This window comes from Bradyrhizobium sp. BRP20 (assembly GCF_020194215.1).
Classification (GTDB): domain Bacteria; phylum Pseudomonadota; class Alphaproteobacteria; order Rhizobiales; family Xanthobacteraceae; genus Bradyrhizobium; species Bradyrhizobium yuanmingense.
Genome location: NZ_JADYVY010000012.1, coordinates 57,672 through 115,342, shown reverse-complemented (window position 1 = coordinate 115,342; position 57,671 = coordinate 57,672). Strand labels below are relative to the sequence as shown.

52 protein-coding genes and 3 pseudogenes (2 of these 55 cut by a window edge) are annotated in these 57,671 nt (G+C 58.2%); 24 read left to right on the top strand and 31 right to left on the bottom strand.

What is annotated here, in order from left to right:
* Positions 1–331, bottom strand: partial view of a VirK family protein gene (locus I6F33_RS25805; protein ID WP_225144512.1) — the 5' portion only. It extends 110 nt beyond the left edge of the window; 331 of the gene's 441 nt are visible here — the first part of the coding sequence; the start codon lies at positions 329–331; its stop codon lies off the left edge, out of view.
* A 2,072-nt stretch (positions 332–2,403) separates the two neighbouring features.
* On the opposite strand from I6F33_RS25805, the gene I6F33_RS25800 reads away from it, so the two are divergent.
* The 3 genes from I6F33_RS25800 to I6F33_RS25790 are packed head-to-tail and all read left to right on the top strand — an operon-like array spanning position 2,404 to position 5,219.
* Positions 2,404–3,093: a response regulator transcription factor gene (locus I6F33_RS25800; protein WP_225129483.1), complete on the top strand. Its 690-nt coding sequence runs from the start codon at positions 2,404–2,406 to the stop codon at positions 3,091–3,093.
* A 28-nt stretch (positions 3,094–3,121) separates the two neighbouring features.
* Positions 3,122–4,576, top strand: coding sequence for a type II and III secretion system protein family protein (locus tag I6F33_RS25795; RefSeq protein ID WP_225144511.1), 1,455 nt, complete (start codon positions 3,122–3,124; stop codon positions 4,574–4,576).
* 10 nt (positions 4,577–4,586) lie between these two features.
* Entirely contained in the window at positions 4,587–5,219 is a 633-nt protein-coding gene (locus I6F33_RS25790) for a CpaD family pilus assembly lipoprotein (protein ID WP_225144510.1), read from the top strand.
* Between the two features lie 196 nt (positions 5,220–5,415).
* Here I6F33_RS25790 and I6F33_RS25785 read toward each other — a convergent pair whose 3' ends face one another.
* The 11 genes from I6F33_RS25785 to I6F33_RS25735 all read right to left on the bottom strand — a co-directional run bounded on the left by I6F33_RS25785 (position 5,416) and on the right by I6F33_RS25735 (position 14,524).
* Positions 5,416–6,453, bottom strand: coding sequence for an EscU/YscU/HrcU family type III secretion system export apparatus switch protein (locus I6F33_RS25785; RefSeq protein ID WP_225129489.1), 1,038 nt, complete (start codon positions 6,451–6,453; stop codon positions 5,416–5,418).
* The gene (gene sctT / locus I6F33_RS25780; RefSeq protein ID WP_225129491.1) at positions 6,450–7,265 is read right to left on the bottom strand and encodes a type III secretion system export apparatus subunit SctT; all 816 of its coding nucleotides are present in this window, start codon (positions 7,263–7,265) and stop codon (positions 6,450–6,452) included. Before sctT ends, I6F33_RS25785 begins: the two co-directional genes overlap by 4 nt.
* Before the next feature lie 694 nt (positions 7,266–7,959).
* Positions 7,960–8,235, bottom strand: coding sequence for an EscS/YscS/HrcS family type III secretion system export apparatus protein (locus I6F33_RS25775; RefSeq protein WP_225129493.1), 276 nt, complete (start codon positions 8,233–8,235; stop codon positions 7,960–7,962).
* Position 8,236: 1 nt separating this feature from the next.
* The gene (gene sctR / locus I6F33_RS25770) at positions 8,237–8,902 is read right to left on the bottom strand and encodes a type III secretion system export apparatus subunit SctR (protein ID WP_225144509.1); all 666 of its coding nucleotides are present in this window, start codon (positions 8,900–8,902) and stop codon (positions 8,237–8,239) included.
* A complete protein-coding gene (gene sctQ, locus I6F33_RS25765; RefSeq protein ID WP_225144508.1) occupies positions 8,895–9,950 on the bottom strand; it encodes a type III secretion system cytoplasmic ring protein SctQ in 1,056 nt (351 codons plus the stop codon). The genes sctR and sctQ overlap by 8 nt, the downstream gene beginning before the upstream one ends.
* Positions 9,951–10,004: 54 nt before the next feature.
* Entirely contained in the window at positions 10,005–10,541 is a 537-nt protein-coding gene (locus I6F33_RS25760; RefSeq protein WP_225129499.1) for a hypothetical protein, read from the bottom strand.
* Positions 10,517–11,872: a type III secretion system ATPase SctN gene (sctN, locus tag I6F33_RS25755; protein WP_346656694.1), complete on the bottom strand. Its 1,356-nt coding sequence runs from the start codon at positions 11,870–11,872 to the stop codon at positions 10,517–10,519. Before sctN ends, I6F33_RS25760 begins: the two co-directional genes overlap by 25 nt.
* Positions 11,869–12,492, bottom strand: coding sequence for a type III secretion system stator protein SctL (gene sctL / locus I6F33_RS25750; RefSeq protein WP_225144507.1), 624 nt, complete (start codon positions 12,490–12,492; stop codon positions 11,869–11,871). Before sctL ends, sctN begins: the two co-directional genes overlap by 4 nt.
* Entirely contained in the window at positions 12,489–13,109 is a 621-nt protein-coding gene (locus tag I6F33_RS25745; RefSeq protein ID WP_225129503.1) for a nodulation protein NolU, read from the bottom strand. The genes sctL and I6F33_RS25745 overlap by 4 nt, the downstream gene beginning before the upstream one ends.
* Before the next feature lie 21 nt (positions 13,110–13,130).
* Positions 13,131–13,985: a type III secretion system inner membrane ring lipoprotein SctJ gene (sctJ, locus tag I6F33_RS25740; protein WP_225144506.1), complete on the bottom strand. Its 855-nt coding sequence runs from the start codon at positions 13,983–13,985 to the stop codon at positions 13,131–13,133.
* A 17-nt stretch (positions 13,986–14,002) separates the two neighbouring features.
* Complete coding sequence (locus I6F33_RS25735; RefSeq protein WP_225129506.1) at positions 14,003–14,524, bottom strand: nodulation protein NolB; 522 nt, start codon at positions 14,522–14,524, stop codon at positions 14,003–14,005.
* A gap of 220 nt (positions 14,525–14,744) precedes the next feature.
* On the opposite strand from I6F33_RS25735, the gene I6F33_RS25730 reads away from it, so the two are divergent.
* The 10 genes from I6F33_RS25730 (at position 14,745) to I6F33_RS25685 (ending at position 25,680) form a co-directional block, all read left to right on the top strand.
* Positions 14,745–15,416, top strand: a complete 672-nt coding sequence (locus tag I6F33_RS25730) for a secretin N-terminal domain-containing protein (RefSeq protein WP_346657213.1) — start codon at positions 14,745–14,747, stop codon at positions 15,414–15,416.
* 1,578 nt (positions 15,417–16,994) lie between these two features.
* A complete protein-coding gene (locus tag I6F33_RS25725) occupies positions 16,995–18,698 on the top strand; it encodes an HrpF/NolX family T3SS translocon protein (RefSeq protein ID WP_225144564.1) in 1,704 nt (567 codons plus the stop codon).
* Between the two features lie 909 nt (positions 18,699–19,607).
* Positions 19,608–19,901 carry a hypothetical protein gene (locus tag I6F33_RS25720; protein ID WP_225144504.1) on the top strand — a complete coding sequence of 98 codons (294 nt, stop codon included), beginning with the start codon at positions 19,608–19,610 and terminating at the stop codon, positions 19,899–19,901.
* Between the two features lie 71 nt (positions 19,902–19,972).
* Positions 19,973–20,206 (top strand): nodulation protein NopA, encoded by a 234-nt coding sequence (locus I6F33_RS25715; protein ID WP_225129511.1) that lies wholly within the window; start codon positions 19,973–19,975, stop codon positions 20,204–20,206.
* A 114-nt stretch (positions 20,207–20,320) separates the two neighbouring features.
* A complete protein-coding gene (locus I6F33_RS25710) occupies positions 20,321–21,211 on the top strand; it encodes an FHA domain-containing protein (protein WP_225144503.1) in 891 nt (296 codons plus the stop codon).
* A gap of 33 nt (positions 21,212–21,244) precedes the next feature.
* A complete protein-coding gene (locus I6F33_RS25705; RefSeq protein WP_225129515.1) occupies positions 21,245–21,784 on the top strand; it encodes a hypothetical protein in 540 nt (179 codons plus the stop codon).
* 2 nt (positions 21,785–21,786) lie between these two features.
* Positions 21,787–22,215 (top strand): M48 family metallopeptidase, encoded by a 429-nt coding sequence (locus I6F33_RS25700; protein WP_225129517.1) that lies wholly within the window; start codon positions 21,787–21,789, stop codon positions 22,213–22,215.
* An 8-nt stretch (positions 22,216–22,223) separates the two neighbouring features.
* Positions 22,224–24,341 carry a type III secretion system export apparatus subunit SctV gene (gene sctV, locus I6F33_RS25695; RefSeq protein WP_225144502.1) on the top strand — a complete coding sequence of 706 codons (2,118 nt, stop codon included), beginning with the start codon at positions 22,224–22,226 and terminating at the stop codon, positions 24,339–24,341.
* A gap of 217 nt (positions 24,342–24,558) precedes the next feature.
* Positions 24,559–24,948: a tetratricopeptide repeat protein gene (locus I6F33_RS25690; protein WP_225144501.1), complete on the top strand. Its 390-nt coding sequence runs from the start codon at positions 24,559–24,561 to the stop codon at positions 24,946–24,948.
* A gap of 561 nt (positions 24,949–25,509) precedes the next feature.
* On the top strand, positions 25,510–25,680 hold the full coding sequence (locus I6F33_RS25685; RefSeq protein ID WP_225144500.1) for a hypothetical protein: 171 nt from the start codon (positions 25,510–25,512) through the stop codon (positions 25,678–25,680).
* A 46-nt stretch (positions 25,681–25,726) separates the two neighbouring features.
* On the opposite strand, the gene I6F33_RS25680 is transcribed toward I6F33_RS25685, so the two are convergent.
* Positions 25,727–25,912: a hypothetical protein gene (locus I6F33_RS25680; protein ID WP_225144499.1), complete on the bottom strand. Its 186-nt coding sequence runs from the start codon at positions 25,910–25,912 to the stop codon at positions 25,727–25,729.
* 1,157 nt (positions 25,913–27,069) lie between these two features.
* On the opposite strand from I6F33_RS25680, the gene I6F33_RS25675 reads away from it, so the two are divergent.
* From I6F33_RS25675 to I6F33_RS25665, 3 genes and pseudogenes are all read left to right on the top strand, one after another.
* On the top strand, positions 27,070–27,819 hold the full coding sequence (locus I6F33_RS25675) for a hypothetical protein (RefSeq protein WP_092302639.1): 750 nt from the start codon (positions 27,070–27,072) through the stop codon (positions 27,817–27,819).
* 59 nt (positions 27,820–27,878) lie between these two features.
* A complete protein-coding gene (locus I6F33_RS25670; RefSeq protein ID WP_225129530.1) occupies positions 27,879–28,598 on the top strand; it encodes a hypothetical protein in 720 nt (239 codons plus the stop codon).
* Between the two features lie 404 nt (positions 28,599–29,002).
* Positions 29,003–30,265, top strand: a pseudogene (locus I6F33_RS25665) (IS5 family transposase); the annotation flags it as partial.
* Between the two features lie 91 nt (positions 30,266–30,356).
* On the opposite strand, the gene I6F33_RS25660 reads toward I6F33_RS25665, so the two are convergent.
* Positions 30,357–32,039 carry an NEL-type E3 ubiquitin ligase domain-containing protein gene (locus tag I6F33_RS25660; protein WP_225144498.1) on the bottom strand — a complete coding sequence of 561 codons (1,683 nt, stop codon included), beginning with the start codon at positions 32,037–32,039 and terminating at the stop codon, positions 30,357–30,359.
* 816 nt (positions 32,040–32,855) lie between these two features.
* On the bottom strand, positions 32,856–33,101 hold the full coding sequence (locus I6F33_RS25655; protein ID WP_225129534.1) for a hypothetical protein: 246 nt from the start codon (positions 33,099–33,101) through the stop codon (positions 32,856–32,858).
* 2,601 nt (positions 33,102–35,702) lie between these two features.
* On the opposite strand from I6F33_RS25655, the gene I6F33_RS25650 reads away from it, so the two are divergent.
* The 6 genes and pseudogenes from I6F33_RS25650 to I6F33_RS25625 all read left to right on the top strand — a co-directional run bounded on the left by I6F33_RS25650 (position 35,703) and on the right by I6F33_RS25625 (position 42,196).
* Positions 35,703–36,446: a hypothetical protein gene (locus I6F33_RS25650; protein ID WP_225144497.1), complete on the top strand. Its 744-nt coding sequence runs from the start codon at positions 35,703–35,705 to the stop codon at positions 36,444–36,446.
* Positions 36,447–37,008: 562 nt separating this feature from the next.
* Complete coding sequence (locus I6F33_RS25645) at positions 37,009–38,079, top strand: cytochrome-c peroxidase (RefSeq protein ID WP_225144496.1); 1,071 nt, start codon at positions 37,009–37,011, stop codon at positions 38,077–38,079.
* A 1,174-nt stretch (positions 38,080–39,253) separates the two neighbouring features.
* Complete coding sequence (locus tag I6F33_RS25640; RefSeq protein ID WP_225144495.1) at positions 39,254–39,877, top strand: ATP-binding cassette domain-containing protein; 624 nt, start codon at positions 39,254–39,256, stop codon at positions 39,875–39,877.
* A 489-nt stretch (positions 39,878–40,366) separates the two neighbouring features.
* Positions 40,367–40,914, top strand: a pseudogene (locus I6F33_RS38640) (DUF2478 domain-containing protein).
* A gap of 172 nt (positions 40,915–41,086) precedes the next feature.
* A complete protein-coding gene (locus tag I6F33_RS25630; protein WP_225129540.1) occupies positions 41,087–41,641 on the top strand; it encodes a peroxiredoxin in 555 nt (184 codons plus the stop codon).
* A 6-nt stretch (positions 41,642–41,647) separates the two neighbouring features.
* Positions 41,648–42,196 (top strand): carboxymuconolactone decarboxylase family protein, encoded by a 549-nt coding sequence (locus I6F33_RS25625; protein ID WP_225129542.1) that lies wholly within the window; start codon positions 41,648–41,650, stop codon positions 42,194–42,196.
* A 237-nt stretch (positions 42,197–42,433) separates the two neighbouring features.
* On the opposite strand, the gene I6F33_RS25620 is transcribed toward I6F33_RS25625, so the two are convergent.
* The 7 genes from I6F33_RS25620 to nifH all read right to left on the bottom strand — a co-directional run bounded on the left by I6F33_RS25620 (position 42,434) and on the right by nifH (position 50,294).
* Positions 42,434–42,730, bottom strand: a complete 297-nt coding sequence (locus I6F33_RS25620; protein ID WP_027571403.1) for a ferredoxin family protein — start codon at positions 42,728–42,730, stop codon at positions 42,434–42,436.
* Positions 42,731–42,768: 38 nt separating this feature from the next.
* On the bottom strand, positions 42,769–44,076 hold the full coding sequence (locus tag I6F33_RS25615) for an FAD-dependent oxidoreductase (RefSeq protein WP_225144563.1): 1,308 nt from the start codon (positions 44,074–44,076) through the stop codon (positions 42,769–42,771).
* Between the two features lie 11 nt (positions 44,077–44,087).
* Positions 44,088–45,200: an electron transfer flavoprotein subunit alpha/FixB family protein gene (locus I6F33_RS25610; RefSeq protein WP_225129546.1), complete on the bottom strand. Its 1,113-nt coding sequence runs from the start codon at positions 45,198–45,200 to the stop codon at positions 44,088–44,090.
* Between the two features lie 970 nt (positions 45,201–46,170).
* The gene (gene nifW / locus I6F33_RS25605) at positions 46,171–46,512 is read right to left on the bottom strand and encodes a nitrogenase stabilizing/protective protein NifW (RefSeq protein ID WP_225144494.1); all 342 of its coding nucleotides are present in this window, start codon (positions 46,510–46,512) and stop codon (positions 46,171–46,173) included.
* 474 nt (positions 46,513–46,986) lie between these two features.
* On the bottom strand, positions 46,987–48,174 hold the full coding sequence (nifV, locus tag I6F33_RS25600; RefSeq protein ID WP_225129642.1) for a homocitrate synthase: 1,188 nt from the start codon (positions 48,172–48,174) through the stop codon (positions 46,987–46,989).
* Positions 48,175–48,469: 295 nt separating this feature from the next.
* Positions 48,470–49,261 (bottom strand): nitrogen fixation protein NifQ, encoded by a 792-nt coding sequence (locus I6F33_RS25595; protein ID WP_225144562.1) that lies wholly within the window; start codon positions 49,259–49,261, stop codon positions 48,470–48,472.
* 148 nt (positions 49,262–49,409) lie between these two features.
* On the bottom strand, positions 49,410–50,294 hold the full coding sequence (gene nifH, locus I6F33_RS25590; protein ID WP_027571409.1) for a nitrogenase iron protein: 885 nt from the start codon (positions 50,292–50,294) through the stop codon (positions 49,410–49,412).
* Positions 50,295–50,704: 410 nt separating this feature from the next.
* Between nifH and I6F33_RS25585 the strand changes: the two genes are divergently transcribed.
* Positions 50,705–50,863 (top strand): hypothetical protein, encoded by a 159-nt coding sequence (locus I6F33_RS25585; RefSeq protein WP_225129550.1) that lies wholly within the window; start codon positions 50,705–50,707, stop codon positions 50,861–50,863.
* 874 nt (positions 50,864–51,737) lie between these two features.
* Positions 51,738–52,469, top strand: coding sequence for an OmpW family protein (locus tag I6F33_RS25575; RefSeq protein WP_225144493.1), 732 nt, complete (start codon positions 51,738–51,740; stop codon positions 52,467–52,469).
* 442 nt (positions 52,470–52,911) lie between these two features.
* Here I6F33_RS25575 and I6F33_RS25570 read toward each other — a convergent pair whose 3' ends face one another.
* The 9 genes and pseudogenes from I6F33_RS25570 to I6F33_RS25530 form a co-directional block, all read right to left on the bottom strand.
* Positions 52,912–53,259 carry a ferredoxin gene (locus tag I6F33_RS25570; protein WP_225129554.1) on the bottom strand — a complete coding sequence of 116 codons (348 nt, stop codon included), beginning with the start codon at positions 53,257–53,259 and terminating at the stop codon, positions 52,912–52,914.
* Between the two features lie 1,166 nt (positions 53,260–54,425).
* Positions 54,426–54,899, bottom strand: a complete 474-nt coding sequence (locus tag I6F33_RS25565) for a Rieske 2Fe-2S domain-containing protein (RefSeq protein ID WP_225129556.1) — start codon at positions 54,897–54,899, stop codon at positions 54,426–54,428.
* On the bottom strand, positions 54,896–55,117 hold the full coding sequence (locus I6F33_RS25560) for a hypothetical protein (RefSeq protein WP_225129557.1): 222 nt from the start codon (positions 55,115–55,117) through the stop codon (positions 54,896–54,898). Before I6F33_RS25560 ends, I6F33_RS25565 begins: the two co-directional genes overlap by 4 nt.
* Before the next feature lie 267 nt (positions 55,118–55,384).
* A pseudogene (locus I6F33_RS25555) lies at positions 55,385–55,884 on the bottom strand (aminotransferase class I/II-fold pyridoxal phosphate-dependent enzyme); the annotation flags it as partial.
* 41 nt (positions 55,885–55,925) lie between these two features.
* Positions 55,926–56,195, bottom strand: coding sequence for a DUF6129 family protein (locus tag I6F33_RS25550; protein WP_225129559.1), 270 nt, complete (start codon positions 56,193–56,195; stop codon positions 55,926–55,928).
* Positions 56,196–56,229: 34 nt separating this feature from the next.
* Positions 56,230–56,589, bottom strand: coding sequence for a DUF3024 domain-containing protein (locus I6F33_RS25545; RefSeq protein WP_225129561.1), 360 nt, complete (start codon positions 56,587–56,589; stop codon positions 56,230–56,232).
* Between the two features lie 14 nt (positions 56,590–56,603).
* On the bottom strand, positions 56,604–56,843 hold the full coding sequence (locus I6F33_RS25540; protein WP_225129563.1) for a nitrogen fixation protein NifZ: 240 nt from the start codon (positions 56,841–56,843) through the stop codon (positions 56,604–56,606).
* Positions 56,840–57,154 carry a nitrogen fixation protein NifZ gene (locus tag I6F33_RS25535; protein WP_225129565.1) on the bottom strand — a complete coding sequence of 105 codons (315 nt, stop codon included), beginning with the start codon at positions 57,152–57,154 and terminating at the stop codon, positions 56,840–56,842. Before I6F33_RS25535 ends, I6F33_RS25540 begins: the two co-directional genes overlap by 4 nt.
* Positions 57,155–57,511: 357 nt before the next feature.
* On the bottom strand, positions 57,512–57,671 hold the 3' portion of the coding sequence (locus I6F33_RS25530; protein WP_225129566.1) for a 4Fe-4S binding protein. Its footprint extends 65 nt past the window's final position; the window shows 160 of its 225 coding nt (coding positions 66–225); the start codon falls outside the window, past its right edge — the gene reads right to left on this strand; it ends in the stop codon at positions 57,512–57,514.

The window sequence follows — 57,671 nt, the reverse complement described above, 5'->3', positions numbered from 1 at the left end:
CGCGGCTAAGGCTATGGCGGATGTACTCGGTCACGGCATGCCCGGAGCTGTCGACCGTTTGATGAGCATTGGCGAAGCTGATGCCGTTATGGACGGTCACCCTGAAGGCAGTGATGACCAGACCGGCTTGCGTCGCGGACGCAGGCTTGCCACCCTCCGCTGTGGTACAGCGGCTCATGTCCAGTATGAGCTTTACATTCTTCCCCGCCTGGAGGGCACTGAGCACCTCAGTGTATTTCGGCGAGGGCTCATCGGCTCTCGCCGGCGCGCTCACGCTCGCGGCCGAAAGCAAGGACAATAGGATCGGTAGTGCTCGGCCAGTAAACTTCATATGCTCTTCTCCCTCGATAAGTACCGCAGATTGCGCTTTTAAGGACGTCGTGCTCGCAAGCCGTTTGTCTGCTTCCAGACACACGCGCGCTCGCGCCGGTACAAAAGCAGCCTGTCGCAACGAGGCGCAAGTCGCCGTGATGGCTATTCCGACATCACAACCTCGTAGGTCAGGTTTGCTGGAGTGACTTAGCTTCGCGCGCCGACTTGAACGATTTGATGCAGCGTCTCCTCCGCTTGGAAACCACAAAACGGCAGCCGGTTGCGCTTGTCCGTCGCAGTCCTAACGGGCGAGAGAATGCAGTTCTCACATCTGCATAAGGAGACGATCCAGGAAAGAAATTCGACCAGCCGCAAGCGCCAGTTCGTCCGCCTTGCTGTGCACCGTCTCCCTAGATGACGCGTCCGCAATGAGGTGGTGGAGCGAACCTGACGCGGCGGTCCGAAAAAGCTCAATCAGGGGACCCGATCTCGGCCTGATCGAACACCAATGTCGGAAGGCACAAGGTAGCACCCTATTATGATCCGTCGCTTCGCGCGGCTTCCGTCCAGCTGACCGTTCGCGTCGTTGACGGAATCTATTCGACTCATTCCAAAGCTATTCGCTACCTGGATGCGTTCCATCAAAACAATCGATTTTGTCGATCGCGCCTAAAGCCCCATAATCTCTCGTGATGTATGGAGGCAGCATTCAAGAATGTCCCTTGGCAATCGATTCCTTCTTCAGTCCCTTTCCGGTCAAATCGGCTTGCGCGCTCCGGCGTCTGCATCCCAGAAGTTAGCTGTCCCTGTGCGTCACATAGAGGCATCTCGCCACCGTCTCCTTGCTAGATTGACACGCATGAGATCTCTGACGACCGTGAGGTCACGCCTTAAGGCCTAGCAAAGACGACTGCCTTCACACACTGTCATCGGCTTTGGCTCAAGCTACGCCTTATTGGACCGACGAAACGCTCATGACCCTGGCGAGAGGGCCGAGCGTTCCGCAGGTCGATAGTCTGGCTTCAGAGGTCGCCATCGTTTCAGAATGCTTGCGAGGTCGAGAGCACTGCTACGACCAGCGGTCAAAGCACTTGAATCTCACCTAGCGTCAGATTGTAGGATTTCCGACAGCCCCGCGACACAGACCAGCTCGCGTGTACCCTTCCTGACAGGTAGCAAGAATTGCGAACGTCTCAAAAGCACAATGCTAAGCCGCTCCGTCCCTCACGCTGCTGGACTGCTCCTCTCCGGAACGCTGGCGGTCGCCATCTGGCCCTTACTGGGCGAGACCCGAACATTCTGGCGCCGTGCACCCCGAAAGACGAAATGGTGCTGGTGTAGTCACCTGGATCTATGCGCGATGACAACCACGAGGAGCTCGATTGGATCGTTCGCAGCTTCCGCTGGGCTGCGGCGGACGAGGGGACCTCGGGCGCGACGGAACTTCAGGGCGGTCGACGTCTTGCGTGCAAAGAGTCGGCTGCGAGAGGGTGTTCTTCAAACCGGGAGGGGCATTGATCGTTTCGTCGAGCATCTCAGCCTGTGAAGCCATTGGCCAGGTGCGTCGCGTGATGTGGCTTCGAATGCGGAAAGACTTGCATTGTCGTGACTTCACGACACGACAGGCTCAACAGCCCAGCAAGACTGACCGCAGACCAAGACGAATTGGGGAAGTTTCCAAATGTCGGTTTCGCTCATCTGTTCAGTCACAAATCCGATCGTCTCCCGCGCTTTGGTTACGATTGCGCGTCCTGGCGCTATTCGCACTGCAGGCGTTGGCTCAGTGCACGCAAGAACGGCTGTGATCGGCCTGCGAACGCGTCAGCGAGCTGCCGCGGTTCAAACAGAATCAGCTCTCTTGCTCGCATGAGCGGCATGTTGAGCGGCGCCGAGGTCGTAAGCAGCCCCGAGGGGTCCGTGGTCCATCTGACGACAATGGACCGGCAGAGACGGATCGACTGTCAACATGTTCCGCCCTCTCGTTTCGGGCTGTTCAAATTCACACCAATCCAGCCGCCTCTCAGTTCCATCGAGCCCATGGTCAATCGTGACGCGCTCAGGTCTTGACGTGGATGGACGAGAGGCGATGAAATGCGAATTCTCCTGGTTGATCATCATGCGGACTTTGCCCGCGCCGTGAAGGAAGCGCTCTTAAATTGCGGCTTCGCCGTCGACGTGACACGCACGCTGGATGAGGCGGCGGCCGCGCTCGATTGCGCGAACTACCACATGGTCCTGGTCGAAACGGATTTGCCCGATGGAGACGGATTGGACTGGCTGAAGCAGCTGCGGCGCGAGGGACGGTCAATGCCGGCGGTGATGATGAGCAGTCTCAATGATCTCGGACGGCGGATTGCAATTTTCAATGCGGGCGCGGATGATTTTCTGCCCAAGCCCGTGTCTATCGACGAACTCATTGCTCGCATGCGGGCCATTTTGCGACGGTCAACGCAGATGATGGCGCCGGTAGTGACATTCGGGAATCTGCATTTCGATCCGATCGCGCGACAGGTCTCGGTCGGTGGTCGAATACTGAGAATTGCGCGCCGCGAAGTGTGCATTCTTGAACATCTGCTCAACCGCGCCGGCCGTACCGTGCCGCGCGCATCGCTCGAAGATAGCTTGTATGCATTTGACGACGAGGTCTCGACCAATGCGCTGGAAGTCGGGATTTATCGCTTACGCACGCATTTGAGCCAGGCCGGTGCAACGCTAAGGATCAAGACCGCGCGCGGTGTCGGTTACACTCTTGAACTCATTGGCGCAGCATCGGCTGCCTAAGCCGATCCAACTTGAAAGCTACACTCCCTTGAACGTCATTAACAATGCCGCCGGCGCTGATGAGCCGTCGATGGTCGCCAGCGGGTTGCAGTGTGCCGCTTTTCCCCGCCTCTGCTACGTGCTGTGCGCAGTCGCTCTGCTATTTCCGCTTGCAGTCACAGCTCAGACAAAGCGGGATGGCAAGGGAGAACCGCCACGCGCGGCGCCAGGCAGCACCACCGGCACGCTCAACCTAACCTCCTCACAGGGTAAAACAGTTCATCTGACCGGACCGGCTGCGAGCATTTTTATAGCCGACCCGGCGATTGCGGATTATCAGGCGCCATCGAACACCACGATTTTCGTGTTTGGCAAAAAGGCCGGACGGACGAGCCTGTTTGCCCTGAACGACAACGGAGAGGCTCTCGCCGAGCTGCGTGTTGTCGTTACCCAACCGATCGAGGATCTGCGGGCCGCGCTTAAGGCCGAGGTCGGCGACTATCCAATTCAGGTCAGCTATACCCCGCGCGGCGCGATCCTTAGCGGTACGGCGCCTAATGCCGATGTCGTCGAGACCGCCAGGAAGGTCACCGAGCAGTTTCTTGGTTCGGGCGCGCTGGTTGTCAACAAGATCCAGGTCGCCGGCTCATTGCAAGTGAATCTCAGCGTACGGGTGGCAGAAGTCTCCCGCAGCGCCGTCAAGGATCTCAACATCAACTTCACGGCCTCGAGCCCAAACGGCGCTTTCCTTGTGACTGGCAAAGGGGGCGGGTCCGGCGCGGCCGGCGGCGGCGGCACGATCGGGATTGGGTTTAGCGCCGGCAATACCAACCTGAGCGCTGTTCTCGACGCTCTCGCGAGCGAGCACCTCGCCTCAATCCTGGCTGAGCCGAATCTAACGGCCATGTCCGGCGAAGCCGCAAGCTTCCTCGCCGGCGGCGAATTCCCCATTCCGGTGATGCAGGACAACCGGCAGGTGTCCGTCCAATTTCGCCAGTTCGGCGTGAGCCTCGAGTTCGTTCCGACGGTTCTCAACAATAATCAGATCATTGTCCGTGTGAAGCCCGAAGTCAGCGAATTGTCGAGCGAAGGCGAGGTCAAAATCAATGGCATGGCGGTCCCTGCCCTCTCGACTCGGCGGGCCAGCACCGTGGTCGAGCTCGCCAGCGGTCAGAGCTTTGCAATCGGCGGCCTCATCAGGCGCAACTTCAACACTGATATCGGCGAGTTTCCCTGGCTCGGCGATGTGCCGATCCTGGGCGCGCTTTTTCGCTCCTCATCGTTTCAAAAACGTGAAACCGAGCTGGTCATTATTGTCACGCCCTACATCGTACGGCCCGCATCGAACCCGAACAAGATGAGTGCGCCAAGCGACCGCATCGCACCGTCCTCAGATGCGGGGCGGATTTTGACAAACACGGTGGCCCGGCCGCCGCGAGGTCGCGATGCGCCTCGCGCCAGCACACCAGGATTGACCGGCAGCGCCGGCTTTATTATCGAATGAGGATCGCCAAATGACTTTGCGACATCTGTGCTACCCGATCGTTATTGGAGCAACATTGGGGGGCTGCGCAAATACTGCCTCGATCCAGCCCGCGCCGGCTGACCAAGAGATCCGGGTCGAGCAGAAGAGTAGCGTGCTGTTCCTGCAGAGCCTTCGTGGCCCCGAACGGCATCGGCTGCGAAGCTTTATTGCAGCGACCAGTCGCGGCCGGCGGGATGCCCTCCATGTGCGTGTCATCGGCCCACCCAGACTCATTGCACAGGTGGCCCACGAGGCTCGCGCCATGGGCGTTGCCACCTACAACATCCACCTGTCCGCTTCTCGTGTGGATTTGCCGGCTCGTTCCGGGGTGAGGATTGAAGCGATCACTTTCGAAGCCCATCCTCCGGTCTGTCCCTCGCTCTCCATCGTCGCTCCTACAGTGAACGACAATTCGTTCAATCCAACCCTTGGCTGCTCAGTCCGGAATAACCTTGCGGTTATGGTCAATGAACCTGGCGACTTGTTAGGCAATGGCGCTGTCATGTCGACCAGTGGTGATCGTGCAGTGCTTCCCTTCACCGCACTTGGGGCCACGTCGGCGGGCAACAGGAGCAATTTGGAGAATGAAACGCATAGCAGGGTTGCGCCAGAAATCCAATAAGCGGCTCGTAAGACCCGAGCAGCATGAACATCGGTTGGCCATTCTTGTCCATATCAGTCTTGGAATCGGCCGACGAGCCTCCTGGAATCCAATCTTTGCCCGGTCCTTTTCTTGGGATCGTGCAGCTTGCCGATCAGGTTCTGGGACAGTTGGGTCGTTGACCAGAGATTTGAGCGCATCGCTGTTTTGCGCGACGCTAAACTAGGCCGGCGGCAAAGACTGCCTTTGCAACCCTCTCGAAACACTCCATCGGAACGGCCTTGCCCATCGCACCCTTCCGGATCAGCTGACGCGCCAACACATGATCCTCGACAATGCTCAGACGTTGGGCGCGCGCCTCCGCCAGTAACTGTGAAGCCGTTTCGCCCTCGCCGCGGCACACCAGTACCGGGACGCCGGTCTCGCCCCGAACGTAGCGCAGTCCAATCAATGTCGCTCGCCCCGTCAGTATCACTGTCGCCCGATGAATGCCGAGTGGAGACTCGTTCGCCGACTCCCGGCGGAGCCTGCGGTGTTCACCCTTGATCTGCGGATTACCATCCTGTTCCTTGGACTCGCGCTTGGCTTCACTCTGCGTCATGCGCATGTCGCGCAAGAACAACCAACGCTGAATGAGCAGATCGGCCAAGCCGCCAATCAGAAGAGCGCCGGCAGCAATCGCGATCAGCACTTTGAGCTCTTTAAAGACAAAACCAAAGCAGCTCAAATCGCACACGGGCAAGTATACCAGTGCCCTCCAACTTGCGAGCACAGTGAAAACGAACGTAGCGCCAAGAACCAAAACTTTGACGATAGACTTTCCAAGCTCGACAACCGACCGCTGGGAGACAATCCGCTTCAGCCCTTTGACGGGGTCCAATTTCTCAAAGCTGGGTTTAAGCGGCTCAACCGAAATCGTCAGCCCGCCGCCGGCCAAGACACCGGCCACAATCGCCGCAGCAACCGCCGCACCTAGGATGGGAGCCGCGGCTGTTATAGAAAGGTCCATCAATCCGACCAACGCCTGCCGGGCCGCACTGTTGAAGGGCTGTTCCTGCAGCTTGTCGGTGAACCGCACGGCTTCGCGCCATCCGTCTTCGATCGGGCCCGCCCTGAAGCACAGGCAGCCGAAACCAGCGCAAAGGCTTGCCGCGGTAACAAAGTCGGCGCTGCGCGGGCTCTGTCCTTTCTTCCGCGCGTCCCTCAGCTTCTTGTGACTTGGTGGAAGGTTTTTCTCTTCGCTCGTGTCGTTCATTTCAAGAACTTCTCGAGCCACTCCAGCACGCCGTTAAACCGAATGATCTCTGCTCCCATATATTCGATCAGGAAGACGGCGTAGCTGGCCATAATGATGCCAAAGGCGGCATTCTTGATGGTCGAAGAGAGATCGTTCAGCTTGACTTGCGGCGCAAAGCGCCCGAGCAGCATGAGGGATACGTCGATCAGAAGCAGCAGAGCCAGCACGGGCCCGGCGACCACGAGGGTCGTATGCATGATATGGTCGAGAAGCCCGATAAACTCCATTGCCCCGTGGTGGGTCAGGGGCGGTAGCAGCCGATATACGGGCCAGATCAGATAACTTCCATAGAGGCATCTGACCATGGTCTGCAGACCTCCTGATACAACGAAGATCGTAACCGCGGCAGTCCCGAGAAAGAGCCCCATCGGGGCGGCTTGACTGCGTGTGGCAGGATCGTCCACCTGGTTGGAGATGCCGCGCTGGGTATCAATGATGTCACCAACGGCCTGGATGCTCCAGAGTGGTATACTAAGCAGAAAACCGAACAGCAGGCCGATAAATATCTCCTTCAAGCCGAGGAGCGAGACCGCAACCATACGGGTACCCGGATCTAGTGTCTGCAAGCCGTTCCTGATCTGCATCAAGCAAGGCAATCCAATCACAACCGTCGCGCTTGCGCGGATAATCCCGCTAATGTGCGGTCGCGTGAATACCGGAAGAACCAGCATAATGCCGAGGGCCCGGGCCCCACCAAGTCCGGCCGCAACGACGAACTCGACAGCAGTCTGAATCAGAGTTTGCGTCTCGGTAGGTGACAAGGCATCCATTTGAGCTCAGCTCGGCGTTCCTTCAGCCAATGCAACCGTCGCACTCACGTCGCCATGATGTGAGACGTCAAGAACTCTGCAGATCTCGTGTCCGAGCGGTTGCAGAGCGACAGGTCTCCCACAAGGCAGATGACTTCGGCTTCAACCATCCATATGACTACAGCCATCCGGCGCAGAGGTATGACCATTCGATGAGAGCACCGGCGAAAGCCGCTGCGCGCCTACAAGCCACGCTTCTTCCGCTCTCACCGGCCGCAGCGCGGTTTGGAGATCTGAGGGCCTCAAAGCTTCCATCAATTTCGCAGTCTATGGAGATCGGCTCGAGCGGCACCTTCATTCGCAGGCTCATTCACCAGAACGCCAGAATCGTGGGGCCGCTTGCAATCAAAGCAGTTCGCCCGTTCACTGCGTCGACAACTCGCCAGGCAATGCATCGAGGACCAGGTCTCAGCAGGTAATTCCGTCACGTCGTAAGCAAAACCCAAATCGAATGGATAGAACTTCCAAATAGGGTCATTCTTCCTCCGAATAAGGCAGGCTCACGGAGCCGAACAGGACAGTTCGGATACCTATCCGTCGCATGCTAGTGAGGCGAGCTTTCGATAAGCTGACGAACTCGCCCTTTTGTGGTTCACGATCAAGGCCGACAAACGCGCGCTATAGCTAAAACTCAGACAGCCGTGCGTTCCGCGCTCTAATACCTCGCTGTGAGCGCGGGGAACTCAGTGAAGATCTGCTGGGCTTGCTCGATCAGCGGCGCGCTCAGCACCGGAGCAAACAGAACGAGCACGGCGACGACGACGAGGAGCTTCACGGTAAGCGGCAAGGTTTGATCCTGGAGCTGGGTTGCTGCCTGCACGATGCCGATACCCAATCCCGCCACGAGGGCTGCCAGGAGCGGCGGTAGAACCCAGATCATGAACAGGACTAGTGATCGGCTCAGGTGGGTGAGGATGCTGGCCTCGTGCATCTCAACTCCCCGCAGATGCGTAGCTTAAGACCAATCCGTGCATGAGCCGTGACCAGCCGTCGATTGTGACGAACAGAAAAAGCTTGAAAGGAACGGATATCATTGTTGGTGACACCATTGACATGCCCATGGCCATCAGAATTGTCGTCACAATCAGGTCAATTGTGATGAACGGAAGATAGAGAAGGAAACCGATTTCAAACGCGCGCTTAAGCTCCGAGATCAAAAAGGACGGCACGAGGATCGCAAAATCATCGGCTGTTGCGTTGCCGCGCATCTCCTCCGACCAGATATGTTCCGTCGACGACAGGAAGAACGTGCGCTGCTCCTCAGTGGTGAACTTCTTGAGATGGGCGCGCAGCGGCTCGCTGCCCTCCTTGGCGGCGGTCAACCAGTCGTCGGCGGTTTGGTAACGAAGTTGCATATCGGTCACGCGGTTGTATGTTTGCTCGAATACCGGGGCGTCTATGAACACGGTGAGGATCAATGCAGCGCCATACAGAACGATGTTCGGTGGTATGGACTGAGTGCCGAGCGCGTTGCGGATCAGGAAGAGAACAACGGAAACCTTGATGAACGCCGTCGTTGTGACGACTGCGAACGTCAACAGGCCAAGGCCGACGGTCGTCGCAACAAGCGCGAGGATGCTCGGTTGAATGTCAACCATTGACCGCCAACCTGCTACGTAACCGGATGCCCAACGCTTCACCGACACGTACGATGTCGCCGCGGCCGATCAATTGACCGTTGGCGACAATGTCGACCGGACCGTCCAGCTGCCGGCCAAGCTCGAACACGTGCCCCTCGCTGATGCTTCTCAACGTACCCAGCGGGATGGGCCAGCGGCCGCATTCGAACACAAGCGTGATCTCAACACTGTCGATGTCGGCTTCCGAGGGCGGGATTGCTTGCTCCGCTTGGGGTCGTATCGTCATATTTGCATACCTTAGAGGATGGGACTGCAGGCGGAATGGTCCCCGAAGGATAAGTCTGTCGCCCGCGACCTGCGCCGGCGCCCACAACTTGTCCGCAACGAGGATGAGCTGGCCATGGGCAAATGGAATGACGTCGGGCAGCAGTGCGTCGCCGGCCTGTGCTTGACGAAGAAGCCTGACGGGCGCCCGCAGCGAGCCGATCTCTCTCGCAATCACGACCGGCAATTCCGAAGAAATCTTGCCTAAGTCTCGCGGTAATTGGCCGATCAACTCGCCTAACACACGAAACGCAGACGGAACCAGACCGTCAAGTGGCGCGAACAAGAACAGGCGGGCCTTGGCTGCCAGCGGTCCGAAAGTAACGTCGAACTCCAAATAGGGATCTTTGGCCGTCGCGTCTTCGATGCGGATCAGCTGCAAATTCCGCGCGAGCATGATCTCTAATCGAGCGAGCCAAGGTTCCAGAGCAAGTTCTAGAAGCAGCGAGCGGGTTGGGTCGGAAGGTAAAGTAAGGCCATACTGGACCATTGAAATCAGCGCCTCGACGAGAAGGCGGGGCAAGGACAAGACAGCGGTCTCGCCTCCGGCGCAAAATACGCAGTCGAGCATCGACATGGCATATGGCTCGGCCTGCCAAACAAGCCGGCTTATACGGATCGATAGCGGCTTATCGCCAAGGCGGCTCTGCAGAACCGTGCGTGGTGCGGCGACCTCGTTGAGCCACGAGACCACGCCATGCGACAACTTTACCGCTGGCTGAAATAATGCGGGTTCACCCACGGCATTTACCGACAGGTTCCACGGCAGCTCGCGACGTCATAAGAGAACAAGCCATCAGTTCGAGCCACCGACCGCTTGGCTGCGCGAACCACCCTGATATCGGAGCAAAACCTCGTCGTCGGCATCGATTTCGGCTGCACACTCCGAACGGACAGCGGTGGTGCGCTGGACATCGCCCTCAATCTCCTCCCATTTCTGGCTCGCCGCCGAACGCTTGGCCCATATGGTCCGCGCCTCATTCACTGACCGCTGAGCCTGGTCATGCGCGACGCGCGCCTGCTCACGCGCCTGGCGTGCCGATTCGATCTGTGCTGCCAGTCGCCCAAGGACGAGTTGACAGCGACGATCGAGCTCGGTCACGGACATCGTCTTGAGCGACGCCAGCTCCTGATAAAGTTCAGCTTCGACCTTGGCGCGACGATTCTCCGCGCCTTCAAGATTCTCAGACGCTCGCTGCAGCGCTTCGACCGCAATTCGGCGCCTGGCTTCCATGTTGGACAATTCACGAAGCGCGCTTCGCTCTCTCATGTCTTTCACCAGCCGCAATTTCGACGCTTGCACGAGATTTAGGCCGTCAGACGCGACATCCATGAAACGGTCTCCTCAAAGCTAGACGGCTCGTCCTGTCCTTGGCGCAAGAATGCGCGCAGTTCCTCGATCGAATCGATTGCCCGATCGGTCAGTGGATCGCTGCCCGACTTGTATTCACCGACCTTGATCAGGAACTCAGCCTCATTGTAGCGCGAGAGCAGATCGCGGAAGACGGATGCCGCCTTGCGATGTGGACCAGAGACGACCGCATCCATGACACGACTTCGGCTCGACAGCACATCGATGGCGGGAAAATGCTCTCGCGAGGCCAGCGCGCGCGAAAGCATGATATGACCATCGAGAATGCCGCGCGACTCTTCGGCGATCGGATCGCCCGTGCCGTCACCTTCGACCAGCACGGTATAGAATGCCGTGATCGAGCCCCGCTCGCCCATACCGGCACGCTCCAACAGACCAGGCAGCAGCGCAAAGACGGAAGGAGGAAAGCCGCGCCGGGTAGGAGGTTCTCCTGCGGCAAGGCCGATTTCGCGCATCGCACGGCTAAAGCGCGTCAGCGAATCCATCATCAGAACGACCTGCAGCCCTTGATCACGAAAATACTCGGCGAGTGCGGTCGCCATATGAGCGCATTGCGCCCGCTCCATTGCCGATCGATCGGATGTCTCAACGACAACGATCGTGCGAGCGAGGGCATCTCCAATATGACGTTCGATGAATTCGCGTACCTCGCGTCCACGCTCTCCTATGAGCGCAACCACGGTGATATCTGCGGCCGCGCCTTTTACGATTTGCGACATCAGCGTCGACTTACCGCAACCGGCATCTCCATAGATTCCGATCCGCTGCCCTTCGCCACACGTCAGAAGTCCATCCAGCACGCGAACGCCGAGCGGAAACGGCTGCTCGATGCCACGCCGCCTCATCGGGTTGGGCGCCTTGCCGCGGAGCGGACGCGTGTGGATCGTCTTTATCGGCCCCTTGCCATCGAGTGGACGGCCGAAGCTATCGATTACGCGGCCGAGCAGGTCGGGCCCGACTGACACCTCCTGCATGCGCCCGGTCGGGAGCACTTCCGCGCGGTGGGACAAGCCTACCAGATCGCCAATGGGCGTCAGCAATACCCCGTCCGGCAGCAAACCGATGACTTCCGCTTGAAGTGACCATCCGGAAGCGTGATCCTGCAACAGGCAAAGTTCTCCAACACGGGCCCCCGGCAACACGGCATGGAGCAAGGTGCCGATCGCACGCGTGATCCGTCCCCGCACGGCACGCGTATCGACATCCTTTGCTGCGAATCTTAGAGATGCTATCGCCGCATGCACATCTCCTTCTCCGGCCGATTGATCATGGCCTGATCGTTGCGTCGTCACGGATCGCTTTCCTGAGAAGATGGATTAAGGCTGAGACGCAATGTGCGGAGCTGCGCGGCAAGTCCTAAATCGACACTGCCGAACTCACTCCACAGGACGCACTGGTCAGGCCCCACGGCCGGGTCCGGATCAATTCTGACTTTCGGCCGACTATCCGTTCCGTCGAACGCCACGAATTCACGCCTTAGTGCATCAGCATTCACAGGAGACACGTGAAGGCATACTTCTGCGCTGCCATACCTTTGCTCGATGGCGTGACGAACGGTCCTTACCAACATCTCACCCGGATCAAAGGAGCCCAACAAACCGGTCAATATCTCAATCACGAGCTGTGGCAACTCCTGTTGCAGAACGGCTTTTCGCCGGGCCACATCGGAAGCAGCTCGGGCGACCAGCTGTGCCATTTCGTCCGAGCCTGACCTAAGACCTTCGCAATGGCCGCGCTCCCGCTCCTGCTGATAGGCTCTCCTTGCCCAACTGCGAACCTGCCGCAGATATCGCTCGGCTAGCGCGAGCGTCTGCACCGCATCGTACCAGATACCAAGTTCCGCGCATGGTATCAGCAGACCAAGCGGCCGTATCCGCGGGCTATCTGGCAAGTCTGTTTCGTTGGCCGTCATGCCGCTGGCTCCTCCGTGGCCAAGTGGGCCACCACCAAAGACAGTAACTGACCCGCTGAATTGTGGTGTTCGGCTGTTGGGGATTCGGCGGTGGTCCCCACAGGTAAGCGGAAAAGAACGCGCACACGGTCAAGCTCTGATGCGTCCTTGAGCCAAGCACCAAGGCAGGCACATCCGTCATGTTCAATCTGGCTCGCGAGCTTCTGCGGATCGTCAATCGATGTGGTTGCGACGGCGATGGATGAGTGTCGGATTGCGAAAGCATGAGCTTCCGCACCAATATTTTCGATCAGAATCGCTACATCGTGCTTTGACACAAGCTTGAGCACCGAACGGGCATGCCAGATACTGCCGGCGAGCAGGGCCGCCCGACGCGGATCATGCCCGAGCAGAACGTCCCTACCCCAGTCGGTTCCGTTCGAGACCAGCTCACTGCCCATTAGCAATTCGACCAGTCTTTGCTGCAGTCTCGGAGTCTTCTGCAGCTGCAGCACTGTGGCGGCCGACAGGAGCTCATCAAGATGGCCGGCAAACCGGCCGGGATGAATCAAAGCGGCAAGCTCGCGCAGGCGATCGGGATGCGGGTTGAGTGAATGATTTGGGTCAGTGGATGCCATCGATACGGACCTGCTTGCCGCCTATTTCGAATCGGAGGACGGTTTTTTGCCGGCGGACTGGACCGCTCGCTTGCTGGCACCTCTGCCGAGATTTGTCACTTTGCGCCAGGATTGACGAAGCTGTGGCCCACGTGTGCTCAGCAGCACGTAAGATAGAATGCCCAACACGGCGAGCGCACCTCCTGCACCGATCGCAATGTGAGTTGCGATGAATTTGGTTGGTTCGGCGGAAGCTGCCGTCGGCACAACGGAGACCTCATGCTGAGCTCGCTCAACCGGCACGAACACGACCGCCACCTTGTCGTACGATAGACCTTCGATGCTGTTGGCGACGAGCATCTTGATCTGCGGCAGCAAGGCTGAGAGCTTCGCGTTCGAGGCGTGTCGAATGAAAACCGACGCCGAGGACGGGGTTGCATCCTGTCGCAAAAGATCATTCTTCGGCAGAACGACATGAACACGGGCGGAGAGAACCCCATCGATATCGTTGATCGTGCGCGACAATTCTTCACTGAGAGCATAGACGTAGCGGGCTCGCTCCTCAACCGGAGAGGCAACGAGGCCCGCCCCCTTGAACACCTCACCAAGACTCTTGAAGGATTGGCGCGGCAAGCCATGGTCATTCAGCAGCTCGATTGAGTAGGCGAGCTGCCTTTCTTCCACCTGAATCGTGCTGGTCCCATCCTTACCGACCACACGGATGGCATCGACGCCCTTGCTCAGGAGCAGCCCAAGCATCTCGTTGGCTTCACGCTCCTGAACTTTGGTATACAGATCAGCTTTGCAACCGGCGAGGGTCAGCAAAAGCAGCAACAGGACGAGAGCATCAAGCCGCTTTCTTGCGGGCCGGCCATTACCGATCTTGTCTTTCGTCAAGACAGCCAACGGCCCGCTCAGCCCGCCGATAGAAGCTTATTCAGAGACGAACTGACAGCACCTGTCCCCTTGGAGATGAGCGAAACCTGGATGACGCCGCTGTAAACATCCCGCAGATTCGCCAGCGCCGAGTCGAAATGATCCGCACCCTCCGGTTTTCCCACTGGATGCACCTCCACTTGCTGCACACGCAAGACCGGTTGTGCGGCCGGCCCAAGCTGCAGACTCTTGGTAGGATTAGGCTCGCCGACGAGCGTCGGCGAAACTGCACCCGACGGAAATGGTTTGCCCTGGTGGATAGCAGAAATGCTCTGAAGGACGCGATCGCCTAGCGGGCTCGCCGGCGCTACTGCGCGCTGCACTTCCGGCAGCGATGGAGCTGGCGCGTGCTCGGTCACAGAAGAGACGACACCTTGGTTCGAGGCCACCTGCGCAAGACTCTCGCCAAACTGAGTGTGCGCCGGCGAACAGCCGTTAGAGGCACACTCTACGGAGTTGGCAGGGATCGACGTAACGCCAAACAACATGGAGGAAATCATTTCTGTCACGTGGTGAGATGAGCCGTTCGTTCACACGAATGGGCCGCACCTTAGAGAAGCAAGCTGACCAAAAACTGACGAGCATCTGTCATCTAATGATCACGGTTAGCTTCCAATTTGGGACGAAGCATCGGCTTCCAAATTTTGGGACAAATTCCGGTGCTTGTTCTCAAGTGTAAAAATAGCAGGAATGCTCATCCCACCCACAAGGCTGCACATCTTGAAGAAAGTTCTCTATGCTGGTGTTTTCATTTGCTTTGGCGTGGTCGAGGCGCTCGGCGCTCCCCTGGCGCTGCCATCGACGCCTTATAGTTACACAGTTCTGGATCAGGACCTCGCGGCCGCACTGCAGGAATTCGGCAACAACCTAAATATCAGAGTCAATATCAGCACCGGGGTGAAGGGTCGGATTCGGGGGCGAATGCCGGATCTACCACCGCGAGAGTTCCTCGAACGGCTGATTAATCTCTACAATCTGCAATGGTACTACGATGGGCTGGTGCTCTACGTATCCGATGCGCATGAGGCGCAAAGCCGCCTTTTGGTCTTGAGTCCAATCAGCTTTGATGCGTTCAAGGCGGCACTCGATGCGCTCGACATCTCCGACGAGCGTTACATCGTGAGACCCGTACCGGGAGATGGCCTCGTCTTCGCCTCTGGTCCACCCCGCTTTGTCGCGCTTGTGGAGCAAACAGTAAAAGGACTTGCGGCGGAGGCACAGGCACGGCGAAACCCGAGCGGTGCCGAAAAGCCGCCGCACGAGTCGGTTTTGATGCTGTTTCGCGGATCCTCCAGCGTGGTCATTCGCGAAGGACGACCGAATGACGCTCCTTCGCCGGAGGCACCACATCAAGACGGCGTGGTCCACACACCCGATGCAGGTAAGAAATGACTTGATGACAACAGATGGCCTCGAAGAGATGCAATGCGTCTGCTTATGCCCTCTGTCAGCTTTTCGAAAGCTACTGCTGCCATTGTCAGAGCGCGGATGTGTAGATGGCCGATGCCGCAGGGTGGCGCAATATGCCAGCAGCATCGGTGAGCGTGCTTTTCCACTTTAGCGCCTCATGCGAGCTTTTGAACAACTCCACGAAGTCCGTCATGCAAACGAGCTTCGTCGCATAAGAATGAAAGCCACTCCGCTGTCCAAAAGGAGGAACAGCATGGACTTCAACGCGCTAAGCCGGGCGGACAACAGCCCAGCGTCCCACTCCTCCTCATCGCCCGCCGGTCCAAGGGAGTTTGAGCGTGAACTAATGGCATTGCATGAAATACCCGAATACAGCCAGGACCTAATTTGGCAGGAACTCGGAGGCAGATCATCGCGTGTCGAGCCATCATTGAGCGGCGGCGAGCGGTCCAATTCCCAACAGCCGATCGCTCAACACCGCGCGGACGCCTCCGATTTCGGCAACGACCTTGTTTGGCAAGATCTTGAGCCTTGGCTCATGCGGGCCGGGTCACCTCACGCTGGACCGTCTCAAGCTGGGCCCGCGTTGCACGCAGGGGTTGCTCCGCCGGAAATTGGAGATTTCGCCATGGCGAACGGTCGTCGCGCCAAGGACGACTGGGTCTTCACTGGCCAAACAGCTACGCCCGCTCAGATCGAAATGCTAAGAAGCCGCGATCTCATACCTACCAGGGGTGTCCGGACAACAACGTTCACCATCCTGGGTGTGCCTCACACGGCGGAATGGCGAGAAGAAGGTTTTATTCGTCTCATACCGTCGCTGGACGCTTCCCTTTGGCCTGTGGGTTCGAGCGAACACTCGCCAAGCGGCTAAGCATGATGAAATGAAGAATGCCGAGTGCAGCTGAGCTTCGATCCGCTCGGGGCAATAGGGGCCGCACAATACCGTCGGACTCTTCGAGCATCTACGCAAGCGCCAACACTCTCGTGGGGGCAGGCGCGAGGTCGCTACGCGTGGGTGATTTCCACCATAAGATGCTGCGGAGACCTGCGACCTTGTTTCACGAATCATCGCACGTGACCATCCGCAGAGCGGCAGACTCGGCCTCTGTAATTCGAGCTAGTGGGCCCGGAGGCGAGCGATCGAGCATAACAAGCAAGGCAATTCCGATATCGAGAACCCATCACCGCCTCTCACACCATCATTGCGCGTCTCGTTGTGAAACCTCTGAGCGCCGTCAGCTTTTGGAAAGCTAATCGAACCTACCATGTGGCGTGAATATCTAGACGGCGATGTGCCTATAGATTGTAGCGGAACTGAGCGCTGGGGGCGCACTGAGCAATCGGAAGCAAGTGGTAGGAGCCATCGAAGCCCATCGACATTTCTTGCTCGTTGTTCGTCGCGATTCTCGGGCTGCGCCACATGACCGGCTTGTGGTGCGATCTCAAATCAGAGGACGTATAATGTCAGTCAACAACCTGTCACTAACCGCCAACTCGAGCTTGTCCGGGCTGGCCCCCGGACCCTCATCGGCGCGGGATCTTTCAAACTTCGAGGCGATGCTGGCTAGTTTCTCGTTGAAAGACAATGCCGATGACCGTTCGACTGCACAGGATCCGCCGGCTGCAGACTCAGCCAAGCAGCTGACGGAGGAACTCACGCAGGAGGTGCGGAACATCCTCCCGCCGGAGATCAAGGCTGCACTGGACGCATGTCAGCAGGCCCCCGAGCCATCCTCCGCGGAGTCCTCCTCCGCTGCGAGCGCCCCGAAGATTGCAGAGGCACCCGTACAAAGCTCCAGGATCACGTGGAACAGCGGCACGCTGACTGATGCCGAGCTGCAGATTGTGTCGGTGCTGAACCGACACAAAGACAAATGCCCGCTGGATTGGAAATCTCTTGGAGATTTGGCCAACGATCCCTCCACACCGCCGGATCTAAAGGCGGCGATCGAGGCTCTGCAACAGGACCCAGAGCTCTTCTATGCGATAGGCTCGCAAGGTGACGGCCGCTGCGGCGGGAAGATCAAAGCAGGTGATCTCTCCGGCTTCTCCGATCACCACCCTCAGGTTTCTGCTTTCCAGGAGCAGCGGGCAAAGAGCTATACGCAAAACTACATCCCTTCCGACGGCACCCGGAATGGCGAGCCATCGGTGATGACCCAGACCGATGCATTGCGCGAGCTCTATCGGTATTCCGACAACCTGCCTAAGAACCTGAGCCTTGCGGATTTCAAGCGGATCGTCGACGGCGAAGCTAAGACCGGCAAATGCCCGCCACAGGTCCTCGCGGCCGCTCAATACTTCCTCGACCACCCGGATGAATGGAAGCACTTGTACGGAGGCTCGATAGACAAGGTCCACAAAGAGGACTTCCTGCAGGTTGCTTCATCATCGATGAATCTCACGCAAGCCGAGCTCGATACGCTCAATACGATCAGCAAGAACCAAGACGCTTTCTTCGGGAAGGGTGATCTGACCCGGGAAAAGCTGGCGAGCATGGTGGATGACAAGAGCCTCGCGCCCGAGGTGCGAAAGGCGGCCTCCCAGCTGCTCTCCGATCCTGTGTTGTTCGGGTTGATGAACAACGCGATTACGGGCTACAAAACCCACCATAAGTTCTTCGACTTCGGCGGCGGCCATACGGTCGATTCCGGCAACATCAGCAACACCGACTTCAACCAGTTCTTCAACAACATGTCGGGTGCGAACCGCACCGTTCACCAAGTGAAGACGCATGCCGTCCGAACGCCTGCCGAGCAGGACGCGGTCGCGGACATGACGATGGGAGTGGCAGACCAGCCCGACATCAAGTCTCCCAAAAAGAACGGTGGCGCCTTCATGCACGCACTTAATGACGTGCTCAAAGTTGGCTCTAAGGTATTCGACTGGGCCGCGACAGCAGTCGGTGTACTTGGCTTCATTCCAGGCTTGGGTGAATTGGCCGATCTGGCGTCAATGGTGCTCGAAGCCGAGGCGCAAGCTGCAAATCTTCTTCACACTGCCATCAGTGGCGGCAACATAAAGCAAGCGCTGGAAGAAGCCGGGCTGAGCCTTGCGGCACAGGCGGTGGGCTGCATCGCCGGACCTGAAGTCAAATTAGCAATGCGAGAAGGCTTGGTGAAGCAGGCAATTCAAGAAGCCGCGACGGCCGGCGTCAACCTGCCGGTTTCGGTGGCGCAGTCCTACGCGGAGGATTATCTGAATAACCTGAAGGCTCGCATCGAATCCGAGCGCTTGCAAGCTGCAGGCGCTAACGCCTAGGCGGAGCGACGCTATCTTCTCAGGATCACGCCGGAAACGCTAATCGAGCTTGCGCGGCCTCCGCGCGGTTGGGCCTCTCTGCCGAGCAGTAGGTCGCGCAAGCTCTACTAGCATACTTGAGACCGCCTCCGAATCCGAGGAACTTATTTCGGCTTCTTCACTGCGTACAAACTATGTTGGCCGCACTCGATCGTTCGAATCCGACCTCAACTCCAGTCTGCCGCTGTGAAGTTCACATCGACTGCATACGCCGCCTGTCAAGACCGCGATGCATTAACACTACGCGACAGACCGGCCGCAGCCGCGGAGCCTGCCGGTTGCGCAAGGATCGAGAGCACATTGGTCCAGAGCGGGTAGAAGTCCGAAGGGCTCTTTCTCGAGTGGCGGGCTTCTGCTCGGTCTCCCTGAAAGTAAGTCGCGATTGACGGATCTGCTATGGGCCCGCCAGGACCGAGAGACCGCTCTTGGCCGCTGAATCGGCCGTCACTCTGGCTTTCCGCCTCGCTCCGACCCAGGTCAAGCTCCATGCCGCTTCGCCTGACTCCAAGCAAATTGTCGAAAGAGCTCGGAGGCATCGCAAGGGACGTGAGTTCGAGATTGCAGCACGTCGGCCTCAAAACGCTTTTGTTAGTGGTGGCTTTGATATTTCGCTATTGAAGCTTTCGAAACGATGAGCAACGTGCTCACCCGGTCAAGCTCCACAAACGATTGTTTGTCTTAACCATCTGATCTCTAGCTTTCGCGGGCAACTTGTTCAAATACGGTCGGCTGGTGAAGACATATAATGATGATCGACCATCGGCTCATTACATTTTCTACGACTCGTCAGCTTGTCGAAAGCTAATACTTGCATAGTGGAGGGCGGAAACTGCCTCCATTGGCACGATCGAATTGACATAGGAGAACCCGATGCGCGTTACGAGCTCTAGCGCCGCTGGGCACGTTGATGCTGACCTCCATGCGGCTGGCGGCAAAAGCGGCGGCAAAAAAGGATCTCACAAGCCTGGCGAGCGCGACGATCATGCCGGATCGCCTGATGCAAACATTCCCGTAAATGGCGGCGCGTCCATGGGCGGCAACTCGCAAGAAGCCGCTATGCAGCAAGCGTTCAGCGTCGCTTTGGGAGCCGTTGCTCTCCAATTTGCGAATAGTGCAATGAGCCATTTCGACGATGTCATGGCCGAGACAGAGGAGGATTCCTGACGTCGCATATTGCGACGTTAGGAAATAGGAGCCGCACGTCGCGGCGAAATTCGAGCACACAGGAGAATAGTATGTCTAAAAACGTTGGTGCGTCTCATACCTCGACTGCAGGTGGGGCAGCCGGCACCGCTACTGCTGCAGCCGGTTCCACGGCTGCTGAAGTTGCTGGAGAGGCGGCATTCCAACGGCAAATCGCCGCTCTGACCTTGACCAGCACAAAGGCTGCTGAGAGGGATGTTGAACTTCGCGTCGTCTCGACCGAGCTCTCGACCGTCAAGAAAGCGGCCGATGAGCGGGTGCAGTAAGGGATGAGATGGGGCGACGTCGCCGCCCCACTTTCCCCGGCTGCTTAGTCTGTGAAGTCGCACGGGCCGTACGGTTTTGCCGTACGGTTCCGTTCGCTGTTCAGGAAACCGATCGTGAATGAACCAAATTGCCCGCATTTCGAAGTGTTGTCAGGGTGTTACTCCGGGCTGACAAGTAAAATGGGGGTCGGATCGTGTCTGATTGGCAGCAGCCTCGATGCTGACTTAATCTTCGTCGAACAAGGCCTCGAACCGCACCATCTTCGTGTCACCCCTCATTCCAATTCAATCGAGATCGAGGCCCTTGCGAGGGACGTTAGGATCGAGGGGCACGAGACTGTTTTACCGAACGAATCCATTGTTGTCCCTCTTCCTGTCGTTTTGCATGCCGGGGCGATGTCCATTCGCTGGACGATCGAGGACTACAAACAAGCTGGCTCCATCGACCGCCGGCATATATCGCTCGCCTTTCTCGCTTTGGTCCTGATCAGCTCTGCCGCGGTTGGCGCAGTCTCATCCAGTTTTGTCCAGACCGATACCGCCGTGGCGTCAAGTCCGTCGTCCCCTGCTCCGGACATTGCGCCCAAGCTGGCGCTCAGCGCTCCTGATGCTCTGGCCACCGATGCAGCTGCCGAACGGTTGCAAAAGGAAGTTGACAGAGCGGGACTTGTCGGCATCAAGGTCGGCTCTGGGGCGGGCGTTGTCACCGCCGATGGCTCCGTTACGCCCGCCTCGCTCGCCACATGGCGAGACGTCCAGCAGCGGTTTGATCACAATAGCAATGGCGCTTATACGCTCGTCAATGCGGTGGCTATCAAGGATGAGAAGACGCCTCCCGCAATTGGGGTCCAAGCTGTTTGGCGCGGGAGCGACCCCTATATTGTCATTGCTGGTCAAAAGTATTTCGTCGGCGCGCTCTTGAGCAATGGATGGACCGTCTACGCGATTGAGGAAGGGCGTGTTCTGCTGAGCCGGGATGGCCGGCTTGCCACTCTACCCTATTAGCGTTTTAGGCCGCAGGTAAGGAAGCAAAGTGCCATGACTAGGCTGCCCCCCAATCCCGTCGAGCCCGCCACCTCTTTTCAGGAGCCAAACGTTGATCATCATGCATCTGCCATCACGCGGGTCAATTCTCGAGCCAAGTCCATCGGGATCGACCGGACGCGCGGCAATGATCACAAGAGCCACACCTCAATTTCTCGCCATAGTGACGTGCTGGATCGGTTGGTGGACGCCACGATCGAGAGCGCGCTCGAGCTCAGTTCGATCGATGCAGTTTCGCGCATCAATCTAGACGAGGCGCGCGCCCCGCCAGGTCAGATCGAGCCAAGCTCGGAACTCGCTTGGCTTAACGAGCCCAATCTCGCGCACAGTCTGCTCTCCTTCGTGACGCCGCGCTTACGTCATTCGCATGTTCTGCGTCCAGAGCAACACGGCCTTCTTCTGGAGCGTTTGGCTGATACGCTATCAGCCGCGCCAGAGGATTTGGTGCCACGTGAAGGGGCCGCCCTTCTCCAACTGGAGCTGCAACGTTTAATCCTGCTCCGGCAGAGTCACAACGGCTTGATCAAAGGCTAGCAATGGTCGGGCCAGACAAAGTGCAACACTTCACATCTACACAGCCGCCGATCGTTTCCGAACCCGGCGCTATCGAGCTGATCTCCGGGCCGGAGCGAGATTTGCTCTGCGTGCTTTCTTATGTCTACCTTGCGTGCGGACAGAGCGCCAAGAGCCTGGCTCTGTTGCGGCTGGTCGCTCACGAACAGTCTCAAGACATCGGCCTGCTCCGCATCCTGGCCTACGCTCTCATCTCGGAGCGTCGCGGTGACGAAGCACTGTCGGTATTGGACAGGCTTGACAAACTGGATGACGAGCCGTCTTCGTGTCCGCCCTTGATGCTGATGCGCAGCCACGCCCTGCGCCACGCTGGCCGCATGACCGAAGCGCAAGCCGCCTTCAAACGCTATGTTTTGTTGCGGGGCAGCACAGCTGCAGTCAAACAACAATAAGGCTTCTCATGGCCAACCTTCTACGAAATCTCATCACGCGCGCGCCGGCTCACCCGGATTTGATGGTCGCGTTGATGCTTCTTCTGGCGATCGGAATGATGATCATGCCGATCCCGATCGTCGTGATCGATATGCTGATCGGCTTCAATCTGGGGTTTGCCATATTGCTGTTGATGGTAGCCCTGTATCTCAACACGCCGCTCGACTTTTCGTCCCTGCCGGGCGTCATCCTGATCTCCACCGTCTTTCGTCTCGCTCTTACCGTTGCAACGACGCGACTGATCCTAGCCGAGGGCGATGCCGGCAGCATCATTCATACGTTCGGCGATTTCGTCATATCCGGCAACATCGCCGTCGGCATTGTCATATTCCTGATCGTGACCATGGTGCAGTTCATGGTTCTCGCCAAGGGCGCCGAACGGGTGGCGGAGGTATCGGCGCGCTTCACGCTCGATGCGCTGCCGGGCAAGCAGATGGCGATCGACGCGGAGCTGCGCAACGGCCATATCGATCAGCACGAAGCCCGCAGCCGGCGCGGCGCGCTGGAGCGAGAAAGCCAACTGCACGGCGCGATGGATGGCGCTATGAAATTCGTGAAGGGCGATGCCATAGCCGGACTAATAGTCATCTGCATCAACATGCTGGGTGGCATCACGATCGGATCGCTCTCCAAGGGCATGTCCCTCGAGGAGGCGATGCATCATTATACCATCCTGACGATCGGTGATGCGCTCATTTCGCAGATTCCGGCCCTGCTGCTGTCAATTACAGCCGCAACCATTGTCACTCGTGTCAACGGTCCTTCTAGACTCAATCTCGGCGCCGATATCGTCAAGCAACTTACGGCCAGCACACAAGCGCTACGCTTGGCCTCCTGTGTCTTGCTTGTGATGGGGTTCGTTCCTGGCTTCCCTTTGCCGCCCTTTGTCATACTGGCCGCGCTGTTCTCCGCCGCCAGCTTTCTCAAGGTTGGCGTGCAAGAGGGCAAGACCGCTCCCAAGGCCGGCGCCGGTCCCACCGGTTCGGCCGCCGCTTCCGCACAAGGTCAGAAGCAAACCGTGCCCGCGGAGGCACTTCCGATTACGCTGTTGCTAGCGCCGAGCCTGATGCAGGCAATCGACGTAGGGGAACTCGAGCAGTGCGTCGCACGGGTTTCGGCACTGGTTTCAGCTGATCTTGGCATCACAATTCCACGCATTCCCGCCCAAAGCGCACAGCACCTCGCCCAATCGCAATTCCGGGTGGATGTCGAAGGAGTGCCGGTGGAAGAGGGCGCCATTGACCCGACACAACTCTTACTTAACGACGACGTGGCGAACATTGAACTGAGCGGGATCCCCTTTTGGCAGGATCCAGACACGAATCGGATCTGGATCGAACAAGGCCACGCGCCCGCTCTCAAAGCTGCCGGAATAGGGCACCACCGTCCGAGCGAAATCATCGCCTTGCGCGTCCAGTCGACGTTGACACGCTATGCTCAGCGCCTGGTGGGCATTCAGGAAACGCGTCAGTTGCTTAGCCGGATGGAGCAGGAATATGCCGATCTGGTGAAGGAGGTGCTGCGCACGACACCGATCCCTCGCATCGCGGATGTGCTACGTCGCTTGCTGGACGAGGGCATCCCGATCCGGAACACCCGTTTGGTTCTGGAGGCGCTTGCAGAATGGAGCGAACGGGAGCAAAGTGCCGTATTGCTCACCGAATATGTGCGCTCCGTTCTGAAGCGGCAGATCTGTCACCGCTATGCCAACGCCCATCGTGTTGTGGCGGCCTTTATCGTCGAGCGTGAGACCGAGGATATCGTGCGAGGTGCGGTGCGCGAGACCGCTGTGGGTCCCTACCTCGTTTTGGAGGATCGGCAAAGCGAGATGCTACTTGCACAATTTCGCCAGATTCATTCGAGCATCGCGCGCAGTCAGAACCAGCCAGTTATTCTGGGCTCGATGGATATCCGCCGCTTCGTCCGCGGATTTCTCACCCGCAATGGAATAGACCTACCTGTTCTCTCGTATCAGGATCTCGCCTCGGATTTCACCGTCCAGCCGATTGGCTCCGTCAAACTTGCGCCTGGCAAGGACAAGACTCCTACAGGCGGGCATCGTGACCTCCTGCCTGCGGCCGGCTGACGAGCACAGGTGTGGGGTCGTGAGGTCGCTTATGAATTCATGTAAGATTAATGTTCTGCGGCGCTGGCGTAACTTTCGTCGCCATTCGTGCTCGGCCTTTCTCCCCATGCTTGCTATTGTGCTGCTCGCGGGTTGCGCTAACTCGCACACGTCGGGACTTTCACAGCAGCCGACGTCTACGGCAGAGCTGGTTGGGGCCAAGGAGGTCGATCCAGCTATGCGCGAGCGCATCTCACACGCCCTCGGTCGGGATGCTGACGAGAAGGCTTTGCGCGATGCGCTGAAGCAACGACCGGACAATGTCGATGCGGCAATTCCTCTTGCGCGGGCCCTACTGATGCGTGAAAGCCCTGATGAGGCGCTTGAGGTGCTCGACAACATGTTGCTTGCAGCACCCGGCGACCTGCGCGCACTGAATGCCAAAGGTGTTGTGCTCGATCACGAGGGCCGCCATCACGAGGCGCAAACGCTATACCGCCAAGCTCTGGCAATTGACCCAGAAAATCCGATGTTGAGCAACAATCTCAAGCTGTCGCTCGCCCTTGAAGGGACGACGCAGAACGGCCCACAACTGCAAGCGGATGGCCGGCACGCACCGCGCCGTTAGAGGTAGTCAACGAACAAGAGCGGATCGCAGCTGCTCGGTGCCTGTCTGTCAGCTTACCGATAGCTAGCCGATTATCAGCCGCCGTGGAGGCTCAAGACGTAAATATCCTGCGAAGCGACATCATTTCGTACAATGAAACCGACATGTAAACCAGGATCAGTAACCCAACCACACGCCAAGTGTATCCGCGACGGATGAATGAGATGACTCACGAACAATGGCTCGTACTGAACTGATGGCCAAACGTTTCCAGGACATAGTCTCTACTAAGAATTCGGCGCTATCGAATTCTTCCTCCGGGTCGATCTTCGATCGCAACCCCGCCGTACTCGCTCATTTCCAAGCCGCCAGTGGTTGATATCTCAAAGTCTTCAGTTTGCTGGATGAGATGAAAGCACCTCGACGATAGATCTCAGCGTCACTCACCGCTGGCCAACAACCCAGGCGATATCCTCCTGGAACGTCAGCTCCGGCTCAATGGCGACGAACCGCTCGTCCTCATCCAATCGTCCAGCGAAAGCTCGCGCAGCAGCGTTTGGTTTTGCTGAGGTAAGCGACTCGATGATGGCGCTTGATCCCGCCAAGCAGGGCAACGAGTGGAACAAGAAACAAAGATGCCAAATGCGCCAGCAGGCAGCTTGTATCTTTGCCGCAGCTGAAGACAGTAGCGCCAACGCCGACATGATTTCACGACGGCTGGCTTGCGCAACCGGCCACCGTTCTCCCTCGTGAACCTTACTTATTGTTCGATCGTAAATCTGCGAAGCGCCCGCTGCCGTTAACGAAAACATGCGGCCGAGGAACTAAAGTATCTCTCGAGCTCCGCGATCGCGCGTTCCTCCCATTCCACAGCTTGCACTAGTAATGAGTCCCGTTGGATTGGCCGAAATGCGGCGGACTGACGGCACAACGAAGCTATCGCGCGATAGCGGCGCACGTTTTCCATAACGGCCAGTCCGGTCATGTGTGGATCTCCTCCCCTGCTATCCCGGGCAAGAACTTGCTCGAAAACCGTTTTCGATCCGTTAGCGGTCGGAGTGGAAGGCGTGAATGGTTGGCAGAATCTTGTCGGCATGAGGGGGACCGATAATGAACGTCTTCCACAAGGCGCACATCCACCCGGCTCGGCAGTGCTCCATCCGGGCGCTTCTGCACCCCGTTGTCTCAGTTTATTGGTTGGATAGCGGAATGTAGAAATAGCTAACGGCAACGAAGCACGTTTCGGCTTGCAATCTCAATCAGATGACTGTGATCTGGCCTGTCTTTCGAATCCTCAGAAGTAATGAGTAATCCGTTTATTGGTGATTTGAAGGACGAAGAGGGCCGATGCTTTGTCGGCATCCCTTTGCCTCCATAAACAGCAAACGGCACGCAAGTGTGACTTCCTCCGTCTCATCGACGCTAGCGAGACTGAGCAGTTGTTTACCTCGCCGGTCGACAACCGAAATGCTGCTTAGAGACAGATCCTCTTAATCTCGCAACCCTAGGCGATCTACCAGGTCGTGTAGGTAATCGCACCTTCCGCGGCTCGGTTTACTTGATTTAGAGCGTTAGGCCATCTGACTGAATCGTCGGGGATTGAACGAAGCCGCTGGCGCGGCATGGTGAGAGTTCGGTCGTTCAGGGTCATCTCTCAGTGATTGACCAGCCACTTCGCTGTCTGCCGAAAAGACGACGATCTGATCCAGCATACCTTTGATGATCTGCCAAGTCATAGTTGGACCGCGTAGCACCGCCTCGATTGCGCTTCCACCGAGCTCGCAATCTGACGCTACGTAAGATTCGGCCGCTTCATGCCAATCATAGCAGCAGCGATAGATAGCCTATGGCAATATCGCCACGATCACCACAGGCAGCCGTTGATACTTGGTGACGCGCATTCCAGCCGTTTACAAACCTCACGTAGATCACCAGTACAAGTGATTTACTCTCCATTTTCGGCCTGCATCGTCGTTGCGATCCAAGGACGTCACTCGCTTGATGTTGAAAACGTTCATCGGTTGCAGAGCTCTCGCATCGAAGGTTCATTGCCCCTTCTTTCTGCCATGTTCGCACCCAAAGCAGAGACGCGCCGGTTGCGTACTTTGCGCGCCGCGATAGCGAGTGTCTCAGGAGATTTCCATGGTGAAGCCAGTTGTAATTGTGGTCGGTGCGGACAAGGGAGGTGTCGGCAAGACGACCGTATCACGAACGCTACTGGACTACTTCAGCGTCAACAACGTGCAAACACGCGCATTTGACACGGAGTCGCCGCGGGGAACGCTGAAGCGCTTTTATCCCGAGATCACCGAGATCGTCGACATGACGACGACGGCGGACCAGATGAAGATCTTCGATACCCTGAACTCAGGGCTGTCCGTCACTGTCATCGATGCTCGCGCAGGCTTACTGTCCTCTGCGCTGGCTTCCTTGCGCGACATCGGATTTCTGGACTCGGCGCGGTCTGGCCAGATAACATTCGCCGTGTTCCATATCCTGGGATCGTCCATCGCCTCGCTAGACGAGATCGCGGAAACCGCGACCTTTATGAGCGGCGCGAAGTACTACCTGGTCAAGAACTTCATCAACGACACTCAATTCTTCCAGTGGGATCAAGCGACATACAATTCCTATTTTCACCGCATCAAACATGCGACCGAGTTGGTCATACCGAAGCTTAACGAGATGGCCTATGAGCAGGTGGAAGTCGCATCCGTCCCATTCATAGACTTCGTCGCAAACAAGGGGCGGAACGATGAACCTGCGAACAACTCCTTCGTGCTGCGCGGCTATGTCCGGCACTGGCTGGCAAATGTCTGGAGCGAATTTGATCGCATCAACTTGACGGAATTGGCCGGCGCCAAGTCCGCCACCCGTGCCGGCGAGAAGTAATCGCATATTCGGCGAGCTCAGGTCGGGCCCACGTACGAAACGAAATTGATCTGCTGGCTATGTTAGCGACCCCAATCTACATTATCTGCTCTCCTAGCCCGCAGGTCGGTAAAACCCTCATCGCTCGGGCGATGAGCGAGTTCTTGCTGCTGAAAAACGGCACAGCGCTGTCGTTTGATGTCAACTTGAAAGAGCCATCGTTGCTCGACTACCTCCCCAACATCACGGAAACCGCGGATGTGATCGACACTTACGGCAAGATGCAGCTGATGGACCCTCTTATCATCCACGATCGGGTACCCAAGGTGATTGATCTCGGATTTCACGCCTTCGACGAATTCTTCAAGATGTGCGAGGAGATTGGCTTCATGAAGGAGACGGCGCGCTGCTATGTCGCCCCTATCATCCTCTACGTCGCGGGCGCAGACCGTATCTCCTTTCGCGGTTATGAAATGCTGCGCCGGCGAATTCCGCCGGCGTCGCTGGTCACCGTCCACAATGAATTCGTGCTGCGCGGCGGATTACCTGATCCGATGGATGGCGAGCGGGTGATTCGGATTCCCGCACTTCCGCTGTTCCTCAAGAGATATATAGACCGTCTTGGCTTTTCCTTCACGGGATATCTGCGCAACGAGAAGGACTGGTCCACCGAGCTGCATCAATGGATCCGACGGAATTACAGCATGTTTCGCGATCTGGACTTGAGTGTGATGCTGCGAGGGTCCTATCGATCGCGGGGGACGGATATCGATAGCCTACGTTTCACAAGGACCACTTGAGATTTCGGTCTGCTCGCCATCTATTCGTCCGGCCTATGAGTGGTCGTTGACCAATGACTTCTATGGCGTTCGCAACGCGAACGCATGAATTGCGGTATACGACTCTTCGCTTGGATCGCGCCCGCACGGACCGCGCGACCGGTAATTGACGTCAGCTCATTCGCCGGATGCCGCATGTAGACACGCCCGTCCTCGAAAGGATCGATGACTGTCTTGACCTTGTGAGCAGCTAGGCAGTCGTCCGTGAAGAGTGGCTAAGCGATTGAGCTAGAATCGCATTTGTCGTTGTGGACTGTTTTGCGTTTGCAGGGGTTTGATGCTTCGGGCGTCGGAACCTTGCAATTTCATTTTCAGGATTCCGTCGAATCGCCAACCATGATTCCGTCATCGCATCGGAGGTGGCGATGCGACCGAAGAAGCACAGGACGACGGGATCGTGCGATCTGTTCCGGGCCAGGCTGGACCAAATCATCAATATGAAGCACGAGCTGGTTCAGCTCGCCGGCAAGGTCGATTGGGACTGGATCGACGGCGAGATCGCGCCGCTCTATAGCGAGAATGGTCGGCCCGGGATCGCGAGCCGCTTCATGATCGGGCTGTTGCTGCTCAAGCACATTTACGGGCTGTCCGATGAGAGGGTGTGCGAGCGCTGGGTCCACGACCCATATTTCCAGTACTTTACCGGCGAAGAGTTCTTCCAGCACGCATTCCCGCACGAGCGCTCGGACCTGAGCCACTGGCGCAAGCGGCTCGGCGACAAGCTGGAGCTGTTGCTGGCCGAGAGCTTGCGGGTGGCACACGAGGCCGGCGCGTTGCGCAGCCAGGACCTCAAGCGGGTCACGGTCGATACCACCGTGCAGCCGAAGGCCATCACCTTCCCGACCGATGCCAAGCTGCTGCACGCGGCAATCAAGGGGCTCAACCGCCTGGCGAGGAAGCACGGGGTCAAGCTGCGGCAGTCCTATCTTCGCATTGCCAAGACCGCGGCGATGATTGCGGGACGCTACGGCCATGCCAAGCAATTCAAGCGGCATCAGCGGCAGTTGCGCATCCTGCGCAGCCGACTGGGCCGGATCATCCGCGATATCCGCCGCAAGATCGAAGGTCAGGCTGTGCTTGAGAACACGTTCGCCCTCCCGCTCAGCCGGGCCTCGCAGATCCGCTCGCAGCAGCAGCGCCAGCGCGGCTTCAAGCTTTATTCCTTCCACGCCCCGGAGGTGGAGTGCATCGGCAAGGGCAAAGCAGCCGCGCCTTACGAGTTCGGCGTCAAAGCCTCCATCGTCACCAACAACCGCCGTTCTCCCGGGGGCCTGTTCGTGCTGCACGCCAGGGCGCTACCCGATAACCCGTACGACGGTCACACCTTGCGGGACGTCATCGACCGCACCGAGACACTCACCGGCTGCGCGATCGAGCGGGCCTATGTCGACAAGGGATACCGCGGCCACGACGCACAAAATCCCCGACGGATCTTCATCTCCGGCCAGAAGCGCGGCGTCTTCGGTGTCATCAAGCGCGAGCTGCGCCGCCGCTCCGCCGTCGAACCCATCATCGGACACCTGAAGGCCGATGGTCACCTCGGCCGCTGCTACCTCAAAGGCCGCGCCGGCGATGCGGCTAACGTCATCCTCTCAGCCGTGGGCCACAACTTCCGCCGCATCCTCGCCTGACTCAGAGAACTCTTGTGCCTCATCCTGCTCCAGCTATGGCGCACGTTCGGTCGTCCCGCCGCGCTCAATTCGCCTTCTTAACAGACGACTAGGCAGATCGACGGGCCCTTGCGTCGGAGGGCGCTCTTAGCTCAATGCCGAGTTTCCCGAGCACCTGGTGCATGACCGCGCTTTTGATCTCGCGGGCGATCTCGTTGCGTATCTGGGCGCCGAGCACCCGCTCGGCATCGGCATCGCCTGTCAGACCATGCTCGGCCAGTCGCTCATCCAAGCGGGTTTGAAACTGTACGCCCATCGCGTCGACGAGGCGCTCCTGCATTTCAGCATAGTCTTCGGGTGCGATGCGCCTCACCACGCTTTCCCATGGTTGCCAGCGCGCTGCTAAATAGTTCGGAAATTCCGCGGCTTCCTGGTTCCGCACCGATGCCTCGGCCCTGGCCACATCGTCCTCGCTCACCTGAGAGACGTTCATGAAGCGCATGTCGGGAGCGATGTGCCGCAGCTCCAGCGCGTCCCGCAGCTGGGTCTGATAGGCAAGGTAGACCTCGATCTCATCGACTTCCGCGTCGGGATCGGCACGACGAAGCGAGTTGACCCTCTCGCGCGCGATTCCGTCCAGAGCTTCCAAGCGAAACATGACGCGGCCGTGCTGGAGCAGTTCGCCCAGTCGCCCATCATAGACGCCGTCCTCGACATCAGCGTTCAGGCGTGCAGTCTGCATGCCGTTCCAGGCCAAAGTAATGCGATCTTCGCAGCTCGCATTCGCTCCCGAAGCCAACTCGAAATACTCCTCGCGCAAATGCGGCCTGACGGCTGCCTGCCGCAAATCTTCGGCGACCGCTTGGCGGAACGCCTCGTTGCCATAGTTCACCGTGCCCCGGAGCCTGTCGAGGAAGCGTGCATAGTCCGCGGCCCCCGGTTCATGGGCGAAGTGCTGCCAAGTGGCCATTGCCGTGGGCTCGCCCTCGAGCCAGTCCGCGGCAACCTCTTGCAGGGACCGCGGCTGAACTTCCACCGGTCCATCCGCGGTTGAGAAGAAAACCTGAGGGCCGGCATAGTCTTCGGCATGCATGGCCGTTGCCAAGCCGGCCTGCACCCGCTCGGCAAGCGGATTATTCTCCAGATCAACGCTCGAGTCACTGCTTAGCTGCGTCAGCAGGGTCTCGGGTACGTTGGTCAGATAGTTGTTGCTGGCGCCGAGCCATATCAGCTGGGGCGGGACCGTCTCAGGCAGGCTGGTCAGCCGGTTGTGGCTCGCGCTGAGCCATTCGAGCTCGGCGGGAAGAGGTTCGGGCAGGTCCGTCAGCTGATTGTACTCGACGTTCAGACGCTGGAGCCCTGCTGGAAGCCCGGGCAGTTGGGTCAGGCGGTTACCGCGGGCGTCCAACTCCTGAAGCGTTGCTGGTAGGCGTTCGGGCAGGCTGTTGAGCTGATTGTCATCGACATTCAGGCGGCGCACCCCGGCCAGAATGGGCGCAGACAAGGCGGTCAGGGACAGTGACGACAGATCTAGCAGCTCGTTGATATCACCCGCGCGCCGCCAAGCCCTCGTTCGACTGACCGCCTGTTGCCGATCCTCATTTTGCCCCTGCCCGTCTTCGGCAGCCCAATCCGTCAACACCTCCTCCTGCCAGGCAGTGGCCTCGGCAGCGGACGCCTGCACGTCCGTCAAGGCCTCTCCCCATTGCGATGCGCCCGCAGAGCCCAGTTCGGAGCTTTCCGAATTGGAAGTTGCGGAAGGAGTACCAGGGCCGAGCTGTTCTGCATTCATCGATGTCGTCCTTTCGGTAGCAAAAATTAAGCGAACTCGCCGGGGCGGCGCATCTTCCGGTAATCCCCAACCATGGATGGCGCTCCACCGGCTAACCGCAATGAGCTGCGATCACAGAGGGGGGCCGTCACGCACGACTGGCGCGAATACGCTGCTGCGAGTGCCACCGAGGAACTGCAGACGGTGCAGCGAACCCGGGCGAAGTCTCGCCTCCTGGATCGGTTGATGTTGAGGTCCACCCTGGTCTCGCCTGCCAGATCTGTGCCCATTGAGCCGGGCCTGCAAGCGAGTAGCGACGTTCATGATACGAGAGCTAGCTGTCGATAAGCTGACGGACCGCGGAGCGACAAAATGGCGAATGGTCCCCATCAATTTCTCAACCTTAGGCTCAGCGCCCCGCAGGCGAATGAATTCGAGCTGGGCCGACTGATGCCGGGCGCCGGCACGCCGGCAGCGGCGCGCTTGCGCCGGCAACTTTGCTGTCGCTTGCGGCGAGGCGGCCCCACTTCTCCCCGCGTTCAAACGCTTGTGTTATAGCTGAGCTTAAAAGCTTGCAGCCCATCGCGCCTAACGCCGCTCGCCCTTGGCTACGAGACCCGCGCGCACTCAAATGTTAACAACACGGGCTCGTTAAATTCTCCGATGACGAGTTCCTCGCGTTTTTGACATCGGCCACGTGAACCGGCCATCCCCCTCGGCTTACCGTCGCAGACCTCGACAGGCAAGCGCCCATGAGACGCTCTTGATCCGTGCACGTTCGACTGAATGACCGGACAGCTGTATCTGCACTGATGCGACAGAGTTTATATGTCAAGCTCAGTGTAATCGAGCGGCGCCGCGATCAATGAACTTGAGCATCGACTGAGACTTGTTGATCTCGCATGAAACTCGTTTCAGTATACGTATTGCTATCTCCTCGGTCGCAATCAGCCCCACTCTCTCGCAGGCTACCCCAAAATGATGCATCACCTGCTCCTCGGAGGGTGCGATACGATTCTGCAACACGCTGGTCGTCAATGACGAGAGCATGTGCTCGACGACGTCATTCTCCGCCTGGCTCAAGACCTAGTCCTTCTGATTTTTTGTTCAGTTCCTTTGGCGACCACATCGCATAGAGTGTCGCTGCGACGGACAGTCGTCTTCAACATCGCAGCTTCATGCCCGTTGAACTCTGCTTTCGAGAGATGGTCGTTTACCTCACCTGCTCGGACCGCTTATCCTCAGCACACGCGCACGGCTTCAGATTGCGTGAGTTGCACGATTCTGATAGCTCCACAGCGGCATTCCGCTCTTTTGGAGTGTGCCGACCGAATGATGGTACAAATATGGAAGGGGCCCTAATTCCGACCTTCCCAATCAGAACGCCGTCAAGATGCGACACTCGAGAAGCTATTCTCTGGCAAACGTCCTGGCCGGCCTGGCCTCCGGCCTTTCGGCTCAACGCATTGCATGTCGTGGCGTAGCCCACGATCTTCCGACGCGGATGCTTTCCTCGAAACTCGGCAGAAATCTAGATTGAAACTCAACCGCCGCCCCTTTCCGGAACATCGAAAGGTCGACGGTGCGCAGTTGCTTGTTGCGCGTGACCACCACTGTTGAGCATTTAACGATGTCGCCGGCGCAATCGATTTCGCCTAGCGCCCTCGTGAGGGTGGTTTGAAAGGACATAAGGCCTTCCGAGCTTTCACCGCAGCGTTCTGCGCGGCATCAGTGCTGCGGGTCATCCTCTGGCCGGAGTGACCGGCTATTCCGTTGGAGTATCTGCTTGCGAGCGCGGGCTGTTTAGCCAGCGCGCTTTCGCTGTTGCGTTAAAAGCGCCTACGGCTGTGGTCAACCATATTCTGCTGCCTGCATCATTCCATCATTGCGATCTGGCGACTCCAACTGATCAGTGTAGGGGCAATGGCTGGCCCGGCGCCCCGTGTGACCACGGAAATGGCTTTCCTGGCCATCGCCCGCAAAACGAGAAAACTAGCAATCAGCAGGCCGTCCTCTCGGTCTCCATTTGCGTTGCGCCGTCAACGGATCAGCAAGCGTACAACCTGTCGCAACGTGAGATTCAAGCTAATAAATCGGTCTTCTGAGGCGTGCACAGCGGATGTCGATAGCGATGATTGTCTGTGGAATGCTCATTTGGCTCGACACTGCGTCCAGCCGACATTTTACCTTGGATAACCAAGATCCAATCCCGGCGCGTGCGTTTCTTTGATTGGCTGGCGCGCGCCGTGGATCGCAGTCAGCCTGGCTCGCCTTCCTCAAAATCGCACCCCCGTGGCTTTCCCATTATGTTGATGAGGTCCACCTCGGCCCATCGATGATTTATCGGGTAAGCGACTGCGAATGGCCGTAGCAGCGCGGGACCGACCACCATCGGAGCTCGCAATGAAGCCGCCATCGCCTTATGCCGCTTGGGCCGCTAGAGGTCGACATCGCTACGTTCGGGGTCGCGAGCTGCTGGCCTAAGTCAGGTCGCGCCCAGCGCCTGAACAGGCAACAAAGCCGTCAAACGCTTGCATATTCCGCTGCCATCGACCATGGGGACATGCGTTGTGTGTTACCAGCTCCTGCTTGAGCCGTCTGCGTGGCGGGCATGGGCTTAACTGCTCTCCGGTGTTGGCGCACCAATCAATGAGCGCTGGAATTGTGCAAGGCACACGACCGCGGCGCCGTGAAAACGCGAGGATCTGCCGCGATTTCTCGTCACACGCGCGGTGTAGGGTGATATTGATTGATAGAGTGGCATACATCCAACTGCTCGCCGCCTACCGCGAAGAACAGGCGGGAGGTCGCAAGTTCTCGGATCAACTATTCGGCAGGAATGCGGAGCCAAGGAATGGCCGCTCGGTGACGATAGATATGCTTGATACCCCAGGGACGAAGTGAACTAGATCTGTGATGACTTCAATTGATGATACATTAAGTGAGATCAGATGGCTGCGGAACGAAATCTGGCGCTGCCGTCGATTCCTTAAAAGGGACCTACCTGACGCAGAGCGCAAGGCCGTTGAGAGGCGTCTGCTTGAACAGCTTTCTGCCTTTGAACGGCTCTTGTCGACGTCGTTTCCTTTGACCTTGAGCCCTAAAGTGTATTCGGCCAAGAGCACCACGATCGGACGAAGCGACTCCCCTGAAGCGCCCATCGAGAACGCCGCAATGGCATCAAGCGGTTCCTTCGGGAAGTCGATGGGCGGCTAAGAGGCTTCCTAGCTGTATCTGTACCTTGAGCCCGCCAGTCAAGACCAGGCTAATTCCCAGCTGAGAAATCTGAGGAAGACCGCTATTGAAGAAACATCCAACGCCAGGATACCGGCGATCTTTTGCCAGTTGTAGCCGATTTAGCCAGCTGCCGGAAAATACTTGGTTGCCGGGCACAACGCCATACCATGATGAGCAGCACGGATTTCTGCAAATGTCCGGCCGCAACCACTACAGTTTACGCAGATTCCCCTTCCGACCAGTTAGGCCGATGGCAATCTCACGACGGCCTCAAAGTCAGCGAATGGCAGCAGCTCAGAATAAAGCGCAACTGCTGCAGTACGAAATCGAAGTTCGGAGCGCATTACAACCTCGTAACACGCGTGGGCGCACATCGATCGTTGATCGAGGCGAATCGATTCACAGAGCTCAGTGCCCCTGATAAATGAACTGCGGCTCGGCAGGCTGATGCTTCAGCCCGATCGACTTTCGGCCACCAAGCGGGCCAAACTCCGGCTCCCGTCAGTCTGGAACACCTCACTGTCGCTCGATTTCTGCGACTGCCGCTCGGACGCCTCACTCTCGATGGAGGACGACCGGAAGCCTGTTGAGACGCCGTCTCGGTCGGTCGTTTCTCTCCGCCGCGATTGGCATCCTGCGGCGGCATTCTCCGCGCAAGTTCTTGAAATTGTCCCTAAGACAAAACATGGCCACGTCCGCATCGCCACGCCCTGTAAAGCGGTTACAGAAGCGCATCACGTCCGGTCTGCAGGAGGTCAAGACTTCCTCGGCCCGCCGATCTCGCGCGCGAGCGTAGCCTGTGCACCACGCCGCTGCGATCGCGATCACGATCGCAATGAGGGCCGCTGCACAGCGATGCGCATTGGGAATCCAGCTCATTCGTCGCTCATGACCCACCAAATCTGTCTTAAGCCGCATATCGGTAACTATTACTCTTTCCTCAATCTGTTTACCGGCGCCTCGGCAGCCATGGTCGCGCTGTTGCGGGGCAGCCGCAATGATTACGGCCTCCCGAATCATCGTCCCGCCACGAATAACACGCTCGTTGCGAAGACACGGAGGTCCAACAGAGATCGGCTGTTTAGCATGTGCGGCGATGCTGGCTCCCAATATGGCGTTCTGCCTTCGCAAGGCCTACAACCTGACGCTACGGTCGATTCAAGCACTTTGAGCGTCGTCCGGCATGTGTGAATCGCTCTGAGACGGGCATGCCCTCATTGGGCGCAGCAGGACGAACTCCCGACAACTGCGCGCCGGACCGGCTGCCTCCGGGGTAGGAACGTTACCGATGCTGGTGGATGACGCTTAGCTTAGTGAAGCGGTTGAAGCCGCAAAGGGCACGCATCGAGACGATCAGTAACAAACTGCGTCGACGCAGCTCCTTTTGTTCGCGATCCGATTTGCAGAGTCAAAAGAGTTCGGTAGATGGGTTTTCCGAGAAGCACAGAGGTTTGGACCGACAGGCCAGGATACCTTGCCTGGATGGTGATTGTCGCAACTGCCACGTACCATCGATGACAGCCTCATGCGGCCTGCTGCTATTCACGGTGCGCAATTGCTTGAAACCGGCTCAGCAGCTTCGACCTTGAGCCCCGCTGGCACACCGGTTGCTAGTAACACCGGCAGAACGTCAGCCTTGGTGCGGCCTAGCCGGAACACGGAAGACACCATTCGACGTTGACTGCTACAGGTCTTTCTGGGACCGAGGGCTATGTTCGCGAATCCACGATCTAGGAGAAAAGCGAGACTTCACATGAGGAGATTAGCGGTACGCGAGTTTTCCAGGGTCGGCAGGTTAAGTGTTATGGCCTCAGCCATTCTGGTTTCGCCAGCAGCAGGCGCCAATGAGGATTTGATGAGCGCCGCCAAGCGCATTTTCAAGCCGATTCCCTCAACCGTTCCAGCGGTGAAGGACAATCCTATCACCCATGAAAAGGTCACACTTGGCAAATCCTTGTTTTTCGATCCGAGGCTATCGGCGAGCGGGGTTATTAGCTGCAACACGTGTCATAACCTTGGGACGGGCGGGGTAGATGCCGGCCCGACGTCGATTGGTCATCGCTGGCAGCTGGGGTCACGTCGTGCGCCAACAGTCTATAACGCAGTCTTCAACGTGGCGCAGTTCTGGGATGGACGCGCGGCGGATCTTAAGGCGCAGGCCGCGGGCCCTGTCCAGGCCAGCATCGAAATGAATACGACGCCCGATCGCGTGCTCAGAACATTGAATTCAATGACCGATTATGTCGCTATGTTCAGCAAGGCTTTTCCCAACGATGCGACGCCAATTACGTTTGAAAATTTCGCCAAGGCCATCGAGGCTTTCGAGGCGACCTTGATTACTCCCGCCGCCCCATTCGATCAGTACCTCGAGGGCGATGAATATGCTCTCACTGATCAGCAGAAAGCTGGGCTAAAGCTATTCATCGCAAAGGGATGCTCCTCTTGCCACAACGGAATCAACGTCGGTGGACAAGAATACTTCCCGTTCGGCATGATTGAAAAGCCCGCCGAAAGGCTGCTTCCGAGGGCGGACAAGGGTCGCTTTGCCATCACCAAGGATCTCGGGGACGAGTATGTTTTCCGCTCGGCGCCGTTGCGGAACGTCGCGTTGCGCCCTCCTTACTTCCATTCTGGTCAGGTTTGGAGTCTTAAGCAAGCGGTTGGCGTGATGAGTGAGGTTCAGCTTGGCGCAAAGCTCAGTGACGAAGAATCTGACGAGATTGTAGCGTTTCTGAATTCGCTCACCGGGCAGCTGCCAAAGATCGATTACCCGATGCTGCCAACGCGGACCATTGCAACCCCAAAACCTTGCCTAGACAAATAAGCCTTCACGATAGCGACACGCTGCGTTGTGATTAGCGAGGAAGATACCGCTGCCGCAGCGAAATCAGGCGATATCGCGGTCCAAGCTGGAGCATTTAGCAGGCTGCAATTGCGAGCCTCGAGTCCCAACGGTTCGTCGCTGACGCAAGAATTCCTTCGGAGCCTGTAAAAGTATCCAACTTGGGCAGCTCAATCCTGGGTCACCTCGCGTTGCAACAAAGGCCCGCGCGCCTGAGATGCGCCCGCGACCGGTGCGGCCAGGAAGACGTTCTCCCGTAGCTCGCGGGCACAGCATCTCATCTCACATCAGCCCTTTTTTTCCAAGCGCCCCGCTGCCGACTTTCACCTCCGCGCACACCGGAAGGTGCGCCAAATCGGATGACATGGACTTGTGCATCATTGACGAGTTTTACGGCCGCATGTTCGCCAAAGCACCATCTCCAATGCAAGAGGCGATCGATCATCCTCAGCTTCCACTTCGTAGCTCCTGCATGTGCGGTTGGTGACGCGAGCGTCCAAAGCCCTACAATGACATGCGGCGATTTACGCCGAGTGGAGCCCGATACAAAGCCTCCTTCACCGCTAGACGCGCAGATATTCATTGAAGCGGCACGCGGATTGCTGGGCAGGGATCAACCAGTCGCGACGGCGGAGCCGGAGTTCCAATGAGGCTTATCCGATTCATCCTGATCGATCTAGCTTTGATGCTGCTCGCACCCGAGAATGCAGGGGCCACGACTATGGCGACCGGCGCAAACTTCAAATCGGCTAGCAACGCTGTGGGAGGCTTGATGCGGACTTCTGATCCCGAGCCAGTATTCAGCTCTGGCGCGAGCCGAAATCTTTACCGTCAAACCTCTCAAGCCCGGCCATTTGGACATTCAGCAGAAGCCCTCGGCTTTGCCAAGCAGGCTGAGAACGTCGCGTTGCTAGGTGTCTCATTGGCAAGCGCAACCGGGCAGCGTCCGATTGTCACAATCCTCGCGGCTGGGAGATGAAGAAGCCTCTGGTCTTAACTCCGTTCTGCAGTTCGCCGCCGCACCTTATGCCCTCACCCGAGTAGAGACGCCGTGCTGGAGCGGCACGGACTGGATTTTCGGAGGCATGGTCATGATCTCCATTGCAGTGATTGTGCTCGTGTCTTGGATGGGAAGATACAGCACCGGCGCAGGTTCATGAGAGAAGCAAAAGCGGGCCATATAGCGGTTACGTTCAACGGCTCTCTCGCAAACATTCCGCTAGATGCGCAATTCAGCGTACCAGCCAAAGGCGTCACAGCGACTTTGGGTCCGCCCGGGTGCGGCAAGACCACACTCGCGCGCTGCATCGCTGGCGTGCAGCGTCTGCCGAACGCATTTTGTGCGGTCGATGGAGCGATTTGGCAGGATGAGACGACATTTCGACCGCCTCATCTGCGTCCCGTCGCATATGTATTCCAGCTACCAATTCTTTTCTCTCATTGGTCTGTACGGCGCACCCTTCTACATAACGCGTCAAAATCGACACCGACACTGATCGATTTTGATGGTGTGGTCGAATTACTCGCCTTGGCGCCACTGCTCGAGCGTTCGCCATCGCATCTTTCCGCGGCCGAGCGACAGCGACTTGCGCTTGGCGGCGCGTTGTTAGGCCAGCCTAGGCTGCATTTGCTGGACGATCCACTCGTTGTGCTCGACCGCTCCGCCAAATGCGAGATCCTACCATTTCTCGAGCGCCTGCGGGAACAGCTCCCACTGCCGATGATCTACATCAGCCATGACATCGCTGTTTCGAGCGTTTTTCCGATCATCTTGTCATGATGAAAGATGGCGTCATGACTGCGGCAGGGCCGCTCAATGTCGTTTAGAGCGATCCGGCGCTTGCCAGGCGCCGCGACGCGGCAGTCTGTCTTGATACCGTGGTCGGCGGCTACGGACGCTATGGGCTGATCATGCTCCGCCTAGAGGGGGCACGCCTTCTGATACCTGGAGTGCCGCTTAGACCGGGCGCGCAGCTGCGGCTCCGCATCGCAGCCGGCGACGTCAGCATTGCGTGTGAGCGCCCGCGTGCAAGCTCTATCCTCAACGTATTTCCGGCACGCACAAAGCCTCTCTGCCGTTCGACGAGGCAGAGGTCACCTTCTTCTGACTGTTGAAATTGGCCGTTCTGGCGTAGCTCTTGGCGCGCATCACGCGCCGGTCCTTTGATGCGCTACGGCTCAGCGATGGAGCGGACGTATTCGCCGAGGTCGCTCGCGCCGTTCCGCTTGCGGCTGCCGAGCGGTGCTTGCAACACCCGCCACGACCCGCATGAGAACGTCGACAGCTATTCCCCGAAAAGAGAAACACATCAACAGGATCCCAGCCGTGATCGACGATCTGGATCAGATACGTCCGTATAGTGTGGGGGCAATTCGCTACCGCCCAAAAGACGATGCCGATAGGCTACTCGCCCAGTTCGCTCAGGATATCGCGCAGCAAGGCCTACGCTTCGGCGGCATCGTGCAGCGACACTCGATGCGTGCAAATGTGACGCACGTCATGCTCACAATCGACGTTGCGACGGGACAAGAGATCTCGATCTCCCAGCCACTCAGCAGCGGAGGTCCTGTAATCTCGGTACAAATGCGCTTGCCAAGGCCGCAGCTGTCCTTTCCCAGGCACTTCGCAACAAGTTCGATCTTCTCATGACCAACAAATTCGCCAGACAAGAAGCAGCTGGCCGGGGCCTGCGCGCCGAATTCGTTGACGCGATCACCCGAGGTGTAGTCCTGACGGCCGTTCCGAAGAAATGCCTTGCCGACTGGCGACCCTTCAGCGCGGGCGTTGGCACGCTGCTGCCTTGTGATCGTAAATAGTTGGAGCGAAGCGCTTGGCTACTGATTTTTCAGAACTTAGCGCTGATCGACTCTCCAAGCGCGCGAGCATGCTCGTATCAAAGCCGCTGGAATCCACTCCCGAGAACGGATGGCATATAGTTTGCTTCAACAGTGAAATCACGATCTACAAAAGCAAATTTGTGAGGACAGCATGCTCGGAATTGGAAGTCAGTTGCCGCCGTTCGAAATCACAGGCGTGAAGCCCGGTTTTCAAGCGCAGGAAGAAGGAGGACAGAGTGCATTCGAGACACTGACCGAGGCGAGTTTTGCAGAAAAATGGAAGGTCATCTTCTTCTATCCCAAGGATTTTACCTTCGTCTGCCCGACAGAGATCGCTGAGTTTGCGCGGCTCTCCAAGGAATTCGCCGACCGCGATGCGATTGTACTCGGTGGTTCGACTGACAACGAGTTCTGCAAGCTCGCTTGGCGGCGTTCACATGTCGACCTGCACAATCTGCCAATCTGGCAGTTTGCAGACACAAAGGGAACGCTCGTCGATGGTCTTGGCGTGCGTTCACCTGAAGGGGTTGCTTATCGTTACACCTTTATTGTTGACCCCCAAAATACGATCCAGCACGTCTATGCGACTAATCTCAGTGTCGGGCGCAGTCCTAAGGACACGCTCCGCGTTTTGGACGCGCTGCAAACCGACGAGCTCTGTCCCTGCAACCGCGAAATCGGCGGCGAAACCTTGAAGGTTGCTTGAGGCAGCATGTCGTCGATCGAACAACTAAGCGACAGGATTCCAGATTTTGCGAAGGATGTCAGGCTTAACTTGACCTCCTTGGTGGCCGATGAGACGCTTTCGCCACAGCAAAAATACGGGCTGCTGCTGGCGAGCGCTATTGCCACCCGCAACGCAGCCCTGATTGCCGCGATCGAATCGGCTGCCGCCGCCGTGATGACATCTGTGGCGATCGCCGCAGCAAAAGCCGCAGCCTCCCTCATGGCAATGAACAACGTTTACTACCGCTTCGCTCACCTCGTTTCCAACTCGCAATACAAGACGATGCCGCCACGGCTGCGTATGAACATCATCGGCAATCCCGGCGTCGACAAGTCCGATTTCGAGCTGTGGTCGCTTGCGGTCTCGGCCATAAACGGCTGCGGTGCTTGCATCGATGCCCATGAGAAGACACTGAGAGCCGCGGGCGTCAGTTCCGAAGCGATCCAGACCGCCGTACGCTTTGCCGCGATCATGCAGTCAGTGGCGATCGCAATCGAGGCCGCTGGGCCCACCCCCTCTCGGGCGAGGGGCTGATCCTTCTTCTGCCATACGATCGACTGCGTTGTGGCGCCACTCAGTGACGCCACAACGAGCCCTTTGTGGCTCCCGAACGAGCGGGACATCTGCAAATCATGTCTTGCGCAGCGTCCGCATGAAGAGCGTCTTGCTCGAATTCCAGGCGCCGTGCAACTGACGCGGAATGCGCCACACATGCGGTGAGATCCTATCGCCTAACCTCGGTCGCACCACGGCCCGCCCTTTTTTCCACCATCACCCAAACTTGAACAGCACTCCATATCCGCCGCGCGGATGGCTCCATTCGATGTCGCCGGTGGGCTCGGCGATCACGCGGCAGGTACCGCACTCGATGCAGCCGTCAACGGTTATCTCGACCTGGCCGTCGTCATTGAGCTCGTAGCATCGCGCGGGGCAGGCTTTCAAAAGTGCAAGTAGCTGCGGCGATGGCGTCGTGTGCGCACGGACCTTGACGTGAGGATGACCGATGTCGACAAGATAGCGGTTGTAATACAGCTTGTCTTCGACGCGCACTGGGGGTTCGACATTCATGCTTTGACCTTCCATTGTTAGCCTTCACGCTGTCCCGGTCAGCGCCAGGCCCGTGCAAAACGATAAGCATCGCCGAACAGACCTGTCCATGACCTCGCCTTGGCAAAGGATTTCAGGGTCGCCTTCTCCTTCTCAGCCTTGGGCGTACCATCGACGCGCACAAAGTTTTGCATCGCCTTGGAGATGAGCTGCGGATACGTGAGAAAGAAGTTTTGTGAGTGCGTATGCATCAGGGGCGGCAAATCCTTGTACTTCTTTAGATCTTTGATGACGAAGGAGTCGTCCAGCATCTTCTTGTAGATCGCCAGATTTGTTGCACTCATCGGCTCGCCGCGCGATTTCACCAGACCTATCGCTTCGGCGGCGATACGGCCGGAAGTCATCGCGAGATTGGAGCCCTCTCGATGAATGGCATTGTTGAGTTGGGCCGCATCGCCCACGACGACCCAGCCTTCGCCATAAAGCTGCGGGATCGACTTGTACCCGCCTTCAGGAATGAGATGCGCCGAATATTCCTTGACTTCGGACCCTGCTATCAGGGGCGCCACAGAAGGATGCCTCTTGAATTGATCGAGCAGGCCGTAGGGCGTCCCGCCCGTGCGCTGGAAGTCGGCAACGAGACAACCGATGCCGAGCGAAATGCACTCTTTGTTGGCATAGATGAAACCCATCCCTGTCATGCCGTGGGAAATGGTACCGGCCGCCTCGATCACGACGCCTTCATCGCCCTTGAGATTGAAGCGCGCCTCGATAGTCTCGCGAGGCAAGAAGTGCATCTCCTTCACCGCGAGCGCAACGTTATCGGGTCTCGGCCGCGCGCGCAGGCCCGCGCGCGTCCCGAGCAGGCCATTGACCCCCTCGGCCAGCACGACGACATCGGCATGTATTTCGCCGTCTCGGCGATCTGTACGAACACCGACGATTCTTTCACGCTCGTCCCGTACAAGCTCGGTGACGGTCGTCTCGCACAGCACGGTCGCGCCAGCCTCCCGCACCTTGGAAGAGAACCATTTGTCAAACTGGGCCCGTATAATCGTATACCGGTTCGGCCGTTCCTCGTTGAAGTCGTCTGAGCGGTAATGCATGCCGACATGGGAGCGATCGTCCATCATCCAGAACCGCTGCTCGATCAGATGACGTTCGAGCGGCGCCTCCTCTCGAAACTCGGGGACCAGCTTTTCCATCATGTCGGCATAGAGGATGGCGCCCTGCACATTCTTCGATCCGGGATATTCGCCCCGCTCGAGCTGCAGCACCTTCATGCCGCGTTTGGCCATGGTCAATGCCGCCGCATTGCCGGCCATACCGGCTCCGACCACGATCGCATCGAATCTCTCTTCAATCATCATCATCTCCTCTAGGCCGTCGCGATCCGGGCGCGCGAATTCGGCAAAAGCCGGGCGCGAAATGCGGCCGTGAGCGAGGGTAGCAATTGCATGGCGTCACTGACGATCGCGAGATGGGCGAAGTCGAAGATCGGAGCGTTCTTGTCAGTATTGACGGCGACGATCAGATCCGCGCCCTCCACACCAACCCGGTGCTGGATCGCGCCGGAAATGCCGGCGGCAATATAGAGCTTTGGCCGGATGGTCTTGCCCGTCTGGCCGATTTGCCGGTCAGACGTGACCCAGCCTTTTTGCACCAGAGGACGCGAGCAGCCATATTCAGCGCCAAGCAGCGTTGCGAGCTCGCGCACCAACCGAAAGTTCTCAGGCGATCCCAGTCCCAGACCGCCCGCAACCACGACATCGGCATAGGCCAAATTGGACGTTTCTGCATCGCGGTCGGGTAGGAACGACAATATTTTTGTGACAATATCGTCTTCGATAAGACCGAGCGGATGGACGATGATACGAGCGGCATCGCGTACGACGCGCTCAGGCATCGGCATGACCCGCGGGCGGACGGTTGCCATCTGCGGACGATAGTTCAAAGTATAGATTGTGCAGAGCAGCGAGCCGCCAAAGGTCGGACGCGTTGCCGCAAGCGAACCATCGGCGTCGACGTCCAGCGCGGTGCAGTCGGCAGTGAGCCCGGTCGACAGGGTCGTCGCCACGGAACCTGCGAGATCGCGACCGAGCGTCGTCGCCCCCAATAGCAGGATCTCGGGCTTGTATGTGTTGACGAGTTCGGTTAGCGCTTTTGTATAGGATTCGTTGCGGTAATCCGACAAAACATTGTCGCTCACGAGATAGGCCAGATCGGCGCCATAGCAAAAGGCATCAAGCGCGGCGTTACGTGTGTGCTGCCCCTCCGGACCGATAACGACAGCGGCAAGATTCACTTTTAGCCTGTCGGCAAGCCTGCGCCCCGCCCCCATGAGTTCCCAGGAAACCGGATGCACCTGGCCGCGCTCCAGCTCAACAAAGACCCAAACGTGTTTGTACGCCTTAAAGTGCTCCGGCAGTTCCTTTTTTGCTGCTGCGCGGCCGGCCGCCGCCGGCATGGCCGTTCTGGTGACATTGCTCATACTCAAAATTCCTCTCAAAGATAGGCGCGCCCGCGCCACAGGTCGCTTTTTAGCTTCGTTGACTGAAGATCACTTTTGGTCAGCAGGTGGCCGGTTGCTCTGCCCCGTCAGCTTGGTCCGACCGGCCGCACAACAAGACCCGTCGTCGCGATAGACGTACCGGTCCGGCCGGATTTGGAGAGGTCTTCCACACTGGCCCCTTGCGCGCCGGGTTCGACGAATGCGGCCGCGGTGATTCTGACCGGTCGCTTCCATGCCTGAGTTGGCGTGTCCGTTCGCTGCGCAATACCTGCGCCTCACTTTCGGCCCAGCGGCTCCACATTGACTGTGACGGCGAGGGCGATCCCCGCAACGCACCTGTCACGCAATCCATCCCGAGCCTCCAGCGCCGACAACCCGCATGCGCCGACCTTGGCCCTCTTCCTAACGTGCTGTCCGCCATGAGATGGATACAAATCTGAGCGGAATCGGGGGCCGATTTGATGGGGATGACGCTGTGCATACCCTCTCCAGGTGTAGCGCGAACGGGCGACTTATCCATTGACCACCATCTGACCGTCGATACGGAACTTCGATCGCGTCAAAGACCATTTCGAACGGACCTGCGCGATCGTAGGCCACGAGATGATGCCGCAGCGCTCGGCAGGCACTAAAAGCAGCATCATGGGTCTCCTTCAATCTCATCTCGGACCACTAGCATCTGTCGGCAGCGATGATCATACCGGCAGGACAACAGCAAGTGTCGTACCAGTTGCAAAAACCCTTGAAAGTCAGTCGAAAGTAATGGTTTGGGAGACACTTGAAATAGCCGCTGATACCGTGGACACGACCAGTCCAGACATGGGTCGGGAATACGACAGGCGCCGCTCGGGTCGTGGTTGCAGAGAGTTGACCCGGATAAGGACGAAGGCTGCACATCGGGTTGCCATGGCGCCCCGCCGGCAAACCTTGCTTGCAGTGGACCGCGAGATCACTTCAGCTCGCTCAACGGGACAAAGGCAGCGGCCTTCTTAGGGTCTGCGACGGCATCCTTCAAAACCTTGAACACTCGCTGGTCGATCGGTGACGATGCCACGAAATCGGCATAGGCCTGCTCCAGCATCGCCTTGCACCGAGCTCTGATTTCCGGCTCGGCGGCACCAGCAAATTGCTCTTTGGCAAGATACTGTCCCATGCGCTTTAAGATGTGAAGGCGCGCGACATTCACGATCTTAGGGTCGTAATCGACGCCTAGCAGCAAAAAAAAATCCTCTGCCGACGAGGCCTTGCTGAGCCGAACCAGGATACCGGCTGCCGGGGATGAGTTGATCATCGAAACTTCTCCTTCAGATTAGCTCTGGACGGTCAATGAGATGGGGTTGCGCCTGTTGACTGCTGCCGTCCTGCCTCGCACAGCTGATGCGCACGCCACAGCCCGACTCCGGAAAGCGGTGCTCTCAACTTCGCTGCCCAGATCGGCGGGTCCGCCGGTGACGAAGCCAGTCCCGATGAAGATCCGGGATCAATGGCCAAACCACGATCTAGGTTGACGCTCGTCAGGACGGTCGTCGGACCGGAAATCAGCCGCGCGAGAAGATGCCGATTGGCAGTCCGGGGACGGCTCGTCATTGGGTAGGAGATCACAGCATGTATGGCGGAACGGGAACTAAGATTTGGAGGTGAGATCGCGCCAGGGATCTGACGTGCGAAAGCTGGGCGCCGCTTGCGCCATCAGCGACATGGGACACTGTCCTTGCGGCGCGTCGGTTTGCGAAGGGTCGACGCAAACGTTGCTGGGCACGGCTTTTCACGCGGGCTGGGTTGCCAAGCATCCGCACACGTCGCGCCAGATCGCCGCCACGGTTTCGCGCTCGACTGGCAGCTTGTGCTCGATCGCATACTTGCGGACTTGCGACAGGATCTGCCTGGCTTGATCGTCGCTGGCGACGAGCTGCAGTTCATCGAGTAACGCGGTGATCGCCGCAAGTCCGGAATGCTTGCCGAACACAAAGCGGTTGCAGCGGCCAAGCAAAACGGGATCAAGCGATTGATAGGTGCGTCGATCCTTCAAAAGGCCAGCGACATGAATGCCGGATTCGTGCGTAAATACATGCTGTCCGACGATCGCCTTGTTCATAGGAATCGCACGTGCGGCCGCGGCTGCTACCACCGTGGCGACGTTCTCGAGCTCCCGGAGTATGATGCCGGTCTCGCGCCCGTAGAGCTGCTTGAGTGCGACCGCGATTTCCTCGAGCGGTGCATTTCCGGCCCGCTCGCCCAGCCCGATGACGGTCACTGAGGCGTGGCTCGCGCCAGCCCTGATGGCGGAGAGCGTGTTCGCGGTTGCGAGTCCTAAATCATCGTGACCGTGAAATTCGAGTTCGAGATCGGTTGTCGCACGCAAATTTCCGACCAGCGCGTAGGTCGCGTCGGGATCGAGCACACTGAGCGTATCTGCAATACGAAAACGACGCGCGCCCGCGGCTTCTGCAGTCGCCATCAGCCTGATGAGAAAATCAATGTCGGCGCGGGAGGAGTCCTCACCACCGACGGCGACCTCAAGTCCGCGCTCACAGGCATAGCCTACCACTCGCTTCACCCGTTCTAGCGCCAGGTCGCGATGACCACCTAGCTTGGCCGCGATCTGAACATCGGAGGTCGGGATCGAGATATTGATCATGGACACCTTTGCTTCGATCGCCGCGTCGACGTCAGATTCCCGCATCCGGCACCAGCCTATGGTGGTCAGCGGAAGATCTGCTTCGACAATGGCGCGGATGGCGGCGATCTCCTCGTTGCCCATCGCCGGCGTTCCCGCTTCGATCTCCGTGACTCCGGCCCGCGCCAGCGCCTGCGCGATCGCCAGCTTTTCCTCTGTGGTGAACGCAACGCCAGGTGCCTGCTCGCCGTCGCGCAATGTCGTGTCGTTGAGCACGGTAGGCTTGGCGCGCACCTGGTCGGACCAGGACGATTTGGCGGCGGTGCTGGCGGCAATCACGCGAGAGCTCCTCATTGTTTGACCTACCTACGCTTCAGCAACCAGCATGCCAGCCTGCCATCCCGTCCAACCCATTGACGAATGACCCCTTCCGTCCTCGACCTTCTTGAGCAAATGAATTGTCGCAAATGCGACAGGTCATGAAGCGGACGCCTTGCCTGTTGCTACGCCGAGTTCGAACGTTAGCAATTGCGGCTCGCCAGGATGTGAGAATTGTCGCGGTCCACTTGGGCCCGCCGCCGCCTTGGACACATGGTCACTCGCTCACATCGAAGCGGCGTCGGCCGCGCCCTCAACCTCCCGCGCGACTTACCAAATCCGGCGAGTCTTTCTCGGATGACGGGGCGATAGCGGACGCTCCTGGCAGTTCAGATGGACAGTCTCCGGCAACGACCGGCCGAGCCGCCCGGAACAGAAGATCGCGCCGGCGCTCGGCCATCCGGCTCTCACCGCTTTCTTCGCCGAAGCACAGGTTGAAGTCGTCACATTGCTTGCACACAGGTGTTGTGCACATCACGAGCCCTTCATTCTCGCAAAGCATGCGGTAGAAGAAACGCTTCCAGCGCATATTGTTGACATTGCGCGCGGCGAGCGGCGCGAAATGGCGGCTCAGCAGCCGAGAGAGTTCGCCACGATTGCGCAAGCCGAGCGCTTCCCACAGGTGGTCTGGCTCAATGGCACGGCGCGCGATCATCGCAGCCAGCCAGCGGCCGATATCCCCTTCCGTCGAGCGTTGCTCGAGCAAGAGATCGCGCAAAATTGCGATCTCGTCGTCCTCTTCGCACTCGAAATCCGAGAGCTGCTCCGCGAGCTTGATCTCAAGCGAGGGAAAGTACTGCTCCAGCAAGGCCACCAGTTCAAGGCCGGACAGGCCAGCCTTCTCGGGAAGAGAGCCACCATCCATTGTGGCAGCCGCCAGGATAGACGCCAGGACATGGCGATCGAGATCGCTGTCAATGGTAATATCGGCATCTGTAGGAGGCACACCGGTGAGCATGCGATAGGTTGCAATTCCCCTGTGCATCTGGCTGTTGATATCAACGGCACAAGCAGCCGGCGACGGAAGGAAGTGCGCTTCGAACATAATTTTGCGGGTTTCCACAATGGTCAGGTTTGCGTGCCGCATCCTGGTTTTGATCAGGGTCGATCGTCAGAATGCCGGCCTCCCGGGATGGGCGGTGAGGGAGACCGGCATCCGTCGCGCGCCTTTACAAGGCCGCGACTCGCGACCTTTACGAGGCCGCGAGTTCGGCGGCGGTCTTGCCGATGATGGATTCATCCACGGGCTTCATGATGCCATGCTCCATCAGCATGTCCTCGAGCTCGTCCATGGAGATTGGGGTCGGGATGATGCCTTTGCCGCCATTGTTATGAACCTTGGTCGCAAGATTGCGATAGTGATCGGCCTGCTTGGAATCGGGTGCATATTCAAGCACCGTCATGCGGCGTAACTCGGCATGCTGCACCACGTTGTCGCGTGGCACGAAGTAGATCAGCTGAGTGCCTAGCTTCTTGGCCAACGCTTCCGCCAGTTCCAGCTCCTTGTCGGTCTGCCGCTCGTTGCAGATCAGACCGCCCAGCCGCACGCCGCCAGAGTTCGCGTATTTCAGGATGCCCTTGGAAATGTTGTTCGCAGCATACATCGCCATCATCTCACCGGACATCACGATATAGATTTCCTGCGCCTTGTTCTCGCGGATTGGCATCGCAAAACCACCGCAAACGACGTCGCCGAGCACGTCGTATGAGACATAGTCAATGTTCTCGTAGGCTCCGTTCTCCTCCAGGAAATTGATCGAGGTGATGACGCCGCGGCCGGCGCAGCCGACACCCGGCTCAGGACCACCGGACTCCACGCAGCGAATGTCCTTGTAGCCGACCTTCATTACGTCCTCGAGCTCGAGGTCCTCAACGCTGCCGGCGCTCGCTGCAAGGCTCAAAATCGTGTCTTGCGCCTTGGCGTGCAGAATCAAGCGGGTCGAGTCCGCTTTCGGATCGCACCCTACAATCAGAATTTTCTGACCCATCTCGGCCAGCGCCGCCAGCGTGTTCTGCGAAGTGGTCGACTTGCCGATGCCGCCCTTCCCGTAGAACGCGATTTGTCTCAGTGAAGACATGTTGCTCTCCATCAACCGATTTGCCAAAAGTTGCGCGCTTCTTGCGCGCGAGCTTGTTTCTCTCTCAGAAACGGGGGCACACGGGTTCGAGGGAAGGAGCGCATCGCTCGTGTTACGCGTCGGCGTGCACTCAGCCCTCACTCAGTGTTGCTGTCGCTTATTAGCAACCGCCGTGCCAACGCTTGACCGCGCTCCTTAAGCTTCTGATTACGTTTCTAAAAAACACCAGCCGGTGAGTGAGGCCTTGGCTATTTTGGATCTGACAGGATCTGCGCGACTGTCAGAAAACTAACAACGACCACAACAATCTACGCGAAAAGCCGATTTGGCGAGACCTGTTCCGATGCCTTCTGGTGTGGAACGGCACTTTGTCCTCTTCTCGCAAGCCGGGCGATCCTAGGACAGTGAATATGCCGGTCGGGCTCGAAACCTGGCGGACCAGCCGCGAGTGTTGCAAATACGGTACGGCGCTTGATGCGCTGACATTGGAGATGATCGGCAAGAAATTCGAATGGGCTCCCGAAAGCAGCCGCGCCATGCCAATCGTTCAGCTCAGCGCGCCTACATAGGTATGTCGTGGCGACAATCATCTTTTATCAGAAGCCCGGCTGCGCCACTAACGCGCGTCAGATTCAAGCTGAAGTCCGACGTGATCGCCCGAGACATCTTGAAAGATTCATGGGATGCGGAGAAATTGCGCGGCTTCTTCGGCAATGTGCCGGTCAAAGCCTGGTTCAACCGAGCTGCCCCCCGTATCAAGTCAGGCGAAGTCAATCCGATACTATCGACCCGGCAAGCGCGCTCGCATTGATGATAGTCGATCCGCTCCTGATACGACGACCGCTGATCGACGTAGACGGGGCACGATGTGCCGGACTCGATCATGAGCCCGTGCTGTCCCTGCTTGGCGGCAACACGCAAGATGATCTCGGCGGATGCTTGCACGAAGCAAACCGTACGCGTTGTCCGCAGACGTGAGAAACGGGCGGAGGGTACCCACCGCTATCAAGCGAGGCAGAGATGCCGTTTCCCACTTCCGGCTTCCTTCACCGGTAGTAAGCGACGGGACCTTCCCTGAGACGCTCGCACGAGTGACTGCTCCGTAAGGGGCATCGCCTCTATTGCGCTAGAATGCCGCGCTTCTCGCCTGTGTAGTGTGTGAGAGGCCGCCGCAGTTGCCGCCTTTATCGCGCATGACCTCCGCGGCACGGATTGGATCACAGCACCAAGGCGAGAAGCGGTTTCTTGAAGACATTCTGCTCTATTCAATTGAATAACGATCAGAACAGATCACAACGCTTCGCGGCCGTGATCCTTATGCAACTTAGCGGCATAATTGCGCTATGGCCGCTCCCATTTGATCGGTATCAAATCCTCCGCCATTCCCCAGTGTCACAGAGATCTCGCGCGGCTCTTCGCGCCGATTTTGGAATGGAGAATTCGATGAGAACAAGGACAGTTCTGACGAGGGCATCGCTCCTCGCGCTCGCGACCTCGTTGGCCAGCATCTCGGTACAGGCTGCGGATCTGGGTCGGACGCCGGTCTACTATAAAGCGCCTCCGATCGAACCCTTCAATCCATGGATGATCCGCCTGCGCGTGCTTGGCGTTTTGCCGGATACCGCAGGCAGCTCGGTCAGCATCGCCGGGGCCCCCTCGCTGTCCTCACCAAGTTCTGGCCTTTCGATCAGCGATCAAGCCGTACCCGAGCTCGACATCACCTATTTCTTCACAAAAAACGTTGCCGCCGAACTCATTCTCGGCGTGACCAGCCATCACATCAGCGGCAATGGCGCGCTCACTGGCCTCGATATCGGCAAAGCCTGGCTGTTGCCGCCAACACTGACCCTGCAATATCACTTCACCGAATTCGGCGCGCTCAAACCCTATATCGGTGCGGGCATCAACTACACCGCATTCTTCAACCAATCGGCAGCCAATACGTCGCCCGCCGGTCTTGCGGTGACGGATTTGCACATCAGCAACCAATTCGGCGCGGCGGTCCAATTCGGCTTCGATTACATGCTTGATCGTCACTGGGGCCTCAACTTTGACGTGAAGAAGCTGTGGCTGCGGCCGGAGTACTCCGCGACCGTAAACAATGCGATTGCCGTCACCGGGCGCGCCAATATCGATCCATGGCTCGTCAGCGGCGGCGTCACTTACAGGTTCTGACGCTAGAACAGGAGCAGAATGGGGAATCCGTTTGATCATTCCGGACGTACGAGCTCATCGAGCGCGTCCCCTAACCTCACCGCTGTGCAAGCAGGGAGCGAGATGACGCGTCAAGGACGCGTCATCTCACGAGAAGCGGGGAGCCATTCGCAGCATTGCTCTCGCTGTAAGCTACGGATCGCGCGGCATGGAGTGACGGTACACAAACAGATCGACCCAGCATGTGTTCATATTCTTGTTCGCGTTGCAAAAGGCGCCATTTGCCGATCGGCCCGGAGAAAAAAGGCAACACCCGCGCCGAGGTCAATGACCTGCTGTTCGCAGACCCAGAGCGTGAGGCCTCCGCTCAACCTCAGACGATCCTAGCTCCGGGCGGCCAGCTCATGGACTGACAAGCCGTCCATGCTTGCTAGCCCGGGCACGTGGCCGCTGGGCGAAGCCTCTAGCTTCGCTTTAGCACCATCACAAGGCGGTCGACACGTTTGCCCTGCTTGAGGTGGGAGTTTACGATTTCGTCAACGTCCTCAGGCGTGGTCGCGCGATACCACACTCCATCGGGATAGACTACCATCAAGGGACCAGCGTTACAAAAGCCAAGGCAGCCTGCCATCGTGAAGCCAATATCGTTGAGGCCTTGCGCTTCGACCGCCTTGCTCATTCGATCCCACAGGGCTTGCGCGCCAAAGGCGCCACAGCTGCCGTGCGGATGAGTTGGCGGACGCTGCATGTTGCAGGCAAAGACATGATGCCTATAAAGTTGAGGAAGTTCGAATTCGGCTTCTGAGTTCATGCGCCTGTCCTGTGATCAATGGGCTTCATCTGAAAAGATGACAAGGTGCGAGCACGTCGCTCCCACAATCTCTTACGATTAAACGCTGCATCGAAGACTTTGATGCTACTGATTCCCACTCGCGCTTGCCAATGCTGGCGAAATGAGCGGGTGCCATAGTGGTTGTCATCGCTGAAGATCAGCGATAGACACCTTCGCGTCCGGATCAGCCTCTTTGATCAATTCCAACCTCTTCTGCCATCATCGCGACCTTTTTACTCCCGCATCACTTGCTCATCATTCAACTTCTCCAAAGCAAGTTGCACACCAGATGCGTAACGTTCGTTTGTCCAACGATCCCTTCCTTTTCGCGGCGCGACTCACAATTATTGCGCAGGTTGCGACAACGTCGTTCGCTTCTGTTTCGGACACGACAAAACTCGCATAGCATTTGACCTCCCGCCTCGGCCTGCTGCTGTGTTCCGTCGCTGCCGATCTATCGTTTGCTCAACAGATAGCGCCTGTCGCAAGAGCCCAACGAGACAGCGATGATTGCTGAGCCACCTTTGAGGCTGCAGACCAAGCCGGCCGCAATCCCGATTGGCAGGAACGTTAAACCGGCAACGCAGCGGCCCGCAGGCTTCCCACGATACACGTCAAGACGCGCTTGCAGCGGCAAATTTGCGACGAACAACGAGCACCTGCTCACATGCATTTGCTCCTAACGGGTCCTAGCTGACATCCGCTAAGGGCCTCGCACGAACGGAGTGGCATGGCAGTTGCAGCGCAGGCAATAACGCCAGCTGCGTCCGCCGGCCAAAGAGTTTTGACACAGGATCGTCATTCCTCCTCCCCAAACGGTCCTGTCAGTCTGGGCCCCACATTCTCCCAGCCCAGACGATGCCCTCGGCGAACTTCCAGCCGCCGGGGGCATTTCCCTCTCCAACATATCGCCTGCAGTAGGAAGCATGTCCTGCCTGCCCGCTCGATTTGGCGAGCTAGTGCAAGGGCAGCTTCTTGGTGCGACGGAGGTCGCGGAGTGGCAGGGCCGCAATCCGCGCAAGGTGCCCGTTTTGTCTCACAAATCAACAGCCGTGACACGCATCTGCCAACGCTCACGAGTACGACGGCTTCATCCGACGGCAAGGCGCCTCAAGCAGCTTGAGCATAACAAAGCGATAGGCCCGTTAGTCCGGATGGATCGTGATATCCATGGTTTCGTCGCTGTCCGCGAACGGGTCGGCAGACCGATCGTCCTCCAGCAGCCTGACGCCGCACAGGCAGACGTCACCTTCGATCACGGCGAGCGGTACCGGCTCAAGCGATTGTCCATCGCAGGGGCCGTCGATGCACATCCCAGTGTCGATCTCGAATCTTGCGCCGTGCCGGCCGCATCTGAGAAAGGAACGGTCTGACGAGAAAAACGCACCGGTGCCGATGTTAAGCCAGACGCTCTCATGCGGACAACGATTGACGTAACCAAAATAGTCGTTGCCGAAGGTGCGCACCACAATAATTGGAAACGGGCGGCTCTCGCCCCTATCATCGATCCGCGACAGGCTGAAGCCCATGGCCCCACTCCGCTCGAGGGCATCGGCCGGGCAGACGGCAAAAACCTCGGTCTTATCGCTCATCAGGTCGCCGATTATCGGTTCGCTCATCCCGGCCTCGCAGTTTCCTGCTTGAAGGCTTCGATCGCAGTCCGGCTCAGCCGAAAAATCCCGCGGCCACGAGCGAGCGGCCGATAAGCCGAGCTGGCACGGGCGTTCAGGACATCAAACCATTGGATCGGCGTGAGCTTCGCCGGACGCTCACTGATCTGGATCACCCTCCCGTCCGGACCGAAGCGGACGTGGATGATGACTTCTTGCGAGCTCATACCGATCACCTGTTTTGGCAACTCTAAGGATCCCGACCGTACACCGACGATCTCGACTCGGGCACCTTGGCGCGTGGGGGCTCAAGCCGCGCCTTAGACGCCGCGCCTTTTGTACTATCGAGCAGGTATTCTTCACCCGCTTGGAGCATTTCTCGCGCGGACTTAACACGAGTGCGTGCCTCCAACCGCACGGCGTGCTCCCGCATTTGTGTGGATCACGATCCGCACCAGGCAACGCTGCCACAAGCGACGTATGCTCAATCCGTCCTTGTAGCTCGATCCAATCGCCTCGGTGTAATCCTCCAAAAGCAGCAGCTGATGGCGCTGCGCGACCGCACGCAGTTCCGACCACGGCGCGGGATGACCGTTAGGATTGCCGGCGACAATCGCCCGCGTGTTGGCCGTGATGCGCTCTTTGGCCTTCGCTGGGACTAATGCTCCCGACCAATAATCGACATCTGCAAATACCACTCGTGCGCCCGCGAGACTGGTGGCATGCGCGGTTTCGCGAAAGGATAGGGCGAGGCGAAAACCTCCTGCCCCGGGCCGATGCCGAGCGCCTTCAGCGCAAGCAGGAGCCCGATGGTACCACTCGAGACCGCATCAGCATATTTGCGACCAAGATAGGCGGCGAAAGCGTGCTCAAACGCCTCAGTGATCCGCCCGTTGGAAATTTGCGGCGAACACAGCAGCGTCTCCACGGCAGAGAGCTCAGAGAAGGTGATATCGGAATCGAACAGTGGAATGAATGATGTATTCTCCTCCACAGTGTGCGCACCATCAAGCCGATACTCTGCTAGTTCAGTGCTCACCGCCGCACATTCCTTTTGGCCAATACGATGCCGGTCGCCCGCGTCGGATCGGCCGTAATCTGCACGCAGTGATCTGATCCATCGATCAGATGAAGGTCGAAACGCGGAAACTGCCGGAACGGCTGATCCGCCACATCCGACGCATCACAGCGCACCCAAGCAAGCTGTGGAAAGCGGTGCCGCAGCTCGACAAACGGACCCATCTCGGCGCGATCGGCTGCAAGCAGCCGCTCGATTTCGATCAATTCCTCCGCGGTGAGCGCCATCGTGGCTCCTCTATGACTCGTCAAAGGCGCGGCGTCATTGCCAGAACAGACGCTCCGGATCCGCATTCAATTCGTCGATTGCAGAAGTCAACCGATGGTAAAGGCTGTAAAATTCCCAGGTTCCTCGCGCGTGGTTCTTGCGAAACAGCTTCCAGATCCCGCTCACGGCATCATAATGAATCAGTGCGACATCGATGAGAGCGCCATCCTTGTCGATGTTGCGCGAGCAACAGGGGCTCTCGACGAGGTAGCCGCCCCTCACCGGCGTCACGTTCGGCGAGACGTAGAGATAACGCTTGCGCGAGCTCAAGCCGCGCTCGATCCGTTTGCGATCGAGTTCGTTGGGGTGAGGCACCAGCCCGGCCTTTACCGTTCTCATCAGCGCGGCATTCATCGCGAAGCCTCCATTCAAAGCACTGTGATTTCTTCTTCAAGACAGCCGATGAGCATCTGCTCACCAAAATCGACAATATAGATCGGCACGTTCGCTTCGGTATGGATCGCGACGTTGATGATCTCGCCGGTCGCTCCGGCCGCGAGCAAGACTCCCTCGGGCTCCATGTCGGGATATGAGTGGTCGTTGATGAGGTCGACTGCGGTTTTGACCCGCTGGCCCCGCTGATATTTCGGAACGCCGGGCTGAGTCATGACTCCTCCGGGAATGGCAGATCATCGATCTCCTCGCACGTGTCCACCGGCTCTAGCTCCTTGCGCTTCATGCCAACGCGGTAGCCGCTTTCCAAAAACTCAACGCCGTAGATGTAGAATTGCTGCAGGAACGTGCCGATCGAGACGACATAACCGACCTCCCCCTTCTTGACTAAGACGTCGCCAATCTCCTTGCCGCGATAGGTGCCATCATTGCGGATGGTGCGATTGGCTCGCAGCTTTTGGCCAAAGCTGAAGACGGGCGGGTCGCTGAGCTCGACGACGTCGCTGTCGCGAACAATGCTGTTCATGTACCGCTCCTCATGCATCGCTCCCTCTAGAGATGTAGGAAGCTGCCTCGCCCACGGCAGGCGAGATCCTGCATCACTTCATACTCGCGCGGCGTGGTCAGTCTCATCGACGACAGCAGCGCTGGGTAGGAAGGCCGCTCTCGGAATCGCGAAACGCCTTGGACCGCCGCGCAGAATGAAATGCCCGCCAGGGCCGTGCTGCCGACCAGCAACAGCACGATCGCAGGGCAAGCCAGCGCAGTCGTCGTCCGTGATGGAGGACCGAACGTCGGCGTCCGCGCCGCCGCCAACGCGCAGCACGAAGCTTGCGACGTTTTCAGCACCCGCTCTTGGCGTGCCGTTCATGGGGTTCACACTTTAGACTGGCGCCTGGTAGCGAGGAAAGGACGTGTCAACCACACAGGTATTGTCGACCGGACAGGCGGCGACACATTGCGGCTCGTCGAAATAGCCAACACATTCAGTGCATTTCGCCGCTTCAATGACAAAGCTGCCCCCCTTCTCCGAGATAGCAACG

Excerpts from the sequence above, each read along its gene's own strand:
- I6F33_RS25800 (WP_225129483.1), top strand. The coding sequence starts at position 2,404 with ATGCGAATTCTCCTGGTTGATCATCATGCGGACTTTGCCCGCGCCGTG.
- I6F33_RS25790 (WP_225144510.1), top strand. The coding sequence starts at position 4,587 with ATGACTTTGCGACATCTGTGCTACCCGATCGTTATTGGAGCAACATTG.
- I6F33_RS25785 (WP_225129489.1), bottom strand. The coding sequence starts at position 6,453 with ATGAACGACACGAGCGAAGAGAAAAACCTTCCACCAAGTCACAAGAAG.
- sctT (WP_225129491.1), bottom strand. The coding sequence starts at position 7,265 with ATGGATGCCTTGTCACCTACCGAGACGCAAACTCTGATTCAGACTGCT.
- I6F33_RS25775 (WP_225129493.1), bottom strand. The coding sequence starts at position 8,235 with ATGCACGAGGCCAGCATCCTCACCCACCTGAGCCGATCACTAGTCCTG.
- sctR (WP_225144509.1), bottom strand. The coding sequence starts at position 8,902 with ATGGTTGACATTCAACCGAGCATCCTCGCGCTTGTTGCGACGACCGTC.
- I6F33_RS25760 (WP_225129499.1), bottom strand. The coding sequence starts at position 10,541 with ATGGATGTCGCGTCTGACGGCCTAAATCTCGTGCAAGCGTCGAAATTG.
- sctL (WP_225144507.1), bottom strand. The coding sequence starts at position 12,492 with ATGACGGCCAACGAAACAGACTTGCCAGATAGCCCGCGGATACGGCCG.
- I6F33_RS25745 (WP_225129503.1), bottom strand. The coding sequence starts at position 13,109 with ATGGCATCCACTGACCCAAATCATTCACTCAACCCGCATCCCGATCGC.
- I6F33_RS25735 (WP_225129506.1), bottom strand. The coding sequence starts at position 14,524 with ATGATTTCCTCCATGTTGTTTGGCGTTACGTCGATCCCTGCCAACTCC.
- I6F33_RS25725 (WP_225144564.1), top strand. The coding sequence starts at position 16,995 with ATGCTGGCTAGTTTCTCGTTGAAAGACAATGCCGATGACCGTTCGACT.
- I6F33_RS25720 (WP_225144504.1), top strand. The coding sequence starts at position 19,608 with ATGCGCGTTACGAGCTCTAGCGCCGCTGGGCACGTTGATGCTGACCTC.
- I6F33_RS25715 (WP_225129511.1), top strand. The coding sequence starts at position 19,973 with ATGTCTAAAAACGTTGGTGCGTCTCATACCTCGACTGCAGGTGGGGCA.
- I6F33_RS25705 (WP_225129515.1), top strand. The coding sequence starts at position 21,245 with ATGACTAGGCTGCCCCCCAATCCCGTCGAGCCCGCCACCTCTTTTCAG.
- I6F33_RS25700 (WP_225129517.1), top strand. The coding sequence starts at position 21,787 with ATGGTCGGGCCAGACAAAGTGCAACACTTCACATCTACACAGCCGCCG.
- sctV (WP_225144502.1), top strand. The coding sequence starts at position 22,224 with ATGGCCAACCTTCTACGAAATCTCATCACGCGCGCGCCGGCTCACCCG.
- I6F33_RS25690 (WP_225144501.1), top strand. The coding sequence starts at position 24,559 with ATGCGCGAGCGCATCTCACACGCCCTCGGTCGGGATGCTGACGAGAAG.
- I6F33_RS25685 (WP_225144500.1), top strand. The coding sequence starts at position 25,510 with ATGATGGCGCTTGATCCCGCCAAGCAGGGCAACGAGTGGAACAAGAAA.
- I6F33_RS25680 (WP_225144499.1), bottom strand. The coding sequence starts at position 25,912 with ATGACCGGACTGGCCGTTATGGAAAACGTGCGCCGCTATCGCGCGATA.
- I6F33_RS25675 (WP_092302639.1), top strand. The coding sequence starts at position 27,070 with ATGGTGAAGCCAGTTGTAATTGTGGTCGGTGCGGACAAGGGAGGTGTC.
- I6F33_RS25670 (WP_225129530.1), top strand. The coding sequence starts at position 27,879 with ATGTTAGCGACCCCAATCTACATTATCTGCTCTCCTAGCCCGCAGGTC.
- I6F33_RS25660 (WP_225144498.1), bottom strand. The coding sequence starts at position 32,039 with ATGAATGCAGAACAGCTCGGCCCTGGTACTCCTTCCGCAACTTCCAAT.
- I6F33_RS25650 (WP_225144497.1), top strand. The coding sequence starts at position 35,703 with ATGCTTCAGCCCGATCGACTTTCGGCCACCAAGCGGGCCAAACTCCGG.
- I6F33_RS25645 (WP_225144496.1), top strand. The coding sequence starts at position 37,009 with ATGAGGAGATTAGCGGTACGCGAGTTTTCCAGGGTCGGCAGGTTAAGT.
- I6F33_RS25640 (WP_225144495.1), top strand. The coding sequence starts at position 39,254 with ATGAGAGAAGCAAAAGCGGGCCATATAGCGGTTACGTTCAACGGCTCT.
- I6F33_RS25630 (WP_225129540.1), top strand. The coding sequence starts at position 41,087 with ATGCTCGGAATTGGAAGTCAGTTGCCGCCGTTCGAAATCACAGGCGTG.
- I6F33_RS25625 (WP_225129542.1), top strand. The coding sequence starts at position 41,648 with ATGTCGTCGATCGAACAACTAAGCGACAGGATTCCAGATTTTGCGAAG.
- I6F33_RS25620 (WP_027571403.1), bottom strand. The coding sequence starts at position 42,730 with ATGAATGTCGAACCCCCAGTGCGCGTCGAAGACAAGCTGTATTACAAC.
- I6F33_RS25615 (WP_225144563.1), bottom strand. The coding sequence starts at position 44,076 with ATGATTGAAGAGAGATTCGATGCGATCGTGGTCGGAGCCGGTATGGCC.
- I6F33_RS25610 (WP_225129546.1), bottom strand. The coding sequence starts at position 45,200 with ATGAGCAATGTCACCAGAACGGCCATGCCGGCGGCGGCCGGCCGCGCA.
- nifW (WP_225144494.1), bottom strand. The coding sequence starts at position 46,512 with ATGATCAACTCATCCCCGGCAGCCGGTATCCTGGTTCGGCTCAGCAAG.
- I6F33_RS25595 (WP_225144562.1), bottom strand. The coding sequence starts at position 49,261 with ATGTTCGAAGCGCACTTCCTTCCGTCGCCGGCTGCTTGTGCCGTTGAT.
- nifH (WP_027571409.1), bottom strand. The coding sequence starts at position 50,294 with ATGTCTTCACTGAGACAAATCGCGTTCTACGGGAAGGGCGGCATCGGC.
- I6F33_RS25585 (WP_225129550.1), top strand. The coding sequence starts at position 50,705 with ATGCCGGTCGGGCTCGAAACCTGGCGGACCAGCCGCGAGTGTTGCAAA.
- I6F33_RS25575 (WP_225144493.1), top strand. The coding sequence starts at position 51,738 with ATGAGAACAAGGACAGTTCTGACGAGGGCATCGCTCCTCGCGCTCGCG.
- I6F33_RS25570 (WP_225129554.1), bottom strand. The coding sequence starts at position 53,259 with ATGAACTCAGAAGCCGAATTCGAACTTCCTCAACTTTATAGGCATCAT.
- I6F33_RS25565 (WP_225129556.1), bottom strand. The coding sequence starts at position 54,899 with ATGAGCGAACCGATAATCGGCGACCTGATGAGCGATAAGACCGAGGTT.
- I6F33_RS25560 (WP_225129557.1), bottom strand. The coding sequence starts at position 55,117 with ATGAGCTCGCAAGAAGTCATCATCCACGTCCGCTTCGGTCCGGACGGG.
- I6F33_RS25550 (WP_225129559.1), bottom strand. The coding sequence starts at position 56,195 with ATGGCGCTCACCGCGGAGGAATTGATCGAAATCGAGCGGCTGCTTGCA.
- I6F33_RS25545 (WP_225129561.1), bottom strand. The coding sequence starts at position 56,589 with ATGAATGCCGCGCTGATGAGAACGGTAAAGGCCGGGCTGGTGCCTCAC.
- I6F33_RS25540 (WP_225129563.1), bottom strand. The coding sequence starts at position 56,843 with ATGACTCAGCCCGGCGTTCCGAAATATCAGCGGGGCCAGCGGGTCAAA.
- I6F33_RS25535 (WP_225129565.1), bottom strand. The coding sequence starts at position 57,154 with ATGAACAGCATTGTTCGCGACAGCGACGTCGTCGAGCTCAGCGACCCG.